General features: G+C 55.8%; 53 protein-coding genes (1 of these 53 only partly in view). 32 read left to right on the top strand and 21 right to left on the bottom strand.

Translation table 11 applies throughout. The annotated features are described in order from the left end of the window. The first annotated feature begins 232 nt into the window (after positions 1-232). Entirely contained in the window at positions 233-1,714 is a 1,482-nt protein-coding gene (locus ACR0CG_RS18180; protein ID WP_480526659.1) for a metal-dependent hydrolase family protein, read from the top strand. A 432-nt stretch (positions 1,715-2,146) separates the two neighbouring features. Here the strand turns inward: ACR0CG_RS18180 and ACR0CG_RS18185 are convergent, their stop codons facing one another. The 5 genes from ACR0CG_RS18185 to gntH form a co-directional block, all read right to left on the bottom strand. After that, entirely contained in the window at positions 2,147-3,379 is a 1,233-nt protein-coding gene (locus ACR0CG_RS18185; protein WP_480526661.1) for an MFS transporter, read from the bottom strand. Positions 3,380-3,668: 289 nt separating this feature from the next. Then, complete coding sequence (locus tag ACR0CG_RS18190; protein WP_480526663.1) at positions 3,669-4,928, bottom strand: HupE/UreJ family protein; 1,260 nt, start codon at positions 4,926-4,928, stop codon at positions 3,669-3,671. Between the two features lie 4 nt (positions 4,929-4,932). Next, entirely contained in the window at positions 4,933-6,711 is a 1,779-nt protein-coding gene (locus ACR0CG_RS18195; RefSeq protein ID WP_480526665.1) for a hypothetical protein, read from the bottom strand. Continuing rightward, entirely contained in the window at positions 6,662-7,462 is an 801-nt protein-coding gene (locus ACR0CG_RS18200; RefSeq protein WP_480526666.1) for a hypothetical protein, read from the bottom strand. The genes ACR0CG_RS18195 and ACR0CG_RS18200 overlap by 50 nt, the downstream gene beginning before the upstream one ends. A 69-nt stretch (positions 7,463-7,531) precedes the next feature. After that, a complete protein-coding gene (gene gntH / locus ACR0CG_RS18205) occupies positions 7,532-8,863 on the bottom strand; it encodes a guanitoxin biosynthesis MBL fold metallo-hydrolase GntH (protein ID WP_480526668.1) in 1,332 nt (443 codons plus the stop codon). 163 nt (positions 8,864-9,026) lie between these two features. Here gntH and ACR0CG_RS18210 point away from each other — a divergent pair, with 163 nt between their 5' ends. Further along, positions 9,027-10,379, top strand: a complete 1,353-nt coding sequence (locus tag ACR0CG_RS18210) for a tetratricopeptide repeat protein (protein ID WP_480526670.1) — start codon at positions 9,027-9,029, stop codon at positions 10,377-10,379. 368 nt (positions 10,380-10,747) lie between these two features. Here ACR0CG_RS18210 and ACR0CG_RS18215 read toward each other — a convergent pair whose 3' ends face one another. Beyond that, entirely contained in the window at positions 10,748-10,903 is a 156-nt protein-coding gene (locus tag ACR0CG_RS18215) for an integrase core domain-containing protein (protein ID WP_480526754.1), read from the bottom strand. A 252-nt stretch (positions 10,904-11,155) separates the two neighbouring features. Between ACR0CG_RS18215 and ACR0CG_RS18220 the strand changes: the two genes are divergently transcribed. Both ACR0CG_RS18220 and ACR0CG_RS18225 read left to right on the top strand, forming a co-directional pair. Beyond that, the gene (locus tag ACR0CG_RS18220) at positions 11,156-11,650 is read left to right on the top strand and encodes a Na+/H+ antiporter NhaC family protein (RefSeq protein WP_480526672.1); all 495 of its coding nucleotides are present in this window, start codon (positions 11,156-11,158) and stop codon (positions 11,648-11,650) included. Between the two features lie 340 nt (positions 11,651-11,990). Then, on the top strand, positions 11,991-13,007 hold the full coding sequence (locus ACR0CG_RS18225) for a GlxA family transcriptional regulator (protein ID WP_480526673.1): 1,017 nt from the start codon (positions 11,991-11,993) through the stop codon (positions 13,005-13,007). Positions 13,008-13,173: 166 nt separating this feature from the next. On the opposite strand, the gene ACR0CG_RS18230 is transcribed toward ACR0CG_RS18225, so the two are convergent. Next, positions 13,174-14,217, bottom strand: a complete 1,044-nt coding sequence (locus ACR0CG_RS18230; protein ID WP_480526675.1) for a PLP-dependent cysteine synthase family protein — start codon at positions 14,215-14,217, stop codon at positions 13,174-13,176. 87 nt (positions 14,218-14,304) lie between these two features. Then, positions 14,305-15,015: a glutathione S-transferase family protein gene (locus ACR0CG_RS18235; RefSeq protein ID WP_480526677.1), complete on the bottom strand. Its 711-nt coding sequence runs from the start codon at positions 15,013-15,015 to the stop codon at positions 14,305-14,307. Positions 15,016-15,146: 131 nt separating this feature from the next. Between ACR0CG_RS18235 and sigZ the strand changes: the two genes are divergently transcribed. Beyond that, a complete protein-coding gene (sigZ, locus tag ACR0CG_RS18240; RefSeq protein ID WP_480526679.1) occupies positions 15,147-15,704 on the top strand; it encodes an RNA polymerase sigma factor SigZ in 558 nt (185 codons plus the stop codon). A 146-nt stretch (positions 15,705-15,850) separates the two neighbouring features. Here sigZ and ACR0CG_RS18245 read toward each other — a convergent pair whose 3' ends face one another. The 3 genes from ACR0CG_RS18245 to ACR0CG_RS18255 are packed head-to-tail and all read right to left on the bottom strand — an operon-like array spanning position 15,851 to position 18,847. Further along, entirely contained in the window at positions 15,851-16,858 is a 1,008-nt protein-coding gene (locus tag ACR0CG_RS18245; protein ID WP_480526680.1) for an ABC transporter substrate-binding protein, read from the bottom strand. After that, positions 16,837-18,186 (bottom strand): sensor histidine kinase, encoded by a 1,350-nt coding sequence (locus ACR0CG_RS18250; RefSeq protein WP_480526756.1) that lies wholly within the window; start codon positions 18,184-18,186, stop codon positions 16,837-16,839. The genes ACR0CG_RS18245 and ACR0CG_RS18250 overlap by 22 nt, the downstream gene beginning before the upstream one ends. Next, entirely contained in the window at positions 18,179-18,847 is a 669-nt protein-coding gene (locus tag ACR0CG_RS18255) for a response regulator transcription factor (protein WP_480526681.1), read from the bottom strand. The genes ACR0CG_RS18250 and ACR0CG_RS18255 overlap by 8 nt, the downstream gene beginning before the upstream one ends. A gap of 108 nt (positions 18,848-18,955) precedes the next feature. Between ACR0CG_RS18255 and ACR0CG_RS18260 the strand changes: the two genes are divergently transcribed. The 11 genes from ACR0CG_RS18260 to ACR0CG_RS18310 all read left to right on the top strand — a co-directional run bounded on the left by ACR0CG_RS18260 (position 18,956) and on the right by ACR0CG_RS18310 (position 30,853). Continuing rightward, complete coding sequence (locus ACR0CG_RS18260) at positions 18,956-19,939, top strand: tripartite tricarboxylate transporter substrate-binding protein (protein WP_170613885.1); 984 nt, start codon at positions 18,956-18,958, stop codon at positions 19,937-19,939. 76 nt (positions 19,940-20,015) lie between these two features. Further along, entirely contained in the window at positions 20,016-20,507 is a 492-nt protein-coding gene (locus ACR0CG_RS18265; protein WP_170682454.1) for a tripartite tricarboxylate transporter TctB family protein, read from the top strand. A 1-nt stretch (position 20,508) separates the two neighbouring features. Beyond that, positions 20,509-22,032, top strand: coding sequence for a tripartite tricarboxylate transporter permease (locus ACR0CG_RS18270; protein WP_480526684.1), 1,524 nt, complete (start codon positions 20,509-20,511; stop codon positions 22,030-22,032). Between the two features lie 499 nt (positions 22,033-22,531). Beyond that, complete coding sequence (locus tag ACR0CG_RS18275) at positions 22,532-23,482, top strand: Bug family tripartite tricarboxylate transporter substrate binding protein (protein WP_480526685.1); 951 nt, start codon at positions 22,532-22,534, stop codon at positions 23,480-23,482. A 68-nt stretch (positions 23,483-23,550) separates the two neighbouring features. Then, positions 23,551-24,036 (top strand): tripartite tricarboxylate transporter TctB family protein, encoded by a 486-nt coding sequence (locus ACR0CG_RS18280; protein WP_170613889.1) that lies wholly within the window; start codon positions 23,551-23,553, stop codon positions 24,034-24,036. Positions 24,037-24,041: 5 nt separating this feature from the next. Then, positions 24,042-25,541 carry a tripartite tricarboxylate transporter permease gene (locus ACR0CG_RS18285; RefSeq protein WP_170808133.1) on the top strand — a complete coding sequence of 500 codons (1,500 nt, stop codon included), beginning with the start codon at positions 24,042-24,044 and terminating at the stop codon, positions 25,539-25,541. A gap of 2 nt (positions 25,542-25,543) precedes the next feature. Further along, positions 25,544-26,719, top strand: coding sequence for an L-rhamnonate dehydratase (locus ACR0CG_RS18290; RefSeq protein ID WP_480526686.1), 1,176 nt, complete (start codon positions 25,544-25,546; stop codon positions 26,717-26,719). Continuing rightward, the gene (locus ACR0CG_RS18295) at positions 26,716-27,630 is read left to right on the top strand and encodes a dihydrodipicolinate synthase family protein (protein ID WP_480526687.1); all 915 of its coding nucleotides are present in this window, start codon (positions 26,716-26,718) and stop codon (positions 27,628-27,630) included. The genes ACR0CG_RS18290 and ACR0CG_RS18295 overlap by 4 nt, the downstream gene beginning before the upstream one ends. Position 27,631: 1 nt before the next feature. Next, positions 27,632-28,342, top strand: coding sequence for a GntR family transcriptional regulator (locus ACR0CG_RS18300; RefSeq protein WP_170613893.1), 711 nt, complete (start codon positions 27,632-27,634; stop codon positions 28,340-28,342). Between the two features lie 3 nt (positions 28,343-28,345). After that, entirely contained in the window at positions 28,346-29,341 is a 996-nt protein-coding gene (locus ACR0CG_RS18305; protein WP_480526689.1) for a 4-hydroxythreonine-4-phosphate dehydrogenase PdxA, read from the top strand. Between the two features lie 3 nt (positions 29,342-29,344). Next, a complete protein-coding gene (locus ACR0CG_RS18310) occupies positions 29,345-30,853 on the top strand; it encodes an aldehyde dehydrogenase (NADP(+)) (RefSeq protein WP_480526690.1) in 1,509 nt (502 codons plus the stop codon). 285 nt (positions 30,854-31,138) lie between these two features. On the opposite strand, the gene ACR0CG_RS18315 is transcribed toward ACR0CG_RS18310, so the two are convergent. Next, positions 31,139-31,477 (bottom strand): helix-turn-helix domain-containing protein, encoded by a 339-nt coding sequence (locus ACR0CG_RS18315; RefSeq protein WP_170613896.1) that lies wholly within the window; start codon positions 31,475-31,477, stop codon positions 31,139-31,141. A 198-nt stretch (positions 31,478-31,675) separates the two neighbouring features. Between ACR0CG_RS18315 and ACR0CG_RS18320 the strand changes: the two genes are divergently transcribed. Next, entirely contained in the window at positions 31,676-32,770 is a 1,095-nt protein-coding gene (locus tag ACR0CG_RS18320) for an Ntn hydrolase family protein (protein ID WP_480526692.1), read from the top strand. 372 nt (positions 32,771-33,142) lie between these two features. Here the strand turns inward: ACR0CG_RS18320 and ACR0CG_RS18325 are convergent, their stop codons facing one another. The 4 genes from ACR0CG_RS18325 to ACR0CG_RS18340 all read right to left on the bottom strand — a co-directional run bounded on the left by ACR0CG_RS18325 (position 33,143) and on the right by ACR0CG_RS18340 (position 36,641). Beyond that, entirely contained in the window at positions 33,143-33,634 is a 492-nt protein-coding gene (locus ACR0CG_RS18325; RefSeq protein WP_480492294.1) for a MaoC family dehydratase, read from the bottom strand. 440 nt (positions 33,635-34,074) lie between these two features. Next, entirely contained in the window at positions 34,075-35,451 is a 1,377-nt protein-coding gene (locus ACR0CG_RS18330) for an MATE family efflux transporter (protein ID WP_480526694.1), read from the bottom strand. Between the two features lie 12 nt (positions 35,452-35,463). After that, on the bottom strand, positions 35,464-36,051 hold the full coding sequence (locus ACR0CG_RS18335; protein ID WP_170613900.1) for a helix-turn-helix transcriptional regulator: 588 nt from the start codon (positions 36,049-36,051) through the stop codon (positions 35,464-35,466). 11 nt (positions 36,052-36,062) lie between these two features. Continuing rightward, the gene (locus ACR0CG_RS18340) at positions 36,063-36,641 is read right to left on the bottom strand and encodes a carboxymuconolactone decarboxylase family protein (protein ID WP_480526696.1); all 579 of its coding nucleotides are present in this window, start codon (positions 36,639-36,641) and stop codon (positions 36,063-36,065) included. Between the two features lie 313 nt (positions 36,642-36,954). Here ACR0CG_RS18340 and ACR0CG_RS18345 point away from each other — a divergent pair, with 313 nt between their 5' ends. From ACR0CG_RS18345 to ACR0CG_RS18360, 4 genes are read left to right on the top strand one after another with little or no spacing between them, the layout of a single operon-like run. Next, positions 36,955-37,701 carry an amino acid ABC transporter ATP-binding protein gene (locus ACR0CG_RS18345; RefSeq protein WP_480492299.1) on the top strand — a complete coding sequence of 249 codons (747 nt, stop codon included), beginning with the start codon at positions 36,955-36,957 and terminating at the stop codon, positions 37,699-37,701. A gap of 1 nt (position 37,702) precedes the next feature. Beyond that, complete coding sequence (locus tag ACR0CG_RS18350) at positions 37,703-38,545, top strand: amino acid ABC transporter permease (protein WP_170613902.1); 843 nt, start codon at positions 37,703-37,705, stop codon at positions 38,543-38,545. Between the two features lie 36 nt (positions 38,546-38,581). After that, positions 38,582-39,415: a transporter substrate-binding domain-containing protein gene (locus ACR0CG_RS18355; RefSeq protein ID WP_170613903.1), complete on the top strand. Its 834-nt coding sequence runs from the start codon at positions 38,582-38,584 to the stop codon at positions 39,413-39,415. Between the two features lie 55 nt (positions 39,416-39,470). Further along, positions 39,471-40,352: an amino acid ABC transporter permease gene (locus tag ACR0CG_RS18360; RefSeq protein WP_480526697.1), complete on the top strand. Its 882-nt coding sequence runs from the start codon at positions 39,471-39,473 to the stop codon at positions 40,350-40,352. A gap of 33 nt (positions 40,353-40,385) precedes the next feature. On the opposite strand, the gene ACR0CG_RS18365 is transcribed toward ACR0CG_RS18360, so the two are convergent. The 3 genes from ACR0CG_RS18365 to ACR0CG_RS18375 all read right to left on the bottom strand — a co-directional run bounded on the left by ACR0CG_RS18365 (position 40,386) and on the right by ACR0CG_RS18375 (position 42,905). Beyond that, positions 40,386-40,703 carry a non-heme iron oxygenase ferredoxin subunit gene (locus ACR0CG_RS18365; protein WP_480526699.1) on the bottom strand — a complete coding sequence of 106 codons (318 nt, stop codon included), beginning with the start codon at positions 40,701-40,703 and terminating at the stop codon, positions 40,386-40,388. A gap of 3 nt (positions 40,704-40,706) precedes the next feature. Then, a complete protein-coding gene (locus ACR0CG_RS18370) occupies positions 40,707-41,663 on the bottom strand; it encodes a fatty acid desaturase family protein (protein WP_480526701.1) in 957 nt (318 codons plus the stop codon). Between the two features lie 156 nt (positions 41,664-41,819). Next, a complete protein-coding gene (locus tag ACR0CG_RS18375) occupies positions 41,820-42,905 on the bottom strand; it encodes a hypothetical protein (RefSeq protein ID WP_480526702.1) in 1,086 nt (361 codons plus the stop codon). Positions 42,906-42,976: 71 nt separating this feature from the next. Between ACR0CG_RS18375 and ACR0CG_RS18380 the strand changes: the two genes are divergently transcribed. Then, positions 42,977-43,930 (top strand): LysR substrate-binding domain-containing protein, encoded by a 954-nt coding sequence (locus ACR0CG_RS18380; protein ID WP_480526704.1) that lies wholly within the window; start codon positions 42,977-42,979, stop codon positions 43,928-43,930. Positions 43,931-44,028: 98 nt separating this feature from the next. After that, positions 44,029-45,078, top strand: coding sequence for an aromatic ring-hydroxylating dioxygenase subunit alpha (locus tag ACR0CG_RS18385; RefSeq protein WP_480526706.1), 1,050 nt, complete (start codon positions 44,029-44,031; stop codon positions 45,076-45,078). A gap of 44 nt (positions 45,079-45,122) precedes the next feature. On the opposite strand, the gene ACR0CG_RS18390 is transcribed toward ACR0CG_RS18385, so the two are convergent. After that, on the bottom strand, positions 45,123-45,911 hold the full coding sequence (locus ACR0CG_RS18390) for a phytanoyl-CoA dioxygenase family protein (RefSeq protein WP_480526708.1): 789 nt from the start codon (positions 45,909-45,911) through the stop codon (positions 45,123-45,125). 438 nt (positions 45,912-46,349) lie between these two features. Here ACR0CG_RS18390 and ACR0CG_RS18395 point away from each other — a divergent pair, with 438 nt between their 5' ends. The 8 genes from ACR0CG_RS18395 to ACR0CG_RS18430 all read left to right on the top strand — a co-directional run bounded on the left by ACR0CG_RS18395 (position 46,350) and on the right by ACR0CG_RS18430 (position 54,716). After that, entirely contained in the window at positions 46,350-47,516 is a 1,167-nt protein-coding gene (locus ACR0CG_RS18395; RefSeq protein ID WP_480526710.1) for an FAD-dependent oxidoreductase, read from the top strand. Between the two features lie 13 nt (positions 47,517-47,529). Beyond that, positions 47,530-47,787 carry a sarcosine oxidase subunit delta gene (locus ACR0CG_RS18400; protein WP_480526711.1) on the top strand — a complete coding sequence of 86 codons (258 nt, stop codon included), beginning with the start codon at positions 47,530-47,532 and terminating at the stop codon, positions 47,785-47,787. Then, entirely contained in the window at positions 47,774-50,644 is a 2,871-nt protein-coding gene (locus ACR0CG_RS18405) for a 2Fe-2S iron-sulfur cluster-binding protein (RefSeq protein ID WP_480526713.1), read from the top strand. Before ACR0CG_RS18400 ends, ACR0CG_RS18405 begins: the two co-directional genes overlap by 14 nt. A 1-nt stretch (position 50,645) precedes the next feature. Beyond that, positions 50,646-51,143, top strand: coding sequence for a sarcosine oxidase subunit gamma (locus ACR0CG_RS18410; protein WP_480526715.1), 498 nt, complete (start codon positions 50,646-50,648; stop codon positions 51,141-51,143). A 174-nt stretch (positions 51,144-51,317) separates the two neighbouring features. Beyond that, entirely contained in the window at positions 51,318-52,262 is a 945-nt protein-coding gene (locus ACR0CG_RS18415) for an AEC family transporter (protein ID WP_480526717.1), read from the top strand. 242 nt (positions 52,263-52,504) lie between these two features. After that, entirely contained in the window at positions 52,505-53,599 is a 1,095-nt protein-coding gene (locus ACR0CG_RS18420; RefSeq protein ID WP_480526719.1) for a pyridoxal phosphate-dependent aminotransferase, read from the top strand. Next, on the top strand, positions 53,599-54,147 hold the full coding sequence (locus ACR0CG_RS18425) for a decarboxylase (RefSeq protein WP_480526721.1): 549 nt from the start codon (positions 53,599-53,601) through the stop codon (positions 54,145-54,147). The genes ACR0CG_RS18420 and ACR0CG_RS18425 overlap by 1 nt, the downstream gene beginning before the upstream one ends. Beyond that, positions 54,144-54,716 (top strand): thiamine pyrophosphate-dependent enzyme, encoded by a 573-nt coding sequence (locus tag ACR0CG_RS18430; RefSeq protein ID WP_480526722.1) that lies wholly within the window; start codon positions 54,144-54,146, stop codon positions 54,714-54,716. Before ACR0CG_RS18425 ends, ACR0CG_RS18430 begins: the two co-directional genes overlap by 4 nt. Before the next feature lie 40 nt (positions 54,717-54,756). Here ACR0CG_RS18430 and ACR0CG_RS18435 read toward each other — a convergent pair whose 3' ends face one another. Continuing rightward, a complete protein-coding gene (locus ACR0CG_RS18435) occupies positions 54,757-55,335 on the bottom strand; it encodes a helix-turn-helix domain-containing protein (protein ID WP_480526724.1) in 579 nt (192 codons plus the stop codon). Positions 55,336-55,967: 632 nt separating this feature from the next. On the opposite strand from ACR0CG_RS18435, the gene ACR0CG_RS18440 reads away from it, so the two are divergent. Beyond that, a protein-coding gene (locus tag ACR0CG_RS18440; RefSeq protein WP_480526726.1) for an alkaline phosphatase family protein crosses the window boundary here: on the top strand, positions 55,968-57,378 show its 5' portion. The gene runs 788 nt beyond the window's last position; only the first 1,411 of its 2,199 coding nucleotides appear in the window; it begins with the start codon at positions 55,968-55,970; its stop codon lies beyond the right edge, outside the window.

Here is a 57,378-nt window from a genome sequence, read left to right on the forward strand (position 1 = left end):
ACGGATATCAGACAGTTCGACGAACCGGCCTATATCTCGAAGAATATGGTATTGCGGGACATGATCCTCAAGCGAGAACTCGTAGAACAGTGACCCTTGTGCTTGCTGCCTTGGCCCCATCATCGCTCATTCTCCCGTTCAGTACGGAAATTGAATCAGCGACTTGTGCGTCAATCAAAGAAGAGTTTCTCAACGGAATAGGCTCGCTGCAGAGATTGAAGCGGTGTCTCGGATGGAAAGGGATTTGCTAGTTGATTACTTCGACGTGAGCGACAGTACTGAAGCAGGTGGCAACGTTGACTCCAATCACCTCGAAAGCAATGCTGCATCGTGTTTGAACACTTTGGAAGGAATACAAGCGATGACTGCAGTCGCATTGCGGACATTTTTGGCCGCCATACTTTTGCTCCTGTTGGCTTTCAAAGCGACTGCACAAAAAGACCTGTCACGAACCCTATTCGTCAATGTCGACGTTTTTGATAGCGAAAATGCGACAGTGATCGAGAACGCCAATGTCCTCGTCGAGGGCAACTTGATTGCCGAGGTTTCAACCGAACCAATCGAACCGAACGGTGCTGTTGTCATAGACGGTCAGGGGCGGACTTTGATCCCGGGGCTGATTGATGGCCACAACCACATCATGCTGCCGACGTCGCCCCTGGCTTTGGCATATAATCTCCATTGGTCGTACACCGGCGCTCTTGTCACGCGGGAAGCGGAACGAATGCTGATGCGGGGCTTTACGACGTTGCGGGATGCGGGTGGCCCGTCCTACGGAATAGCGCAGGCCATTGATGAGGGTATCGTTCCCGGCCCCCGGATTTTTAGTTCTGGACATTGGATCGGCCAGACATCCGGTCACTTTGACTTCCGACTTTACAATGACACCCATCATCGACAGCGCACTGATCGGACTGCCTTTGAACGCGAATGGTCGTTCATTGCCGATGGCGTATCTGAGGTACGGGCGGCGACACGCGAAGTGCTGCGCCTCGGGGCCACTCAGGTAAAGATCAGCCTTGGTGGCGGCAACTCGACTCCTTACGATCCATTGGACACAACCCACTACAGCCCCGAAGAAATCCGCGCTGCGGTAGAATCCGCTGAGGACTGGAATACTTATGTCATCGTTCACGCCTACACTGATGAATCTGTCATCCGGGCACTTGAGGGCGGGGTAAAGAGTATTGATCATGGTAATATGATATTTGAGGAGGAGACCATTCGCGCCATTCGCGATGCCGGAGCCATCCTCAATCCTCAGTTCCTCATATTCACGCCGGATGAGAATATGATGGCCGCAGGCGATCCAGCGACCATCGAGAAGGGCGCGCCGCTGCGCGACAATGTCGAACACTATGTCTCTTTGATCAAAAAGTACAACCTCCCGATTGCCTTCGGCGTGGACTTGTTTGGAGCCCCCGAGCTTTTGGCCTTGCAGAACCTTGAATTCGAACGCCGAGGCCGTTGGTGGTCAGGGGCAGAAGTTTTGCAACAGGCCACGTTTAATACAGCGAAGCTATTGGAGATGTCAGGGCCACGGAATCCCTACCAGAAAGGTCCGCTTGGTGTGATTGAGGCGGGGGCATATGCGGATTTAATACTCGTTGACGGTGATCCGGTTGAGGACATCAACCTGCTGGTCGACCCGGACGCAAACTTTCTTATTATTATGAAGGACGGCGTTATCTACAAAAACGCACTTGGTGGGTAAGTCGTTTCACCAGAAGACTGGTTCAAATAGGACAATTTGGTTTGAGACCTCGGGGACTACCGTGATCTCCTACCTGGGCATTGTCAGTTGAAGTGATTAATTTGGCACGTTCGCATTAGTCTCAGGGCACCCACTTAGGAGTCTATCCCCTGTTGTTTTCTGTGAACTCACGTTTTAGCGCAGTTTTTGATATGAAGTTGCATTCTAAACGGTTCTGGACTTCAGTCAGTCTACTTTCAAGGACTTCCGCAGATGTGTGATACCTAAGGCGCTTGAGAGGTGTTGATTCGAGGCGGTGGTAAATCGACCTCAAATATCGGTCGCGAGGTAGTTTGAAGTGTTGTTGTTATGGAAAGTGACGTGCGACTTTCTGTGACAATCCTCATGGCAGCGCTTTTCTTCAGGCGCTTTGACCCAATAACGGTCATCCACTTACGGTTTGATAGTGTTCTGTGACGCTTCAACTCTCGCCAGCGGTCCGGGTTCTTCGCGTATTGGAAGATGAATGAGCCCTGCTAGCAAGCCAAGTGTGACTGCCGACCACCACATTGGCGTGTAGTCCTGGTTGAGGTCATAAATGCGGCCACCGAGCCACGCCCCCACGAAACTGCCGGTCTGGTGGCTCAGGAATACAAGACCAGCCAACGTTGACAAAAATTTCAACCCTTGTGTTTGTGCGACCAGCCCCATGGTCAGCGGTACCGTCGACAACCAGAGCAGGCCCATCAGCGCAGAAAAGACCAGAACGCTTGTCTCACTAATTGGAAACAGAACGAAAAAGGTGATGACTAGGGATCGCGTAAAATAAATACCGCTGAGGACCTTCTTCTTTGAATACACCTGGCCGGACCAACCCGAGAAAAACGACCCGGCGATATTGAACAATCCAATAAGTGCCAGCGACCACGCACCAACCCAAGACGCAAGGCCGAGATCCACGACATAGGCTGGCAAATGCGTTTGAATAAAAGCCACGTGAAATCCGCAAACAAAGAACCCGAAGAAAAGACAAACATAACTGCGGTCGGAAAAGGCCATTGATATGGCGGTTCCAAAATCGCCTGCACTGCTGCCAGCGGCGCTGGGAACGGAGACGCGAGAAATGAAAACGAGAAATGGCAGGATCAGTGCAAAGCTGAAGGCGATCAAAATCAGCGCGGTTTGCCATCCGACCCCGCCAATCATGGCGGTGGCTGATGGCGCGGCCACGAACATCCCCAGAGAGGCAGCGGCGGTGCCCAGACCAAGAATGAAGCTCCGCCGCTCCGGTGTTACAACTTTTCCCAGTGCTCCGATGACAATCGGAAAGGATGCCGCGCCCGTTCCAATCCCGACAAGGACACCCGTAAGGATAAACGGAATCGGATCAGTAACGAGGCCCCTGAAAAGGAAACCTATCCCAGCGCAAACAGCTCCGAAACCAATCACGCGCGCTGTTCCATAGCGATCTGCAAAAGCGCCTGCGACAGGTTGAGCGATCCCCCACATCAAAGCCTGAACAGCAACCGACAACGAAAAAACTTCGCGACCCCAACCAAGTTCGGAAGACATAGGTGCCAAGAACACACCAAATGTCGCGGAGAACCCGAAACCTAGAAAGGCAACCATGCATCCTGCAAAAACTGCGGCGTTCAACTGGCTTTTTGTAGGGGAAGTGCTTTCCACGTCGGCTCCTGGCGAGCAATAAGAGATCTCAACTGCGAAGCTGGCACGATCCGTGTTCGCAATCAATTGCGAGCCGTCAACGTCACCAGAGTTTTCGGATCTCTAAAGCTGTCGACGCGCGGCGAAAGACGGCTTTGTCCGCAGGGATTACACTGCACCTACGAGTTGCTAAACTCCGCGTTACGGACAAAGTTGTTACTTAGTCGAAACTCGCTAAATGGAACTAAAGTTACAAAGCCGCTTTTTTTCCCACGTTTCGATGTTCTAAGTCGCCCAAACAGAGCCGGAGTCAGAGTAACGCCTCTGCCCGTTCAACAACCCAAAACATCGCGACCAGACTTGCACATGCGGCGACGGCGGCGCGGGAGCCAACCCAGATCCGCCCCGGCTGTTTGCGCAGAAACAGCACCAGCGGCCAGACCAATAGAACGATCATAACTTGCCCGGCCTCCACGCCAACATTGAAGGCCAGCAAGCTGTGCCAAACGTTCGGTGCGTCGACGCGCAGGATCTGGTGCAGCATGAAGGAAAACCCAAATCCGTGCAGCAAACCGATGCCGGACGTGATTGCAAAGGCCTTCAGGTCACCGTGTCCCTTTTCCGGTGGCCAGACCGCCATCATGGCAGCGTAAATTATGGAAAGCGCAATCGCCAATTCAACAGTTGGGATGAACCATGCGCCACTCGGTGCGAAACCAAAAAAGCCAAGGATCAGCGTTACTGTATGGCCGAGTGTAAACCCCGTGACGCGCGCCAGCAGGCTATGAAGGTTCAGAGCCCCGATGATCATGCAAAGAACGAACAGCACGTGATCGGGCCCTTCCAGAATGTGCCGAATACCTTCGACAAAGAAAGTCGAAGCCGCTGAGGTCGCTGATCCCGATACATCGACCGGGTTATGCATCAGGCCCCTGGCACGGTAAGTCCGAACCTCCTGCCTGTTGTAGTCGAGGATCAGGTTCGCGGTGTCTTCCTGTCCCTCAATTCCCGGATCAGAGGCATAGGACAGGCTGTAGGTTCCCACTTGTCCTGTATTGAAGCGCAGATGCACGTCCACCATCACGGCACCCACATACGTCTCTTCGGTCGTGGGGAAAACATCGCCGGGTGCAAGTGCAGCCCGGGCTTCATCCAGCGTGGCAAATCCGGGTTCCTGCCCCAGCGGGTGCAACCTGATAGAAACGACATTTGCCTTTTGTTGTTGACCTTCGATTGACAACAACAGACTGTCGGCAGCGATACGGGCCAAACCGGGTGGGTCACGACGCAACGCGGTCTGATCCACGTAATGCATCAGCATCCCATCTTCGATCTGATTGTATGTATAAGGTGCAGGAGCGGGCAATCCGCCGGCGCCTTTCGGTCCGACGAGTTCCGCGACCAGATATGGCATCGGCAAGCGCACGTAGACATCAAGACCATCTTCCGAGTGGGCAACATGATGAATACGGACATTCTGGTTCAGATTGAAATGCGCCTTGGCGCTTTCTGCACATAATGAGATCAAGGCTGACAGTACCGAAAAAATGAACAGCCGCACAGGTTTCACTATGTTAACCCCCTGGCTTTGCACTGATTATCGTCAGCCCATCAAGCATCCATTGGTTGCCATGCCGCGAGACGTCGAGTACTCCGCGATAAAGGACCGCCTGCCTGTGAAAATGCCCCCAATGGCCGCCGCTGACACGGGCTGTCCAATTGGCGAGCGCCTGGTGTCGGTTCCTTGTATCGCCTGCAGCAAAGCTTTCGACGTTCAAATCAACAATTTCTTCCACACGCGCCACTGCGCCGGATGGTAACTTGACCGACAAACCTCGCTTCATCTCGGCTTGTACGTCATCGCGATTACCCGCCTCAACGAATGGCTCAAGCGCTGCCGCAGTCTTGTCACTTTGCGTCTCAAGCATCGCGGTGCCAATGTTGCTCAGAAGTCCTTCCACAACCTGATGCGTGGCGATCTCATCCGGTTCCGGCGTTATCGCGAAGGGAAGCGGGGTTTTTAGAGGGTAGACGACAATTGCGGCGGCCCCGAATGCACCGGTCAGGCCGATCAAAATCAAGCGCTGGCCCCCGGTTCGTTTCGACGAAAACCAAGCACAAATGATACCCAACAGACCCAGGCCAATGGCAAACAACGGCACCTGTGTCAGGCCCGCAGTTTTGACAACAACAGCGCTCGTTTTCGGGTCTGCCCAAGTCGTCAGGTGGTTATTCCAACTAACAACAGGATCGGACGCGTAACTCTGTGATGGTACCGCCCCGGCCGGATCGGTGAGGGTGATGGGTATGACGTCCAGGTTGTCCGGGAACAATTCCCACGCCACATCAACACGATTGGGCAATGTCATGACCGGGTAGGACAGCACAACGCCCAGCAGCATCGTATTTCGGTTGGCTTCCGCCTCATCCGGAAGGACGCGCAATCCTTCGGCCCCAATCTCGATACGAGAGACCTGCACCGTATCAGGGTTCACTTGCTTGCCATCGAGGGCGATCGGGTTTCTGTTCGCAAAAAACTGCGAAACCTCAGACTTGATGCCAACGACCTGATCTGCGGTCAGTCGTTCTGTGTTTCCAAGGTTCAGATCTGCCCAACCTTCGAAGTCTTTCAAACGCAAGATGATCTCGTGCCGGACGACCCGCGGTTCCATGGCCAGAAACGACATCATCGGGGATTTGTGGTGACGGGTCAGATTGGGGTTTTCGAATGTTGTGAAGCACGGGTCGCTCCAGTCCGGGATCATCGTCTCGGGCTGCGAAAGATAGCGATAGTCTGTAACCGGAACGCCCATGTGTTCGGCCACCACGCCAATAGAAGCCAAAGGAATACCGTCAGCACTTAGCGGAGGGACAAACCTGATCCGTTCAGGCTTGCCATGAAACGGATACTCCATATCCACGTAGACGACGTTGTCACTGCGCGGTCGCGGTCGATATTGCGCGCTGGCTGCAGTTTGCCGGGGTATCCTGAGTCGCACATCGATCGTATTTGTTGAGCTGGTCAGTTCTTCTCCGTCCGCCCAAACCTGAAGGTTTTGCCCCGTCCGCTCGGCCAAAGACAAACCCGAGCCGTCATCTGGGACGACAAATACCGGATAGTCACTCAGATCTATCTCGAGGATGACCCGCACATGGTCGGGCTCTACCGAAAGCTCGACGAAGTTTGGCGCGGTTTCGCCGCCGTAGGGTGAAACAAGATCAGCAACCGACTGGTTTGCGCCGAACATAAGGCCCGCGAGCATCGAGCTCAAAAAGACCCCAATGGTGCAAGTGGCGCCAAACTTAGAAATGAAACGCGACGGCAGCATAAATGCCATTCTGATCCACGTCATAGGCAAACTCCCCACCCGAACGGTTTGTGGAATAGTCAATTCCGTAGAATTGATAGCCAAACCGCAGGGACGTGTTCTCCCAACCTTTCCAGTCGAAGCCGGCAAGAAACAGATACTGCAGGTCATCGCCATTCACACCAAATCCGCTTAGTTCGGCGCGGCTGGCAAAGCTCCATTTGTCGTTGATTTCCACCGCATAGCGAAGCGCGATCATTGGCTCGAACCAGTCTTCGGTTCCGCCCAGCGTCATGCCCGGGCCAAGGCCGGAAATGTCGATCTCTTGCTTTAACCGGTTCCACTGTACACCAATTGCGGCGTCTGCCGCGTAGCGCCTGCCAGAGGCATTGACCCCGTTCGCAAATCGGTAAGCACCCTGAACATTGGCGAAGGTTTGCCGGACATCAACATCGACACCCACCCTTCCGCCGGGCAGGGTGCCGTCGCCGCCAAGCCTCACATAGTAGACCTCGGAGATGATCCCGAAATCTCCGTTCCAGCCTTCATAGCGCACCGAGGCGGCCCCCTGCAGCACATCCAGAACCTCACTCAGGCTCAGGTCCAGATCGACGCTTGTGCCATCAATGGTCGAGGTTCCCGTCGTGCTGAGGGGAAGGAACAGATAAGGCGTGATCGAGTGTCGCCAACCACCTTCATCATTCTCGGATCTGGAAAGGGACTGAGCGCTTGCGGCTTCCGCAAAACCTACGATCAGCCCGACAGTCAAGATCAATTTATTCGTGATACTTCGCATCGCAACGCCCCGTGCATTATTCAAAAAAACCGGCACGTGCTGCTCAGCACGTACCGGTCAAATTTGGTTTTAGTTGTCGCCGGGATACGGGAACTCCTGCCCCAAGGCTTCCGAAGCTTCTTCGTAGATGGGTCTCAAGACGTCGTCGACATCATCAAAACCACCCTTTGTGAAATCGGAAAATTCCATAACCTCCGGGGCCAATCCCACCTGCTCGGCGTAAGCTGTTTTGTCTGCCGGGTCCGGCGCGATCGCTGGAGCGGCAAGGGGCGGCGACCATGTGCGTTCTTCAGTGGCCGCCATTCGAACGGTGATGTCGTCTTTAGTCACATTCCAGACCATGAAATCATCCGCCATGCTCAAGGGGCCGTCATACGTGGATCGAATTCTCTCATACACGCCATTAGCCGTGTCGAAGTCGTTAAAGAAATGGTACGCGACAGCCATGCGAGGCTGGATATCGCTCATCACTTTGCCGAACGCTTCGGGCGCAGTGTGAACTTGTGTCCCGACTAACAAAGCCGACTCGGGCGTAAACTTCATCTTGGCGACGAGTTCTGGCACCGCAATGAAACACTCGTGGATCGCTAGATCGGCATTCTTTGCGTATTCCTTGAACCATGTGTTCGGATAGGTGTCCGAGCTGAATACGAATTTCAGGCCGTTCCATTCGAGCGCGTAACTGACTGCACCGTCGATCGAGTGAATGGCCGGGAAAGTGCGTATCTGGACTCCATTCTCGTCGTAGATAACCTCGTTTTCCAGTTGGTAGTCGAATTCGTTAACTTCCATCGAATACCCACGAAAATCAATGTTACCAGCGCGACCGGCCAGATCCCAGGTCAGCATCTTCTGCATATGATCCAACGCATAGGCCGTGCCAAGTTCCTCGGCTGGCCCGCTCGGACCCCAGACGCGCAACGGCACATTTCGCCCCATCAGCGCTCCGCCTATGAACAGATCGTGCAGTGCTCCGAAATGGTCGGTGTGCAGATGCCCGATGAAGACTTTGTTCAGGTAATTGTACGGAATCTGCAGAGACGAAATCCGCTCGGCCGAACCCGAGCCAATATCGAACAGGAACTTGTTCCCGTTGCCCAATTCCACAAGGAAACACGCGGCAGCCTGCGCGGCCCGTGTTGTGGGCATTCCGGTCCCGCACGCAATGACCCGCATCTCATCTTCGGCCAGGTCTTCGGTGTTTGGGTAGTACACATCCCTCGGACGATCACGCACCATCGTCGGAGAAACGTCTTCCGTTTCCTGCGCGTATGCCGCCGATGGTGTAACAACACCAATTAGTGCTTCCGTAAACGCTTGCGGAGAAACGGCCCAGGCGCCGAAAAGCAAACCAATTGCGAAATGCTTACTCAGTCTTCTGTAGTTCGAACGATAGGCCATGTATCCTCCTCCAATTGCTTAGCGGCGCGGCAAGCGGGAGTAGCACCAAGGCACACCATCCCGCTGTTATGGTCATCAAACTGACACTTAAGGATCATGCATGTAAGTGACTCACGGTGGGTACTGGGGTGACTCACGTTCCGATAATTGCAAGAATAAGAATATGGTAAGGCGTTCCGAAGAAATCCCGGACAATGACAAGCGTGCCGCCCTAAGCAGATTGCTTGCGGACGCGCACATGGATGGGTCCGAAAGACTTCAGGCCTTTTTGACCTACATTGTTGACGAAGAGCTCGCCGGGCGAGGCGAAAAAATTCGTGGGAAAACAATAGCGCAAGACGTCTATGGCCGTGACACCTCAGAAGGGACCGATCCGGAAAACGTTGTTCGCGTGGACGCCAGACGGCTTCGTCAATTTTTGGAACTGCATTACGAGGGCATTGGAAAAGAAGACCCGGTACGCCTGCATATCGACAGCGGTGGGTACAGGCCACGGTTCGAAGCGGCCACCAGAGTGAGTTCGGCGTCGCTTTCACCTGACGCCAAACGTTTTGGCCTTCCCATCGGCGCGTTCGGTTTTGGGGCTGTTGTTGGCGCACTGATCGCAGTCAGTCTTGTTCCGGACAGAAAAGACCCCGCTTCGGCAGACTTAAGCAATCCACCTGAGACGAACACGAACGCATTTTTACAGCGCGCCGCAATTTACGAAAAGTCCCCTGCCGCTTTGCAAGCCTTCAATCTGGCGCAACAAGCACGGACAATGATCTTTCCGATCTTCGACCGGCAGCGCCAGTTACTGGTTCTTTCTGTGTTTGAAGGCGTGATTGAGATGGACCCTGATTACTTTGGTGGCTACGCGGGTGCAGCACAGGCATTAGCGTCGCTCTCAGTGATTTCTCCACCATCAGACGCCAAAGCGGAATATGCCGATGCTGCCATGAAATTGGCAAACCAGGCCGTAAGCCTTGCACCAGACCAAGCCTGGAGCCAGTCCGCCAAAAGCTGGGCCTATTTCGCCAATCGCGATCACGATGCTGCGTTACAACTCGGCAGGCGCGCTTCACAACTTGACCCGAATGATGGCGCAGTCCTCGACTTTTTTGGGGCTGTCGCTATGTTTTCGGGCGAGTTCGAGGAGGCAATCGCAACAGCTGACCGGCTTTCCCTTATGAATTCCAGCAACCAAAGGTTCGCCAATCGCAACGTTTCAGGCGCGACCTACTTTCATCTGGGTGAGTATGAAAAAACGGTTCAGCGCTTTGAAGAGGCCAAGCAACTTGGGGATCCGCTGAGTGCACCTTCTCTGGCTTATGTCACGGCTGCCTTGTCTGCGATGGGGCGCGATCAAGCCGCACAGGCAAAGTTGGCAGAGCTTGAGCGCGCCTGGCCAGGCGCACCAATTGGTGCGATGCTGAAAAGTATTCACAGAGACGACAAAAACGCCGAAGCCGTGTTGCGTGAACTGCGAAAGCAGGGCTGGGTCAGTCCCGCCGAGCAGGAAGAAGTCCAGCAATGAGTTGTCTCATTGCGCGTGTGGCAGACTATACCGGCGCGAGCCTTCTGGTTGACGTCACGCCGTCAATAGAACCGACCAAAAAGTGGGAAACGGTTCCCCAACATTCCAAGCCCGGTTTCTGCGAACGTCAACCAGACAAGAGCCACACATCACCGGGCTGACTGAATTCACAGTCGTCCTGGGGGCGCAAGAAAGAATCAAAACAATCTGAAGGGCTGCTTCCATGATTGTGTTTGAGTACTACGTCGGGAATGGGCTATGTAACATTGGGCAACTCGCGGGAAATACCGCCTTCTGCCGTTGCTTCGCCGTTTTGATTGACCCAGAGCGCATTTGTCTGGCTAGTCCGCTGTTTCTAGGCCACTGATTTAGCGTTTCTCTAATGCGGTTTCCGGGATTGGTTGTCGCACGTTGAACGCCTGGTGACGGCGCAGACGATTGTACTGCTTGAGCCAGTGGTTGATGACGATCCGGGCCCGTTTGGTTGTGGTGAACCATTCGGCATTGAGACTTCCCGGTACAATGTGTCATTAAATCGTTCGTTGTATCCATTCTCCCAAAGTGACCTCTGATAGATGCGGATTCGCTTGACGAGGACTCGTTAAAGCCAATCCTGCATTGTTTTACCAGTAAACTCCGGTCCTTTGTCTGAGCGGATGTACCCCGCACCGACGCGGCTCCTTCTGCTCCGGTGCAGAAACGGCATAACGGAACCCGCCTGCCGACAACTCTCTCTGAGCAGCCCGATCTGACTGGTCCAATTTGATTGTTAGTGCATGATTGGCCTGTGTTCCATCGGTATGATGGTTCCCGGCTGTTCTGGTCATCGCGCTGGCCGTCATGAAACAACCTCAAATCCCTTCGTTGTTTGCTGGGGCCGTTGCGGGCGTCATCATGCCATATTCTGTCAGGGGGCCGGACTGCATGAGACATTCACTTTCGCCAACAACGGCTATTCGATCGATACCGGGGTTCCGGAGATCGATCCACTGCTGAATCGCGCCGGCATTCCGTCGATGATGTGGACGATCTCTCTGCTGCTGGAGGCCCCGGGTTTCGGTAGAGCGCTTGAACGCGTGAGTTGCCTAAAAGCCATCATCAAAGTGGTCCTTCCAAAGGAAAAGACCTTCGCCGGTGTTCCGACCTCGGCGGTCCTGAGATCCGTTGCCACCAATACCGTTACGGGTGATCCATATTCGTCAATCGCACTGCCGGGGCGAATTTATGCGCCGGTCTGTCGCGCCATGGGCTGTTCCCCGTTGAACTTGTAACGTGGCCTTGAGAAAGGTGGACATTGGTTTCTCCGCTGATCCCTTTGAATGCGGGCGGTGCGTTCGTTAGCGCGGCGCTTGGCTTGGGTATCGCAGACGGCAATTTCGTAAACCTGCTGTATTTTCCGCTCGCATTTGCTTGCTTGCTGGCCGTCGCCAGTCATTGGTATCATTTACGCCATGATGGGCTCTTCTGACCCAGAGCGAGCAACGATGGGATACGGTCCTGGGAGGAAAGCGGTGAACCTGTTGCGCAGATGAGCACCTGACCGTCCTGCACCAAAACTCAATGCGTATTGGTGCCTTCCATCCGTCCTGATCCAAGCTGGGAGCAGCGAAAATGAACCCAAGAAACTTTGTCCCAAAGGGCGCCGCCAGCTATCGTATAGAGTATGATGGGTCGTCCAGAGAAATCTATTTCCTGCTGCTGCCAAAGCTGACCATGCTGGCCTTTAGCGCTGCGGTGGAACCCCTGAGGATCGCCAATCAGGTTACAAACAAGGAACTGTATAGGTGGTTTCTGATCACGGAGGACGGAAGGCCGGTTTCTTGTTCGAACGGGATAGAGATTACGCCGGACTCTGCGTTGCACAATTTACCGAGATCCTCGAGACTGCTTGTTTGTTCAGGAATTGAACCGGCGGAAAGTACGAACCCGAAAGTCCTGTCGTGGATCAGGCGTCAGAGAACCTTTGGGTGTAATTTGGGTGGTATTTGCACAGGAGCTTTTGCCCTTGCAAAGGCTGGAGTTCTCACAGGCAGACGGTTCACATTGCATTGGGAGAACCATCCTGCATTTGCCGAACATTTTTTTGATTTGGAACCGTCGGCAAACCTGTACGAGATCGACGACGAACTTATGACATGTGGTGGTGGCAATGCCGCTACCGACATGATGCTGGACATGATCGAAGCCGATTTTGGAAACGAACTGGCGGTCATCGTGTCAGACATGTGCATCCACTTTCGGTCCAACAATAGTAAAACGCTTCAGAAATCAGCCTTCTCGGTGGCATTGGGCAGTCGCAACCAGCACCTGATCAACGCCATGCAGATCATGCAGGCAAACCTGGAAGATCCGTTGGATATCTCTGAAATAGCCGAAACCGTGCAGATATCTCGTCGCCAGCTTGAGCGTCTTTTCCAAAAATATGTCGAAACTTCACCTGTTCAGTTTTACATCGAACTGCGCGTTTCGCGGGCTTACGCATTGCTCAGCGAAACTGAGATGACGGTTGCCGAAATCGCGGCCGCGACAGGTTTTGGCAGCGCGACACAGCTTACGGTACGGTTCAAAAAACGCTACGGCGAGGCGCCTACGTCATTCAGAAGGGGGTGGTCGGACAGGCGTGCATGATTGGCGTCTGGCCGGGGTTTGAATTCTTGGCTTCTGGATTTTTGACACAGGTTCGGTACGGCCAGCCAGGGTCCGCTTTGGGTCCGCGCATTGAAACAACGGACGCATAGCCTTGGTTTACAGTGCATAAAGTCGATAGTTGAGGCATTGTTGAACAGCCCTGGCCTCAGCTTGGTTCACCGGCCAGTTCCTGGGCGAAGGGCTGGACATCCCCGATATGTGCTTTGACCCAATCTGGATCGTAATACGTATCCAGATACCGATCTCCGCTGTCGCACAGCAGGGTGACGATCGAGCCGTTCCGGCCGGCGTCCATCATCTCGTTTGCAATCTGCAACGCACCCCAAAGGTTGGTTCCCGTCGACGCGCCGGCGCGTCGTCCGATCCGCTTTTCCAGCCAGAGCATCGTGGCGACACTTGCTGCGTCCGGCACTTTGATCATGCGGTCGATGATATCTGGTTGAAATGAGCGCTCGACTTTGGGTCGACCAATGCCCTCGATCCGGCTGGAGGTTTCAGACGTCAGGCTTCGGTCTCCCGTCAGGTAGCTGTCGTAGAACACAGAGTTTTCCGGATCGACAACGGTCAGGGCGGTATCATACCCTTTATAGCGAATGAAACGACCAAGCGTGGCCGACGTCCCGCCGGTGCCCGCGCTCATCACCAGCATCGCAGGCACTGGATGAGGTTCATATTCCATCTGACGGTAGATGCTTTCCGCTATGTTGTTGTTGCCGCGCCAATCGGTGGCGCGTTCTGCAAAAGTGAACTGATCCATGAAGTAGCCGCCAATGGAGTTGGCAAGTTCAACCGATGCGCCGTGCATTTCCGGTGCAGAGTCTACGAAATGCGTTTGGCCCCCAAAAAACTCGATCATTCTGATCTTGCTATGCGCGGTGCTTCTCGGGATTACAGCGATGAAGGGAACGCCGATCATACGCGCGAAGTAGGCCTCGGACACCGCCGTGCTGCCGGATGACGCCTCGACGATGGTTGTGCCTTCTTTGATTTTGCCGTTGCACAAGGCGTAGAGGAACAGGGATCGGGCCAGCCGATGTTTGAGACTGCCCGTCGGATGTGTGCTTTCGTCCTTCAGGTAGATGTCCACGCCTTCCAGATGCGGAACCGGCAGTTTGAACAGGTGTGTATCCGCCGACCTGTGTGCATCTGCATTGATCTTTGCGATAGCGCCCGCGACCCAACAGTTCATTTCACCCTCATGTCCGCAGTTTTATCCTGTTCGATTATGCGCCCGCCCATTTGCAGATGGCAAATGGGCAGGATCCGACGCGTCATGTTATCCACAACACGCAACCGATTTGGTTTGTGTTGGTTCGCAAGGGACTTCGTTCGGATTGGCCCCACGTCCCAGCCAGGTCCGTTCGGCCAGATAGAAGTCAGAAAACTTCCGGTGAAAGTCTTCAGGCACGGATTTCGAAGGAATCCCACTTCTCAAAAGCACTTGCTGCCAGGCCTTTACTTTCGGGAAATCCGAGAGCATGTCGTAGCCGCTGTGATCCTCAACAATAGCCGCGCGATGCAGCAGAGGGAGCCAGGCGATATCCACGTTTCCTATCGTATCGCCCGAAAAATAATGTCTTTGACCCAACTGGCGCTCGGCCTTTTCGAAGGATTTTCTGAGTTTGGCCATGCGTTCGTCCAAAACCTCTTTGTTGGCGTTTTGCATCGTGCTGCATTGAACCAGATAATGTTTGGTTGCCTGATAGCTCCAGGCCCGATTGGTCGCGCGCTGCTCGGGCGTCAAGTTCTCCTGGAGTGGTGGCGTGATCTCGTCGATGTACTCGACGATTGCATCGGATTCGAACAATGACTGGCCGTTTTCGGTGATCAATACAGGAACCTGGCCGGTGGGTGAGATATCGAGAAACCACGCGGGCTTGTTCTTCAGGTCAATGTACTCAATATCATAGGGAACCTGCTTCGCTTCGAGGATCGCGGTGACGCGCTGAACGAACGGGCAGATCTTGAAACTGACGATCTTGATCATGGGTGAAGTCCTTTCTGGTTGATCCGACCTGTAAGACGACCAGCGATGCAAAAAGACGAACCTATTGGGAAAAAACCTTCCAAAAAGTTGATCTTGAGTGATGTTTTTTGGCGTTGATGGGGTGGCTACCGATGGCGCAAGCGAAACCGGATCTCGAGAGTGTTTGGTCGGAATACCGGGCCAGCCTGTTTGCCTTTCTTCGCTCAAAAGTACCGAACGAAGAAGATGCAGAGGATTTGCTTCAAGTGATCCTGCTGAAAGCCCACCAGGGCATGAGCGGTCCAAATGAGGTCAAAAGCCTGAAATCGTGGCTGTTTCAGATTGCGAGCAACACGATCACTGACTTTTATCGAAGCAGAGGTCGGCAAAGGACTGTTCATCCGGATGACCTTTGGTACGGCGATCTGGATGAAAATGACCAGCATGTGCTGGAGAATTGTGTTGCACCCTTCATAGATGCTCTGCCGCCCGAAATGGGCGAACTGCTACGCAGGATAGACCTGCAGGGCGTATCGCAAAAAGATCAAGCGGCCGAACTCGGTGTCAGCTACTCAACATTGAAGTCCCAGGTGCAGGCCAGCCGTCGTCAACTGCGCAAACTTTTCGAGAATTGCTGTGATTTCTCTTTGGATCAAAAGGGCAACATTGCTGGCTATGAACGCAAAGTGGGAAACTGTGGCCCGTGTTGAACCACAACCATGGACCCGCCCTTGACCCCTGAACATATCACGGGATGATGCGCATTATACGAAACCCGCCAGTAGCCTAAAAGGATCAATCACTTAAGATCGACCAATGGTCGAAGACAGAAAAAACTGAGAACCGCCAGAGGACCTCAGTTGTGAATCAGCGCATTTTCCCATTCTGAAAGAAACTTGTTTCGCTTCAGGGTGTCCAGAAATGTCATCAGGGCGGGTTCAAGCGCAATAGTTGCGTGTTCCGTGCCGTTCTTTCTTTCCTGAAGCGGCGGCAGAGTATGCGCTCCGTCCGTGGGGTTGGATTGATACTTCAGAACAAACTCGATGAACCGTCGGGCTGTTGCCGGATCCCCGGATGCCCTTGAAACCAACGCTGTCCGCATCATTGTTGTCGGGTAGTCAGAGGGCAGCACAATTTCAAGGATGTCCTGGCTTTCGGCGCGCGCTTCGGCGTAGCTGCCAAGAACGTTGTAGGCGACGGCAATTTTTCCGTTGGTAAGGTCGTCGATCATCTCGCCCGAACAACAATAAAGCCGGGCATCAAGCCCGCCCATCACTTCCATCAACCTCCAGAACGTTTCGGACGCCCGCGCGTCCTGCGTCGCAAAAAGATAGCCCAAACCGGACTGGCGGACGTCGTAGGTTCCAATCCGGCCTCTGAATACGTCTGGGCGTACACGCAGCGTCTCGATCAGCTCCTGCCGGGATTGCGGGATTGGCAGCCCTTTGAAGGCGGCGCGGTTGATGACAATGGCCGCTGGTTCAGAGGTGAAGGCAAACAGGCTCTGCCGCCATTGCGCCCAGGCCGGATGTGAAATGCCCTCCAGAGCTAGGGCGTAGCCATCGTTTGTGAGTTTCAACTGCAAATCCATGGCGCTGGAAATGGCAATATCGAAAGCCTCGGGCTCCTCACGAAAACGCCGGTCGATATCGGCTGTTCCGGTGACCAGGTATTCGATGGCCACGTCCGGATTGCTGGCGACGAAGGCTTCGATCAGTGGCGCGAACAAGTCCGTGTCTGTGCTTGAGATTACACGCAGGGACGTGGCCGCCTGGGTTTCGTTGAAGATCTGCCGATCTTCCCAGTCCTGCGCCCATCCGACTTGGCACAGCCAGATCAAACCTAGAGCGATAAGGTTACGCACGCGCCACCCTCCGGTCGGTTTTTCAGAATTAGCTGGCCGCCATGGACCGATGCGACATCCCGCGCGATCGTCAATCCTAGTCCTGAGCCGATGGTATTCGAGGCATTTGCCCCGCGCTGAAAACGCGTGGTCAGAGTTTCGATTTCATGAGATGGAAAACCGGGCCCGTGGTCGCACACCGTGATCCGAGGGGTCGGTTTGCTCGAAACCGTGATCTCGATCTCACTTTCGACGGGTCCGTATTTCATCGCATTGTCAATTAAGTTTCGCACAGCGCTTTGGATCAAAATCGCATCCCCGGCATAACGAACGTGCGCGTCCCCTACCAAAGAAAGAGAAAGATCTTTCATTTCCACGATGGGCGTCAGGCGCAAAACCAGATCGCGCACAAGTTCGACAAGGTCGATCTCCTGCCGTTCCAGATGATCGGCCCGGAATGTGATCATCGCATGATCCAGAAGCTGCCCTGCCGCACGAGAACTTTCGTCGATGGCCTTCACCATCGACCGCATGGCTTCGCGATTTTCCTCTTTTTCAACACGCTGCAACGTGGCTTCCGCGTAGGAACGGACGGTTGCAAGTGGCGTGCGGACCCGGTGCGCAGCCTCTGCGATGAAGTCCTCGGACTGGCTTAGGGACTGGTCCAGCCGTCCCATCAGCGAGTTGAGCGACTTGACCAGTGGCGCCATTTCCCTTGGCACTGGTTTGGCGAACGGGCTCAGGTCCTGCGGCCCCCGTCGCGCGACGGATGTCGTCAGCTTGCCAAGCTGGCCAATTGTGGTCGACGTCGCCCAAAATGACAGAGCAGCAGCCAGCGCAAAAAAGCCGATACCGAGAAGGGCAGCATTTCGTGAAATCTGGTCGAGTGTTTCGGAAAGAGCGTCTTGCGATTGCGCAAGGACAATCTGGATTTCTGTTCGTCGGTTCGCCCCGATCAAGGTGCGGCTTGCGCTGATTTTCCGGACATCTGAACCGCGAATATTGTCGGATTGAAATGTCTGGTCGTCGGCAAATGTCAGGTCCTCGTAGCCCGACAGGAATTGGCCGTCCTGCAGGATTGCATAAAACACGCGGTCGTCGGCCGGGGTGCTGAGCATCGAAAACGCCGAGTAGGGTAGGTCAAGCTCGACCGTGCCATCCCGAATTGTGGCGGCGTCCAGCATCGACGTGACCGAAGCGTCAAGGATGTTGTCCTGACCCTGTTGCGCCACCTGCACCGCAAAGTTTCGGACGGCGAAAAACAAGACCAGTGCGAGAACCGCCGCGCCTCCGATCAGGGTCAGCACCAACCGATTTCTGAGCGATCCTGATACCGCAACGCTATCCATCTTGGTCCAATCGATAGCCAAGGCCACGCAATGTCGTGATCCTCAAATTCGAGGCCGACAAATGTTTGCGAAGGCGTCCAATGTAAACCTCGATCGCGTTTTCCGAAACGTCCTCATCGTAGGAAAACAACCGATCGGACAGCTTGTTCTTGGAAAAGATCTGGCCGGGTGCGTTGAGAAACAGTTCAAGAAGGCGCAGTTCGCGATTGCGCATTGTAACGGCCTCACCCCCGACAGTCAGGTGGCCTGCGACCGGGTCGAAAACGACGCCACCGATCTCGATCTTGGTTCTAGCATTGCCGGACCTGCGACGCAGGACGGCGCGGATACGGGCCTCCAGCTCGGCGTGATCAAAGGGTTTGGTGACATAATCATCAGCGCCCAGATCAAGCGAACCGATTCGATCCGACACCTGGCTTCGGGCGGTCAGGACGATGACCGGAGTGTCCAAATCACTGGCGCGATGCTTCTCAAGGAACGTGCGACCATCGCCATCCGGCAACATGATATCGAGCAGGATAAGATCATATTCCCCGGTCGCAACAAAGGCCGAGGCGTCTTCAAGTTTCTCTGCGTGATCAATGACATGACCATCTATTCGCATGCGTGATGCGATGGCATTGGCAAGGTCAAGATTGTCTTCGACAAGAAGGAACTTCATTGCGCTCTGGAACGATTTTTTCTGCGTGACAGGTCTGTGTCAGGTTGGTGTGCATTCTCCCACATCAACTGATCCGTAGTGCGGACGGTTGTCAATTGGGAGGACATTATGTCGAATTTCGAACTGGGCCGTCGGGCCCTACTTGCGGCTGTTGCGGCGTTTGGTCTTGTCGGCTCGGCGGCTGCTGATGGTCACCAGGTCGTGGACAGCATCCACTTTCTGATCCCCGGCGGTGCCGGCGGCGGCTGGGATGGCACGGCGCGCGGAACTGGCGAGGCGCTGACCAAGTCGGGTCTTGTTGGAACTGCCAGCTACGAGAACATGTCAGGTGGCGGTGGTGGCAAAGCCATCGGTTATCTGATCGAAAACGCGGCCAGCAATCACGGCACGCTGATGGTGAACTCAACGCCTATCGTGATCCGTTCATTGACTGGTGTCTTCCCGCAAAGCTTCCGCGATCTGACATTGGTTGCCGGAACTATCGGTGACTACGCGGCGCTGGTTGTTCCTGCGGACAGCGACATTCAAGACGTCAATGGCTTGATCGAGGCATTCAACGCCGATCCCGCGGGTGTTGCCGTGGGTGGTGGTTCGGTCCCGGGCGGGATGGATCATCTGGTTGCCGCGATGGTGTTCCAGGCGGCGGGCGCCGACCCGGTCGCGATGAAGTATGTCCCATATGACGGCGGCGGCGCGACGATGGCGGGTTTGCTGTCTGGCGAAGTGCAGGCGGTTTCAACCGGCTTTTCCGAAGCCGTGGAACTGGCCAAGGCCGGAGAGGTCCGTATCATCGGAGTGACGTCCTCGGATCGCGTGGACGCGTATCCGGATGCACCGACCATGGTCGAGCAAGGCAACGACACAACGTTTGTCAATTGGCGTGGATTCTTTGCGGCTCCGGGTCTGCCCGCCGAACAGTTGGCGGCCTATCAGGAGGCCATCGCCAAAATGTACGACACGCCCGAATGGGAAGAAGTTCGTTCGCGCAACGGCTGGGTGAACATTCACAACCCCGGCGATGATTTCCAGACCTTCCTGGAAAATCAGGAGAAGGTTATCGGCGATCTGATGCGGCAGCTTGGCTTCCTCTGATCACGCTAATTCGCTTCCAAACACAAATGCGCCCGGGACGGCCCGGGCGTGGTACCGATAAAAGAGGGAGAGGTCGATGGTGATTGATCGCTGGATAGCACTTGTCATCCTGATGCTATGTCTTGCCTATGGCTACGCGGCTTATTTCACAATGGACGATCTGCTGCCGCCGATCATGAAACAGCGGCCGCTCTGGCCGTCGACATTTCCCAAGGTTCTTGCCGCAGGTGGAATATTGCTGTCACTGGCTATTCTGCTCGGCTTCGAGAAAGCCCCGGCGAAAGAGGAAGCCGCGGATATCAACCTGTCCCGATTGGGCGAGTACAAGGTTGGGCAAGCGCTGTCTCTGTTAGGCCTCATGGTTGCATATGCTTTTTTGCTCCGCCCGCTTGGGTTCCTGGCGGCCACGTTCCTGTTTCTTACTTTCGGTAACTTCATTCTGGGGGAACGCCGCTATGTCCTGATGGCTGTGGTAGCGGCCATCGCGGCCGGCAGTATCTGGTATCTGGTTGATGTGGTCCTGGGCATTTTCCTCAGCCCGATGCCATCACTTCTGAACGGAGTTTGAGATGCTCGAAGGATTAATGACGGGCCTTTCAACGGCTTTCACATTCACCAACATTCTAATGGTTGTCGGCGGTTGCCTGATCGGAACATTCATCGGCATGTTGCCGGGCCTGGGCCCGATGTCGATCATCGCAATCATGATCCCGGTCGCAATCACCATCGGTGATCCCTCGGCTGCACTGATCCTGCTGGCCGGTGTCTATTATGGCGCGGTGTTCGGGGGCTCGACCTCATCGATCCTGATCAATGCGCCCGGGGTTGCCTCAACCGTGGCCACGAGCTTTGACGGCTACCCCATGACGCGCCAGGGCAAAGCTGGCAAAGCGTTAACGGTCGCCGCAATTTCAAGCTTTGCGGGTGGTACGATTGGCGCGGTCCTGTTGATGATCTTTGCCCCTGCGCTGGCTTCAGTCGCACTTCTGTTCCACTCATCCGAGTACTTCGCCCTGATGGTTGTCGGGCTTTCGGCCATCGCGGCTTTTGCCGGAACCGGGCAGGTCAGCAAGGCGTTGTTGATGACGTTTCTCGGCCTAATCATGGCCACCGTCGGAGAAGGCGTCTTGTTCAATTCGCCGCGTTTCACGATGGGCATCATGGATTTGCAGTCGGGCTTTGGCTTCATAACTCTGGCCATGGCGATGTTCGCGTTGCCCGAGGCGATCTATCTGGTGCTTGATCCGAACCGATCCAAGACGGGTGATGGCGAAAAGGCCGGCGAGATCAAGGACCTTAGGATCACACGCGACGAGGCGCGCAGGATTACCCCGGTCATCGGACGTCAGTCCCTTCAGGGGTTCTTCATCGGAGTACTGCCTGGAGCTGGGGCGACGATCGCCTCTTTCCTGGGTTACGCCGTCGAGCGCAATATCGCGTCCAAAGAAGAGCAGGAGCAATTTGGCAAAGGTTCCGTCAAGGGGATCGCTGCACCGGAAAGCGCTAACAACGCCGCGTGTACGGGGTCGTTTGTTCCGCTCCTGACACTCGGCATTCCCGGGTCTGGTACGACGGCGATCCTTCTCGGTGCGTTGATTGCCCTGAACGTGTCGCCCGGCCCGCGCCTCATGATCGACGAACCGCAGATCTTTTGGGCGGTCATTATCTCGATGTATCTGGGCAATCTGGTTCTGTTGATCCTGAACCTTCCGCTTATTCCCTACATCGCCAAGATTCTGGCCGTACCGCGCAACTTCCTTATACCGTTCATACTGTTCTTCACCCTTATGGGTGCCTATATCGGGCAGAACAACGCGACCGAACTGCTTATTCTGGTCGGTTTTGGAGTTTGCGCCACGTTGCTGAGGTTTGCCGACTACCCGCTTGCGCCCCTGCTGATCGGGTTCATCCTTGGCCCGCTGCTGGAGAACAACTTCTCGCGCGCGATGCAACTGTATGACGGAGTAAGCTTTATCTGGGAACGTCCAATGACTTTGGGACTGCTGGTGCTGGCCGTCGTATTGGTCGTCCTTCCCAGCTATCGCCAGCGCCGAGCGCTTGCACGGGCAGAAGGCGTCGCCGATGGTGACTGATTGTTTTTGTCGATGAAGGTTCAAGAGACTGGATGAACAGACCGTTGTGCTGTCCGTTGCCAAACAGCGAAAGCTGATGTTCCTGGGGTTCGATGAAAAGGTCGCAAAGTCCATATGGCGGTCCCTGAGGGGCTGCTGGCAAGCGTCCGCGTGTCCAAAGCGGCCATTTATTTTCACGCTTCAAACATTTGGAAAGCGCTGATGGCAGAAGTTTGCTGCGCGCGCGTTGCTGGCCTCACTTATACATAGACTTTCGCTCAATTTTTGCAAAAGCCTTTGGAATTGCTGCGCTGTTCAAAGCCAGCCTTGAGAACGGGTCGACCGCTCATCTGAATACATGAGCGAAGCAACTTTGCTGTTTCCCGTACCTGCGTTTTCAGGCACGCATCCCCAAGAAAAAAATTGGTATACCAAATTCCAAATACCTGATACGAAATCCGGGCGAGATTGCGAATCGGATCTGAGGAGGCCCGGTTCGAGAACTTAGGAGGATCGATAAATGATGAAGTTTCTTGCCACCGTTTCGGTTGCAGCCATGACCCTGACCGGGACCATCGCCGCCGCTGATGAGTACCCATCCAAAACCATCGAGGTCGTGACCCATGCCGGAAACGGTGGTGGTACGGACGTCACCACTCGCATGATGATGCTGCGTGCCCGTCGCGAATTGGGCACCGACATGGTTGTCGTAAACAAGAAAGGTGGCGGCGGTGCAGTCGCCATGGACCACTACCTGACCGTCCCGGCGGATGGTTACACGATCCTGACCTTCACCATCGGTCACGCGGCGACAGTTGCAAAAGGCAAGACCAAGATGTCTCTGGACGATATCCGCCCGATCGCCCGCGGTACCGATGACCCGCAGATCCTGATGGTACGTTGCGGTGCATATGTGGATGCCGAAGCCTTTGTTGCAGCTCAGAAAGAAGCACCAATCAGTTATGGCACCACCCACCTGGGCAACATTGACGACGTATCGGCGTTCATGTTCACCAAGAAAGGCGGCATGCAGACCCCGAAAATTGTTCCCTTCGAAGGCGGTGGTGAACTGGCGACCCAACTGGTTGCAGGTGCGGTTGACGCGGCTGTTCTGAACCTGGCCGAAGCCGGATCTCAGATCGACGCAGGCGACGTTTGCCCCATCGTTGTTTTGGCCAACGAGCGTATGGCAGGTCTGCCAGATGTGAAAACCGCCAAGGAGATGGGCATTGATGTCAGTTTCTCGACCGTTCGCGGCTTTGTTGTTCACGCCGACACGCCCGATGATGTTGCTGTCAAGATCGAGGATTCCCTGCTGAAGTCCATGAACCATGGCGTATACCAAGGCTTCCTGGAATCCGTCGGGTTGGACAGCACTTCGGTCGTGGGTTCCGATGAGTGGGGCAACCAGATCACCACTATGGTCACCGATATGGAATCCGCTCTGAAAGAATTGGGCTTTATCGAGTAATCTGAACCATTTAGCGCGGCCGGTCAGGTGCTTGCCGCGCTAACTTTTCCAGCGGACGGGTACAAAGAATGCAAAAGTCCAATGACAATACCGGACATGGTCCAAAGGGTGGCTTCGCGCAGTTTGCTGTCCCGCTGGGGATCTTGGTGTTTTGCGCCTGGGCCTTCTGGCTTTCGACGCAATTCGAGCGCGTCCCGCCGATCCTGAAACGCGGCATGCAGCCCTCTGATTTCCCTCAGTTGGTTATCGGCCTGATCGTTCTACTGTCAGTCTGGTTGCTTTTTAAGGACCGTGATGAGGCACCTGCCAGGCTCTCGCGACTTGTGCAGTCCACAATCGGGTTGCTGATCGGTTTCCTGCTGATCGCCGAGATTGATCTCTTTCTGGGGTTGGGCCTGTTTGCCGTGTCGCTCGCGGCCCTGTGGGGTGAGCGGCGTGTCTGGGCACTTGTACTGGTCGGCATCATCGCGCCGCTGGCGGTGTTCTTCCTGTTCAACGGCATATTCGAGGTCCGCTTCCCGCGCGGGATCCTCACCAACCTCTGGTACGGGTAAAGACAATGGATGCTGCTCTGAACGGCCTTTTGGCTCTTGCTGATCCCAACCTGCTGGCGTTGATATTTGCAGCGACTCTGGGCGGGGTGTTGGTCGGCGCTCTCCCGGGGTTGAATGCGACAACAGGTGTTGCGCTGCTTCTTCCCTTTACGATCACGATGGAGCCCATTCCGGCCATTGCGATCCTGACGACAATTTATTGCGCGGCGACTTTTGCCGGAGCGATCACCGCAATTCTCATCAATACGCCCGGGACGTCGGCCAGTGCCACCACTTGCTTGGACGGCTATCCCTTGGCGCAAAGGGGAGAGGCAGGCCGCGCGCTGGGGATGGCCGCTGTCTCCTCGACCATTGGTGGAATTATCTCGGTCGTGTGCCTGATGGCCGCTGCCCCATTGATGGCGCGGGCTGCGTATAACTTTGCACCGCCTGAATACTTTGCGCTGACAGTTTTCGGTCTGTCGATGCTGGCAACAATTGGAGATGGATCGCCGGTCAAGAACATCCTGTCCGGCGCGTTTGGCGTGCTGATCGCAACTGTCGGCATCGATCTGCTGACCTCGATCGAGCGTTTCACCTTCGGCCTGAACGAGCTGAGCGAAGGTATTCCATTTGTGCCCGTCATGATCGGTGTGTTCGGCATCTCAGAACTGCTGGTCCAGGCCGATAACCTGCATGTGGAGCGCAAGCGCGTCATAATGAAAGCCATCCGCTTGCCATCGCGCGAAGACTATTCGCGGGTTTGGAAAACCATTTTGCGGTCGTCCGGTATTGGCACGTTTATCGGCATTCTGCCAGCTGAAGGTGCGACGGTAGCCTCGATGATCGGCTATAACGAGGCCAAGCGCTGGTCGAAGAGGCCTGAAGAGTTTGGCAACGGCTCTCTCGAAGGTATCGCTGGGTCCGAGGCCGCAAACAACTCGGCCACGGGTGGGGCGATGGTTCCGACGCTTGCCCTGGGGATACCTGGCAGCCCGACGGCTGCTGTGATCCTCGCCGGTCTGATGGTGCATGGCCTGCGACCCGGCCCGACGATGTTTACCGAACAGGCCGACTTTGCCTTCGCAATCTTCTGGTCGATGATGCTGGTGAACATCTTGTTCTTCTTCATCGGACTGTGGGGTGCCAAGATCTTTGCCCGCGTCACGCTGATCCCGATCCAGATCTTGTGGCCTTGTGTCTTCATCTTCTCGATCGTGGGTGCCTATGCGCTGGAACAATCCATGCTGGATGTCTGGATCGCCATCGGCTCGGGGATACTGGGCTTCTTCATGCGCCGTTATGGTTTTTCCGTGGTGCCCATGGCCATCGGCCTGATCCTGGGCGGTATGCTGGAGACACGCCTCGGTCAGTCGATGGTGATGCTGGACGAAAAATGGTGGCTCATGCTGACCCGTCCGCTGACGCTCTTCTTCTTTGTTCTTACGGTCCTGGCTCTGTTTGGCCCGCTGCTGTGGGGACGCCTTTTCAAACAACGCTCGCCGCTTAAGTCGACCGGAGAATAACAATGACCAAGATCAAATCCGTCCGCACCCGTGTCTGGAATTGGAAAGGCAAGACCGTTCCACCGCAGGGTAATTTCTGCACCAACGCCAGCGACTTGTTGTGGGAAAAGGGCGATGCGATGTCCTCTTTCCGTTTTCACCAGTGGCTGACCTGCGAGATTGAAACCGAAGATGGCACAGTCGGCATCGGCAACGCTGCGCTAGCGCCAGGTGTTGTGAAAAAGGCCATCGACGAATGGTTCGCGCCCATGGTGATCGGCGAAGACCCGTTCGACTTTGCCTATCTCTGGGAAAAGATGTACCGCCGCTCGCACGCATGGGGCCGTAAGGGTATTGGAATGACAGCGATTTCGGCCATCGACATCGCCATCTGGGACCTAATGGGCAAACTGGCGGGCAAGCCTGTGTTCAAGTTGCTGGGCGGTCGCACCAAGGAAAAGATACCGGTCTATTATTCTAAGCTCTATTCGGGGCCCATCGAAGCGATGCAGGCCGAGGCGGAAGAGGCCAGGAAGAACAACTATCAAGGCTACAAGATGCGGTTTGGCTGGGGCCCCAAGGACGGCATGACCGGCATGCGGGAAAACCTCAAACGCGTGGAAGCGGTGCGTGAAGTTATTGGCTATGATGTAGACCTGATGCTGGAATGCTATCAGGGCTGGAACGTCGATTACACCAAGCGGATGCTGCCCAAGCTTGCGAAGTACGAACCGCGCTGGCTGGAAGAACCGGTGATTGCCGACGATGTGGAAGGATACCGTGAACTGAATGCCATGAATATCGTGCCCATCTCGGGCGGGGAGCATGAATTTTCGCTCATCGGCTGCAAGGATCTGATCCAAAAAAAAGCTGTCAGTGTGCTGCAATATGACACGAACCGCGTGGGTGGCATCACGGCCGCGCAAAAGATCAACGCCGTCGCCGAAGCTTTCCAGGTTCCGGTCATCCCGCATGCAGGTCAGATGCACAATTATCACCTGACTATGGCCAATGCGAATTGCATGATCAGCGAATACTTCCCGGTCTTCGACGTCGAGGTCGGAAACGAGCTGTTCTATTACATCTTCGAAGGCGACCCGGATGCCGTGGATGGCTATCTGGATCTGGACGACAACAAGCCCGGCCTCGGGATCGAGATCTCGGACAAGCATCTGCATGACTTCGAGGTGACGGAATGAACCGGAAATACGCAGGTATCTGGCCGGTTGCGCCAACGCCGTTCAATGATGACGGGACACTTGATCTCGAAGGTATGAAACGGGTGCTCGACTGCCTGATTGATCAAGGAGCGGATGGAATCTGCGTTCTGGCCAACTTTTCGGAGCAGTTTCTGATTTCGGATGCCGAACGCGAAGTACTGGCGCGGCTTTCGGTCGAACATATCGCAGGACGGGTGCCGGTCATCGTAACGATCAGCCACTATGCCACGCAGATCGCCGTCGAGCGTGCGCAATTCGCCAAGGAATTGGGGGCTGACATCGTAATGATGATGCCGCCATATCATGGTGCACTTCTGAAAGGCACAACCGAACAGAGCTTCGAGCAGTTCGCAGCCGTTGGCGAGGTCGGCATTCCGATCATGGTGCAGGATGCACCACTTTCCGGCGTGGATCTGCCTGTGCCACTGCTGGTGCGCATGGCACAAGAGATTGAGGACGTGAAGCTGTTCAAGATCGAATGTCCCCGTGCCGCCAACAAGATCCGTTCGCTGATAGAACAGGGTGGCGACGCAATCGAAGCGCCTTTTGATGGCGAAGAGGCCATCACCCTTCTGGCGGATTTGGATGCCGGTGCAACAGGTTCGATGACCTCGGGCATGATCGTGGATCAGATCAAACCGGTGCTGACCCACCACCATGCCGGACGCATCGACGAAGCGATAGCCGCATATGGTCGAGTAGCCATGGCAATTAATCACGAAAACCGTCAATGCGGCTGGCAATCGTGCAAGGCCGCGATGGTCGAAGGCGGCGTAATCAAATCAGAATTTTGCCGCCACCCAATTCCGCCGTTGCATCCCGCCATCCGCTCGCGTCTGATCGACCTGCTGCGGCCGTTGGATCCTATGGTTTTGAGCTGGGGGAAGTGATTTGAGCGAGAGCTGGATTGATAGCCTGAAAGAAGAAGGTGGTGTAAAGCCACGCAAGACACTTGCCGAAGAAGCCGCCGACAACCTGCGCGAATTTATTCTGCTGGGTAAGCTTGCCCCCGGTACGGCAATTCCCGAACGTGATCTGGCCGAGGCGCTCGGCGTATCCCGTACGCCTTTGCGCGAAGCCTTGCGGTTGCTCGAAGTTGAAGGGTTGGTGGAGTACTCGGCCACACGGCGCCCGCACGTTGCCGACCCTTCTCTGCACGAGTTGACGCAGTATATTTCGGTCCTGGGCGCTCTCGAAGCGTTGGCGGGTGAAATCGCCTGCGTCGAAGCAACGATGGCTGAAATAGCCGAAATCGTTCGTTTGGGCGCTCGTATGTCCAAAGGTTCCGGAAAGCTCGAACCGCTGGAGTTCTTTCAACTCGACATGCAGTTTCACGCGGCCATCGTTGAAGCCAGCCGGAATGAGCCCCTTATCGAAACGCACCGGCAATATAACGCCCGCCTTTGGCGTGCACGTTTCTTGTCGTCGCAACAGGTTGATCGCCGTGACAATACTCTGTCCGAACACTCGCGGATCACTGACGCCCTACAAAAGCGTGACGCAGCCGCGACGCGGCGGGCGCTGCGCGATCACCTGAATAGTACAATCGAGAATATTGAACGCCTTCACGCCCAAAGCAGTGGAGCAAAGTCCGAGGACTGAAAGATGAAGCCCAGAATTGGTATTATCCCCGGTGATCCAAGCGGCATCGGGCCGGAACTGATCGCACGGTTGCTGACTTCGGAGGGCGTTTCCGAGGCGGCGGACATTCTGCTGATCGGCGACAGGCATGTGTTTGAAACGGGACAGACCGTCGCCGGTGAAACTTATGACCTGACCCCCGTAGACGTGTCGGGCGACTGGACCCAAGCCCCTGCGTTCGCCCTGCACGAGATGGAGACGATTGCGCCTGACGAAGTGAGGGTTGCCGAAGTGACCGAAGCTGGCGGAGCATCGGTTCTGCGAACGCTGGATTCCGCTCTGGAACTGACGCGCTCCGGTGTGATTGACGCCATCGTATTTGGACCGTTCAACAAGGCCGCGATGCACTTGGCGGGGCTGGGTCATGATGACGAGCTTCACTACATGGCCGAAAAGCTGGGCGTGGCGAACTACATCTCGGAACTCAACACGCTTGACGGCATGTGGACCAGCCGCGTGACCAGTCATGTCGCCCTGCGTGACGTGGCCGACATGATCAGCGAAGAACGCGTTGCCGAAGCGGTGCATCTGATCCACAACACACTGCGCCGTTCTGGTTTAAATCGCCCTCGGATTTCAGTGGCCGCGATCAATCCGCATGCCGGTGACGGTGGAAATTTCGGCACCGAGGAGATCGACATCCTCGAACCGGCAATCCGCAAACTGGCGCGGGGGCAGATGTCAGTTGATGGTCCGTGGCCGTCCGACACCGTGTTCCTCAAGGCGGTTGCCAAGGAAATAGACGCGGTTGTGACGATGTATCACGATCAGGGTCAGATAGCGCTGAAACTGCTTGGCTTTGACCGTGGTGTGACGGTGCAGGGTGGGCTGCCATTCCCCGTGTCCACTCCGGCCCACGGAACGGCGTTTGATATCGCAGGCCAGGGCTGTGCGGATGTCGGCGCAACCCGCGCTGCTTTTGACATCGCATGTGACATGGTCACGCATTGGGACAACTGAAACATGACTTTCAAGCCGCACGGAAAACACCTGATTGCAGGTGAATGGATCGCTGGAGACGTGAAATTTTTATCCTCCCCGGCGCGTGGGGACGCACATGAATTTTCATCCGGAACCGCCGCCCATATCGACGCATCGGTCCAAGCCGCCGAAGAGGCATTCTGGAGCTTTGGGTATTCCACCCGCGAAGACCGCGCGGCCCTGCTGAATGCGATTGCTGATGAGATCGACGCGCGCGGCGATCTCATTACCCAAATTGGCACGCAGGAAACCGGCCTTCCCGAAGCTCGGATTCAGGGAGAGCGGGGTCGTACCGTAGGCCAGTTGCGCCTTTTCGCCTCTCATATACTGTCAGGTAACTATCTGGACCGCCGCCATGACAAAGCGTTGCCGGATCGAGCCCCTTTGCCGCGTCCTGATCTGAAAATGGTACAGCGCCCTATCGGGCCGGTTGCCGTTTTCGGGGCATCTAACTTCCCGCTTGCGTTCTCAACCGCTGGCGGCGACACCGCTTCGGCGCTGGCCGCCGGTTGCCCTGTTGTGGTCAAAGGCCATCCCGCGCATCCGGGGACCGGAGAGATTGTTGCAGAAGCCATCAAGGGCGCAATCGACAAGACGGGCACGCATCCTGGCGCTTTCTCATTCGTACACGGTGACACGATGGCGGCAGGGCAGGCACTGGTGAGACACCCGCTGATCCGAGCGGTAGGGTTTACCGGCTCTTTGACCGGTGGCCGGGCACTGTTCGATCTTTGTGCGCAGCGTCCTGAACCCATTCCGTTCTTTGGTGAGCTAGGCTCAATCAACCCGATGTTCATCCTGCCGGCAGCCGCGGCGACACGGGGTGCTGAGATTGGCGCCGGTTGGGCAGGTTCGCTTACGATGGGTGCGGGCCAGTTCTGCACCAACCCCGGCATTGCAGTCGTCTTGAAGGACCACGCCGAAGAAATCGCCAAGGCAGCAGTCGAAGGCTTGAAGAACACCGCCCCACAAACCATGCTGACAGACGGCATTGCGGCGGCATACCGTAGCGGTCAGTCGATGATTGCTGCAGAACCGTCTGTTACCGAATTGCTGGCAACCGCGTCCGACGGGCGAACGGCAGCCCCGTTCCTTTATCAGGTCTCGGCGCAGGATTGGCTGGGCAGTGAAACACTGGGACACGAGGTTTTCGGGCCATTGGGGCTCCTGGTAGTCGCAGAAAACATCGGCCAGATGCGAGAAGTGTCAATGTCCCTGCAGGGGCAGCTCACATGTACGCTGCACATGGATTCAGATGACGCGGAAATTGCGCAAACGTTGTTGCCAGTTCTTGAACGCAAAGCTGGCCGGATCCTTGTAAACGGCTTCCCGACTGGTGTGGAAGTCAGCGACACAATGGTACATGGAGGTCCATACCCGGCTTCCACGAACTTTGGGGCAACATCCGTCGGTACACTGGCCATTCGCCGTTTCTTGCGGCCTGTATGCTTCCAGGACGTACCGGACGTAATGTTGCCAGAGCAGTTCTAGCCTCGTCTGTCGTTTCCGGGAGAGGCAAATGAAATCGGAATCGGCCGGGTTCGTCACAGTTCATCATCAGCCTTCAGATGTGTCGATCCGGAAGGGCCGGTTGCGCTGACTTTGCTGGAGCAACTGTGCGGCGGCGCGGGCCGTAAAACAAACCATCGTCGGCCGATGACATTGCTCTTGTCGGGAAAGGTTAGCTCGGCGAGCCGCTCCACAGTGATTGGTGCGAGTGTTCAAGGTCGACACCGAGCCCATGACTGACGTGCGCTGTTCCCTTTCGGAATAGCATTACTGACGTGCTTCCTGATCGCTGAGCAACGCTCGCATGATGGCGCGAATACGGCGTTGATTGTCCGCGTCTAACGCAAAGTACAGTGCATTTGCCTGGGGGTCGCTTTGCTGGGGGCTAATGAGGTCTCCCGGATCAGCGTGAAGCACATTCGCTATTCGAACCAGAGTTGCGACGTTCGGCGTACGCGCCCTGCCGCTCAGCAGGTCTCTGACCGACGTCACGCCAAGCCCCGCCGCTTTCGCTACAGCACCAGGGTTGGTGCCTTGTTCTTCGATGAGGTCCGCGATTTTTTTTGCAATTCGCTTTCCGAGTTCGACGTCGCTCTCAACCTGCATGATTTTCCATCGGTAAATAATGTTCTGTCATTCCTTGGGTTAATGGCGATCTACACATCAGTCAACGGTACCGACAAAGGTGGCATTGCAAAAACAGAATACCGGAAATGTGCGAAAAATCATTTCACATAGATGATTCAACGTCTATATCGGCCTAACAGAGATGATCAATCACACTAGATAGACGGAGAAACGACAATGACCCTCTTTTCAAAAGTAATGATGGCAACCCTCATGGCCTCGACCGCATTGGCGTCATCAGCGGACGCCTGCTCGCGGCTTGCCAAGCAATCAGACCACGGTGTCGCCTGTGTTCGCTCAGTAGATTTGGGCACAAAAACCGGAATGGATCTTGTGACTTTCGGCGTTGGCGATGACGTCACATCTTACGAAGCCTATGGATACTCGCGCCAATCAGATGAACCGGCGAAGAACTTCACTGTAGCTTGGGTAGAGAACGAGTCTTTCCACGGTGTTCAGGCACAGGCCTTCAACGACAAGGGAATGGTTGCGGATACGCTCTATATGTCCCCCAGTGCAGACTACATTGGTGATTACAAGGACAATGGCGCCCCGGCCGTGAACTTGGCCGACGCGCCGGGTTATCTGGTCGCAATGTACGACACCGCCCCCGAAATCGCCGAGGCGTATAACTCGGGTGAGTTCCAGTTCGCCTGGTCAGCAGATTTGGGTCATGCGGGTCAGCACGGAGTGCATGTTTCGGCCGTGGACGCAAATGGTGATGTCGTTCTGTTCCAAGTGAACGAGGGCGGTGAGGTTCTGGTTTACTCCGGCAATGTTGAAGGTTCGGACCTTGGGGTAAAAGCGAACGCGCCATTGTTGCAGTACCACCGCGAGAACATTGCAGCGTTCAATGCGGAAGATGGAAAGACTGCAGAGAACGTTCCGGCGGACATTTCCTCGGCAAGCCGACACCTGCGTCTGACCTGGCTTAACCAGAACATTTCTCTGGGTGGTATGTCCAAGCCGGAAGCTTTGGGAACGGTACAGAACATGTATGACAGCGGTGCCAGTGTCCCGCAGCAGGTGATCGACCCAACCATCGGAGCGACTTATACCACCAGACAGACCAGCAGAACGATCCTGGGAGACGACGTCATCACAGTGCGGGATTTCGCGACCGCTGCGGAAATTTCGTACTCGATCACAGATGCCAAAATCGCCCACGATCTTAACGGTGGTCAGGTCTGTGCGGATGCCATGGATCAAGCCAACGAAGGTGGGCGGATGATCGAGTTCCGCCCGTGCCCGAAACCCGAAGCAGGCTCCTGATGCAACTCCTATGAAACTCAAAAACAGCCCCCGTTACCCGACGGGGGCTTTTCTTATATTGAAATGCCCCGCTGCCAATATCCCCGTCAACTTTGTTGCGCACTGCCAATCTCTGGCGGCGACAGGATATTGCCTTTGAACCGAAGTACGGTCTGACAGGTCGCCACGCAGCTGTGCGACAATCCGACGAACGGTAAGAAAGGGGCGAGTGCAATAGCCTTCGGCAACCTGTTGAAAGGATGCTGGAACCTCTCCGTTGGCGATAGAGTGCTCCGAGCAGATTTTAAAGTGCGGAGGCCGGCCAGGACCGCGATCCGGTGAGGCGCCGAAAACACTCAGAACCCAACTACCGAAATATGAAATTCAACCGACTTATTGCCGCCGTGCCATTACGTGATCCATAACCAAATTGAGCACCTCGATATCATCCTGGTTAAACGTCAGATAGCGGAACCGTACCGTTCCCCGGTCCGGCTTCGAGCGCGACGGTGTGAGCACCTCAACCGTAACACGAGCACGAAGTGTGTCTCCCGGGAAAACCGGAGCGAGCCATCGTACCTCGTCCATGCCATGGCCGCCCAGGTTGGTGCCAGTAAGTACACCGGTATCACGAAACAGCCGGAAGGTGAGCGCTATGGTTTGAAAGCCGCTGGCAATGATCCCGCCGAAAATCGACTCCTTCGCCGCCACTTTATTCACGTGGAAGGGCTGCGGATCGTGCGTAAGTGCAAAATCAATTATTGCGCCTTCGGTGAGCGTAATCCCACCAGTCTCGAAGGTGTCTCCGACTGACAGATCGTCAAAAAACTTGCCGCTGATCATTCCAAGAGCATAGAAAAACGCGCAGTTGTCCGTCAACGACAACCCAACGCCTGCCGATCAGACGTAAGTGGCAAACGCAACGTATACTTGTTTGAACCTGAAACTGACCTCAATAAAGTTGAATGCCGCCTTCAATAATCACTTTTCGTCGCGAGACCGATGGACTGCTGCAAAAAGTCAGAACCTCTTGGGCGAAGTGATCGATGGATGTCGTTGCACCTACTACGTGGCGCACCTGAATGCCCGGGACGCTCTGGCGGGGATCCCTGATCATTCGTAAGGCCGGCGGTCTTGTACATGCAAGCTCAATCCCGGGTATGTTGGAACATGGCAGTGCCCTTCTGAACATTGCGCCGAAATTGGAACAATTGACGCTGAGTGATATCGTCCCTCAGGCCCGCCGGACGGATTCAGCGGCCCCGAGAACGAGCTAGTGGGAAAGTCAGATCTTCTTCACTAGCAGCATACGTACCGGCCTCTGCCTAGATCACCGGCTTCCAGAGTCCACCAAGCTCGCGACGTGCCACATGTGTTGTGATGAGAAGGGCAATCATCCACCCGGTTATGACCGCTGCCGCCGTTCCGATCCACACGCCGATTTCGTTGAAACTCAGCAGGCCGACAAATATCCATACGAAGAAAGCTACCCCAAAACCCTGCCGATACAGGCTGATCCAGACGGTCCAGATCGGTCTTTTCAGTGCCTGCAAAAGCGAGTTGATCGAAAACAGCATCATGTAGAACGGCAGGATCAGGCTGTCGACGCGCAGGTAGCTTAGTCCCACGCGGATCACTTCGGGATCGTCAGTAAACAGGCCCAGAACCGGACCGCCGAAAATCCACAGGACAGGTGCGGCGATGGCGGTCATGATGAACCCAACCTTCCAGCAATAGAACAAGGCTTCGCGCACCCTCGCACCGTCGCGGGCTCCGAAATTCTGGGACGCTATGGGCAGAAGGGCGCCGGTGACGCCCAACACGGGCAACAGCAGGATTTGCTCCAGACGAATGGCCACGCCGTACCCTGCGATTGCGTGTTCGCCAAAAATCTTAAGCGCAAACTGCATCACGAACCCGGACAGCAACATCACCATGAACGATGTGGATGTGGGTAATACCTGTAGCGAGATTTCAGCAAATTTTTCCAGGCGCGGAACAAAATTCCGCGCCCGCATCCGTTGCATCCTGCGCCGTCTGAGGACCTGACGTATCAGGAAGAGCATGACCCCTGTCTGACTGATCACGGTTGAAACTGCCAAACCATCAAACCCGATGCCGGGAACAAGGCCCGGAACCCCGTAGATCAGCAATGGATTCAGTCCGATATTGGCGAAAAATGCGACAATCAGCGCCCGCTGCATGGAAACGGCATCGCCATGTGCCTGAAGGATACCGTTACAGCAAAAGGCCAGCAGAAAGCCGGGAAGAGCAAGGAGCAACCAAAAGAAATACCGCAGACCTGCATCGCGATAATCCCCGGGCTCGGACACCAAACGGATCAGTGCAGGACCATACCACAGACCAGCCAGCGCAAGAACGCACGCGGCCAGGAAGCCATAGCTCATGCCTTGTGCAGCCAGTCTGCGAGCCTTGCGATGGTCACCCGCGCCCAGTGCGTTGCCGACGAGTGCGCTCATGGCGGCGCCAAGCCCAACGCCTATTGAGATCGCAACAAAAAACGCCTGAAACCCAAGTGCGAGCCCGGCCTGAGCACTTGTGGACAAGAGCCCTGCGAAGAACATGTCGACAACGTTGTAGAGCGTGTTGAAAAGCATTCCGATGGCGCCGGGAATGGCCAAGGTGCGAAAATGCACCGAGATCGGCCCTCGCGTCAGATCAAGTTCGGCAGGAATGGCCATTTCAGCATTTCTTTACGGGCGCTCGGCCTGAACGGTCAGAAAAACGAACTCTGGCGTCAAAACCTCTTCGAACCCATGGTTCAGTTCGGCGTCGACGCTGATGCTGTCCCCGGCTGACAGGGTGAATCGCGCCTCGCCGTAACGATAGACAGCCTGACCCTCCAGCGCCTGAACAAAGACGACACCGTGGCCGACATAAGTCGGCGGGCGCCCTTCATCGCGCAGAAGAGTGACCCGCCGCGCCTGAAATCGCAGGTCCTTGCGGGAATGCAGGGCCAGATTGACGTATTCATGGGAATGCCCGCCAGCAAGACGGGTAGACTTCAGCCCCTGTCCGTGGCGAACCAGGGTATAGTCGGTGTGATCTGTCCGCGCTTCGCGAAACAGCGAGACGATGGGCACTTCAAGTGCCTCGGCCAATGCGGCCAATGTATCGATCGAAGGTGACACAAGCCCGTTTTCAATGCGGCTGACCATTGCTGCTGAAATGCCCGATTGCTCGGCCAGACGACGGGCCGATTGTTTCCGGCTTTGGCGCAGCTCCTTCAGCGATGCACCGATCGCGCGGTCAATCTGTCTTCCCGGAGTGTCATCCTGCATGGTACATCCCGTCACTCGTCGGCGTAGTAACCCACGACATCTCCCTCTGTGGTCACGCCGAGACCGTTCAGCAACCGGTTCACGTAGTTGAAATATCCAACAATCTGGTTGATTTCGAGGATTTCTCCGTCGTCCCATCCGGCTTCCTTCAGGGCCGAGACGTCAGACTCGGCCATCGCGGCGGGCGATTGGGTAAGTTTTCCTGCATAGACCATCGCAGCCAGCTCTGCGCCGTCAAATGCGCCCTCGGGGCGGTTGGCTTTCAGCGCGGCTTCAATTCTGTCGGCGCGTGCATCATCCCCGATCAAATGCCGGGCATTGGCCCAGTGATTGGCATAGGAATAGGGGCAGCCGTTCAGGGTGGACACATAGGAACTTATGACTTCCTGAAACCACATGGGCACGGTGTTGACGTCGTCGTGCAGACAGGCCCGGTACAAAATAACGTGCCCATTCATCGTATTGGGCCGCAGCGAATGCACGCGCATGACATTGTCGACGGTTCCGTGCGGCGTACGGGCCAGGTCCAATGCGGCCTTTAGCTGATCGTCGGCATCCTCGTCAGAAATCATCCGAATCCAGGCAGACATTCATGCTCCTTCCGTTGGCCGTCAGCTCAAATTTCAGGCAGTCAGAAACTACCCGCTGAGTTTTTTATTGACGAATATTGCATATTAAGCAACCATATTAATCAGTGCGCAACAGAATTGAGGATTCCATGGCCTTACCAGATTGCCCTACTCAATCGTATCGCCAAGTCGATGGCACTGCTTGGGCCGACCCAGAATTGCGCCGCAACAAATGTTCCGCGCGCAGGTTTTTCCGAAGGCGACCGCTCTCGCCACAGGCTTCCTGAACGCACAACGCCCTCAATATGCGATCCCGAATTAGAACAGGTCAGGCATGAACCAACCCACTCCGATGATCGAGGTAAGCAATCTGGACAAGTTCTATGGTGGCTTTCACGCGCTGAAGAATATCGATCTGACCGTTCACCAGGGTGAAAAGGTTGTCATCTGTGGTCCCTCAGGTTCCGGGAAGTCTACCCTGATCCGTTGTTTCAACGGGCTGGAGTGGCATAATTCTGGGCGCCTCGTGATTGATGGGATCGAGGTTTTTGAAGGGGCCAAGGAGATCCGGGAGTTGCGTCAGGAAGTCGGTATGGTCTTCCAGCAGTTCAATCTGTTTCCACATCTGACTGTGCTGGAAAACCTGATGATCGGCCCCATGAAGGTACGTAAGGTTCCAAAGGCGAAGGCCGAAGAAACCGCGCGCAACTATCTTGACCGTGTCCACATTCCGGAACAGGCCGACAAGTACCCGGCGCAGCTGTCGGGCGGTCAACAACAGCGCGTGGCTATTGCCCGGTCTCTTTGCATGGAGACCCGGATCATGCTGTTTGACGAACCGACTTCTGCCCTTGACCCTGAAATGATCAATGAAGTGCTTGATGTGATGGTCGAGCTTGCCGACACAGGCATGACGATGGTTGTCGTCACGCATGAAATGGGTTTTGCCCGCAAAGTCGCTGACACGATGGTTTTCATGGAAGCCGGTCAGATCGTCGAAGTTTCGCCGCCGGAACAGTTCTTTACCAACCCATCCAGCGAACGGTGCCGGTTGTTCCTGAACCAGATACTGGAACACTGACATGAGCGATCTGGGCATATCTGCACCAAAGGGCCAGCCGCTGCCCAAGCCACCGCTCTACAAGCGCTTTTTCGGCTCGGTCCCCGTTTCCGTCGTCATGTATGCGATCATCGTGGGGCTGATTGCCTATGGCTCTTACGTTGGCGCGCAGGGCATGGGATACAACTGGCAATGGTACAGGGTGCCGCAATTTCTGTACCGCAACACCGAACTGGGGTTCGAATGGGGTGAAATCCCGATCGGGCTGGTGGCCACAATCAAGCTATCGGTCACCGCGTTTCTGCTGGCAACCGTTATTGGATTGTTCGTGGCGCTGCTGCGCCTGTCCGGTCTGGTCGTTGGGTCGGCCGTCGCCGTCGGTTATCTGGAGCTGATCCGTAACATCCCGCTGCTGGTCCTGCTCTATCTGTTCTATTACGTTCTGGGGCCGATTTTCGGGTTTGATCGCTATACCGCCAGCATCCTGACGCTGGCCGTGTTCCATTCCGCCCTGATATCGGAAATCCTGCGCGCCGGGATCAACGCGGTTCCGACCGGGCAGTGGGAGGCCGCCAAGTCCATCGGGATGAGCCCTGCCCAGACGTATCGTTATATCATCCTGCCTCAATCCGTCCGTTTCATGCTGCCGCCGATGACCGGCGAGGTCGTGCACCTCATCAAATCCTCAGCGATTGTCAGCGTGATTGCAGTGGCCGAACTGACCACTTTCGGACGCAACATCATTTCAGACACGTATATGAGTTTCGAAATCTGGTTCACCATCGCACTGGTCTATCTGGTGGTGACCCTGATCCTGTCGATTGGCGTAAGCCATCTGGAGAAGAAATATGCCGTCGACCAATAAAACTGAAACAATTGTCGGACAACAAGGAGAACCAAGATGAAGCTTTCTCGCAGAATGCTCGGGGCAGCCCTGGGCGCGGTCGTGGCGACTGGTGTGGCGACGTCGGGCTGGGCGCAAAGCGCGACCCAGGAACTGTCCAGCGAAAGTGTTATTGAAACCATCAAACAGGACGGGGTGATCCGGATCGGCCTGTCGCTGTTTGTGCCATGGTCGATGCGCGACAAGAATGGCGATCTGATCGGCTTTGAACTGGATGTCGGCCGAAAACTGGCCGAGGACATGGGCGTCGAAGTTGAATTTGTACCCACCGCCTGGGATGGCATCATTCCGGCGCTGGTATCGGGCAATTTCGACGTGATCATCTCGGGCATGTCCGTGACGGCACAGCGTAACCTGACAATCAATTTCACAGACCCATATGCATATTCGGGCCTTGCAATCCTGGCGAACAAGGAGTTGACGGCAGGCATGTCGCGCGAAGATCTGAATTCGTCGGAGGTGACCTTCGCGGCCCGTCGCGGCGCGACCCCGGCGACCGTGATCGCCAAGGCATTCCCCGAAGCCAACCTGTTGCTTTTTGATGAAGATGGCGCGTCCACTCAGGAGGTTCTGAACGGGAATGCCCATGCCACGATGGCGTCGCAACCGACCCCCAACCGTGAGGCAGGTCGCAACCCCGAGACATTGGTTGTTCTCGAGGGCGAACTTTTCGACCCGCGCGGTGAAGCATTTGGCATGCGAAAGGGCGACCCGGACGCCATGAACTTCTTCAACAACTGGATTGCCCAGCAATGGCGGTCCGGCTGGCTGGAAGAGCGTCACAACTACTGGTTCGCCACCGAAGAGTGGGCTGATCAGGTTGCACAGTAACAAATCCGACCGGGGGCGGGCACACCGCCCCCGGAACTAAAGCGGAGCGGACCCGGTGCAGAACTTCCTCAAGAAACTCAGATGGCCTGATTACCTGATCATGGCGATTTTGTTCGCCTTCTTCGGGTATATCTGGGTGTCGATTGAAGGCACGCTGAACTACAAGTGGCGCTGGGAACTGATCCCGGGATATATCGTTGGCTGGCATACAGGTCGTGAGGAGTATTTTGCCAACCTGCTTTTGCAGGGCCTGGCGGCCACCATTCGCATCAGCATTTATTCGGGCATTCTGGCTTTGCTGCTGGGTACGATACTGGGTGTCGCGCGCTGTTCGGCCAACCTGACGATCCGGATGCTGGCGCGCACCTATCTGGAATTCCTGCGCAATGTCCCGCCCGTTGTTGTTGTCTTTATCTTCTTCTTTTTCCTGTCCCAGCAATTGATCGATGCGTTGAACCTGGAACGCTGGGCCCGCGGAATTGCACGACAGGAAGACAACCAGATCTGGACGTTTTTCTTCGGCGAAATGCGGCGTTTCCCATCGTTGGTTTCCGGCGTCATCGTTCTGGCCCTGTTCGAAAGCGCGTTTGTGGGGGAAATTGTCCGGGCCGGGATTCAGTCCATCCCAAAAGGTCAGCGCGAAGCTGCCCGTTCGATCGGGATGAGCCGTTTTCAGGAACTGCGCTACATCGTTCTGCCGCAGGCGATGAAAAAAGTGGTCCCGCCGCTGGCAAACCAGTTCATATCCCTGATCAAGGATAGCTCGATCCTGTCACTTATTTCGGTTCAGGAACTTACTTACAAGACCGTTGAACTCGTCGCTTCATCAAGAATGATATTCGAGGCGTGGATCACGACCGCGGCGTTTTACTTTGTCGTATGTTTCGGTCTCAGCCGTCTTTTTGCACGCCTCGAAAAACGATCAGACAAAAGATGAGTTCGTAATCCGTCTGAACGTTCAGCGCGGTTGTCAGAAACGGGCCTGAACCATCCCGTTTTCAACCCGCGTCTCGAACACCCGCATAGAGCGCGTGGCCGGGGCAGACACAGGCTTGCCGTCCCGCACGTCGAACGCACCCTGATGCAGCGGACACTCGATCACGTGGCCATCAAAATAGCCGTCGCAAAGATCGGCCCCGCCATGGTTGCACAACGCCAGCGATGCGTAGATGCCGGTTGGCGTATCGTAGATCGCGATCATGCGCGGGCCGATTTCGACCCGCGTGACCCAGTTTTTCTCAAGTTTGGACACCGCGATCACATCGCGCCAGGTTTTTTCAGCCGCCATCGTTCAAACCTCAGCCGCATGTTCGCGTTTGCGCTGCAAGATCTGCCGCAGAATGTCGCGATGGGCGGCCAGATACCCGCCATTTTCAACGAAAATATGGTCTTTCAGCTTTTCATGCAGACGGGGCAATGCATGAAACGGCACGGAGGCGACATAGTGATGTTCCGCATGATAGTTCATGTTCCAGCACAAAAATGCCATCGGTGCGGAAACCAGATTGGTCCGGGTGTTTTCCGACATTCGGGCAACAGTGGGCCGCCCGACATGTTCGGTCATGCGCACAAACCGCATGACCGGTTCGCCCAGAAACAACGGAATGATCCAGTACCAGATCAAACCCCACCACCCGGTCAGCGCCATGGCCAAGACCAGTGCGGCATAGATACCAAGCATCATTCGTGCGTCCCTAAATACGGCCTGGTGTTCGACCTTCGGGATAAATCGAAGCTCTGCCTCGCTCAGGCGGCCGCATGCATGGCGAAACACCTCTGTGAACTTGCCGCGCCAGTAGGGCAGAGCGGAAAGGTACAGAAAGTACTGCCCCAGGGACTTGGGCAGCGGAATCAGTTCAGGGTCTTCTCCGGTCAGCTGAGTGTACGTGTGATGATCGCAATGCTCGTACCTGAAAAAGCGGTGCGGCAATATGATGATCAGCCCGCAGATCTGTCCCACCAGATCATTCAGCCAGCGCGTTCGAAATACCGTATAGTGCACACATTCGTGCTGCAGCGAGAAATGGTGCACCAGAACGACGCCTTGCAGGAACATGGCAGGCCAAATCAGCCAGCTGTCCCAGGCAAGAGTGATGAGTGTTGATGTAAAGGCAAGTAACAGGACCCAAAGCGCCAGGTGGCGTAATCCCGGTCCGTTCGAACGTTGCATGAAGCTTCTGAGCTCTTCGCGCGTGAGTTTTCCTTCGGCCAGGGCCTGAGTCAGCGGCGTGACGATTGGTTTTGGCATGTGATTTCCACAATTTTTGCCGGTGTGGGGGTCGCGCCCTCTGCACATGATCCGGCACCGGAGACGGGAGTGCTCCGCACCATAAGGCCAACTCGGTCAGGCCTTATTAACAATGGATTATCTAACCAGAGCGTGATTCGATCAAGCCGGGATAGGTCAGACAGCCACGCGCAGCCCGATATCCGGATCGGGATTTGCAAACAAATCCGCCGCGCAAGAATGCCGGGCCAGTATCGACGGACCGTTGGGCAACCTTTCCGCGTGGAAAACACCGTGATCCCAATACGTCGCCCCATCGATCACGATTGTCGGATCAATCACGTTCCAACTGATCTCGCCCGGGGCATATGCTCCGCATGTGTGGAAATGCAGGATGCGAGGATTGCCGAAAGCGGCACCTCCCCAGCGCTCGAAATTTTCCCGCATGTCCCAGGGGTATCCGCAGCCGGGATGAATGCCCGCGTGCCAGGAATGAACAAAATTCCGGTCGATACCGAACTGTCCAGAGACCCGATCATAGTGCGCTTCGGCCCTGGCGGCATTTTCGGGGTCACCGTCAAACCGCGTCAGGCGACCGTTCTCCATCATGGCGAAGACCGGCCTGTCAAATTCCAGTGTATAGTCGTCATAATACTTCGATCCTGTGCCCGTCAGGAAGCTGATGGCCACACGACCGGAAAAACTGTACGCGGGAACCGGTGTGAATACGGACATAGGAAACCGCAAAATGGATGTGTCGCCAGTGGGTTTCAAATCCATCATGGGACGCCCACGCACGTCCGATCCCAGAGGGCAGGTGATCCGCACGTCTTCCGCCCTGTCCAGAACCGCGTTGACGTCGGCCTTGAGTTCCATGAAGGCATCGTGGTGTCCGTTGGAAAACCCTGAACCCAGAAGCTCCTGATTCACGGCAAAGCTGACGATGATCTTCTTGCCTTGCGGCATGTCCGAAAACCGCAACTGATCCCCTAGACGCGCCAGAAACAAAATGATGTCCGCAGCCTGAAAACGGGCCAGAAGATCAGGCGAAAGATGCGGGTTGTCAGGGTTGAAACCGACATCGACCGCGTCAACGACCAACCCCAGCTGCTGGGCGGCATTTCTGACCACCTTGACGCAGTCGGCATCAAAATACCCAAACTCCGGGGGTTCATACGCGATCAGCAGCCGGTCGCCTGCGGATGCACGCGCACAGTTCACCAGCAGATTTCGCGCTCCTCGCTCGGGCGTCGTGTCGGACATCAATAACCCCTAATACCTGACTTTAATGAATTTAATGGACGCACGCGGTTCTAATCCATTTGAAAGAAATAATGGCTGACATTAGGGTGGCTAATATGATCCTGAACCTACCATACTCGGCGCTGCGCGCATTTGAAGCTGTGGTGCGCCATTCGGGCTTTTCGCCCGCAGCCGAAGAACTGGGTGTCAGTCAAAGCGCCGTAAGTCAGCACGTCAGGTCTCTGGAAGAATGGCTTGGCAGAGAGTTACTGGTCCGTGGAGCGCGCCAGTCCCGCCCCACGCGCGAGGGTGAGCAACTTGCCCTGGCAATCTCCGATGGGTTAGGGCGCATTTCAGATGTTTGCACGCAATTGCGGGACAAAACCCGTAGTGACCGGACAATCGTTATTTCGTGCTTGCCGGGTTTCGCCTTTAACTGGTTGTTTCCAAGGCTTATTCACTTTGACCTGGCCCACCCGGATCTTTCGATTTCGATTGCCACCGACACCGGGCAACACCCTTTTTCACGCGTCGATGCAGATATCGGGATTCGATATGGACTGGGCGAATACCCTGGGTTTCAGGTCGATTTGTTGATGAAGGAACAGTTGTTTCCTGTATGTGCGCCCGGCCTTCTGCCAACGCTTCAGAGTATCGAGGATCTGTCCCTTCATACGCTTTTGGTGGATGAAAACCTGCACCATGGCACGGCCAGCCCGACATGGGATTTCTGGGCGCGGCAATGTCATTTAAGTTTGCCGACTGCACTACGCACGCGCAGGTTGGGGCAATCGAATATGGTTGTGCAGGCCGCAATCGAAGGGTTGGGTGTGGCGCTTGGTCGTGAGCCTCTGGTTATTGATGCGCTCTGCGATGGTCGCCTGGTACGGCCTATTCCCCACCTGACGCAATCGCCCCTGTCTTACTGGCTTGTGCGCCGACCCGAAACCAAGGACAGCCAGAAGGTAAGCGAGTTCCTGAACTGGATTCAGGCAGAGGCTCGGGCGCAGCCGGACATACCCGATCCTGCACCGGTTTCTAATTAGTCTACCTTATATGTCGCATTACCAATCCGGCATGGCGAAACGCGGGTAAATTGCTCCATACTGGCGCAAAGCCAACAAACCGAACGGAGATCCGGATCATGTATCTGAAGAACTGCTGGTATGTCGCTGCGTGGAGCAAGGATATCAGCCGCGACCTGAGGGCCGAGACGTTTCTGGGCGAGAATATCGTGCTGTACCGGCAGCAAGATGGAACTCCGGTCGCGTTGGAAGACGCGTGTCCCCATCGCAAGCTGCCGCTCTCGAAAGGCAACCTTAAGGGCGATCTGGTCGAGTGCGGTTATCACGGTTTGACCTTCGACTGTTCGGGCACATGTATCGACAGCCCCACACAACGTGGCATGACGCCCCGGCGTGCGGTTGTGAAATCCTATCCCGTGGTTGATCGGTATCGGCTGCTTTGGATCTGGATGGGCGATCCGGCACTGGCCGATCCCGACAAAATATTCCCGGTGGAGAATTTCGACGATCCAAGCTGGGGTCTGACCGATGGTGGCGTGATGGACATCGACTGCCACTACCTTTGGGTCTGCGACAACCTGCTGGATCCCAGCCATGTGGCCTGGGTGCACGTTACTTCCTTTGCAGGCGCGGGCACCGACGAAGAACCCCTGAACGTCGAGAAGACGGACCGTGGCGTGATCGTATCCCGGTGGATCGAGAAGAAGCCGCCGTCTCCGTACTATGCGAAACTGGTGTCCTTCGACGGCGATTGTGACCGGTTACAGCATTACGAGATGTGTATGCCGGCAATCGGACTGAACAAATCCATCTACACACCCGTTGGTACAGGTGGATATGACAAGGACCCGGTTGATGAGACATTCATTAATATCTCGTACAACTTCATGACCCCGATTGATGAGGACCGGACGCGGTATTTCTGGTTCCAGCACCGCAACTCCTATCCGGACAATGCCGAAGTTTCGAAATTCATGAATGATGGGGCTCGAATGGCGTTTCTTGAGGACAAAGACGTGCTGGAAGAAGTTCACAAGGGAATGAAATACGCCAAAACGCCCCACATAGATCTTGGCCTGGATGCCGGGGCAAAACAGTTCCGCCGTGTGCTTGACCGCGCGATCGAGGCGGAAAACGCCGCAACGGAAAACGTCGCGAAATCTGCCTGAGGTCGCGGTGAAGGGCCGGAACACCGGCCCTTGCCACATTCAGCCTATGCAGTTTCGTAGATAACCGGGAAACGTCCGCCTGCAAACGGGGCGCCGGGTTGCAGGCTTTCATCATGCAGCCATTCGGTCACCGCATCGCGCGGTTCATAGGTTGCCCCTTTGACTGCAAACCGTATTGCATATCCGCGTCTTCGGCGGGTCGTGGTTCTGTTGCCCATCGCCGAATGCTCGATCATCCCGTCAAAGGCCAAAGCGTCACCGGGCTCCATATGGTCATAGTGAAAGATGTCATAGTCTGCGCGGTTGGCCTCAAAGTCCGGCATGTCGATGTATTCCGGGTTGTCCTGCTCAAGATAATGCAAGAAACCACCCAGTTGATCGGTTTTGAACGGTCGGTATTTGGCGCCCCAGGCATGTGATCCACGCACAAATTCCAGTGCGCCATTGTCAGGATCGACAGGGTCAAGCGCGATCCACATCGTCATGATCGGGCCGGACACCGGCCAATAGGGTTGATCCGTGTGCCACCCGGTCTGGGTCTGTGTGCCGGGCTCTTTCACGAAAATCTGGTCATAGATCAACGATGTCCAGGGGCTGCCGGCCACCTTTGCCACACGTTGGCCTATGTCCGAGGTCAGGCAATAATCCTGAAACACGCCCGGCATTTCACGCATGTTTTTGTAGGCAAAATACCGATCGCCTTTTTGGACTTCGGTGTCCACAGCCTGGCGCAGTTTGGCCAACCACTCCTCGGACAGGATATTCTTCAGCAACACGACACCGTCGCGTGCATAGGCTTCCTGAACGGCCATTGTGTCAATTGTACATGTCATTGCATTTCCATCCACTAAATCCGCCCGAATTGCAGGACGGTAGAAAATGGGCGCGACGCGCCCGGGCTCTCATGGATTCAGGAGGCAGGTGAACTACGGCAATTGATTATTAAACAGGGCCATTTCGACCGGGCCGACCACTTGCCTGCAAGGCTTCGATGAAACTGTTCAACGCGGCGTATCATGGCGACATCCTAGCCAAACTGGTGTGAATAGCCAGAAAATACGGAAGCAACCCGAATGGTCCGCCAAAACAACGGTTCGGTTCAGAGGTTCTGGACGCGAAATTTTGGTTGCTTCCTGGTAAATATGTTTATTGACGTGGTTTGATTAATAATAAATATTATTACCATCATGCAAAGATATTCCATATTCTCGCTCGCTCGGAATGCGTTGTCCGGACACCGCAACTGGCCTCTGGCTTGGCGAAGCCCGCCCTTGAAAGACAGATATGAGGTCGTTGTGATCGGGGCAGGGGGGCACGGTTTGGCTACGGCCTATTATCTGGCGAAAGAATTCGGCATCACAAATGTCGCAGTTCTGGAACGCGGTTGGCTGGGCGGTGGAAATATCGCGCGCAACACGGTGACGATCCGGTCGAACTATATGCGTGACGAGTCGATCCCTTTCTATGTCAAATCTGTTGCGATGTACGAAGGCCTCACGCACGAGCTTAACTTCAACATGATGCATTCAAAACGCACCATGGTTGATGTTGTGCAGACCTGGCCCAAACTGCGGGAGCTGCGGCGGCGCCAACTGGTCATGGATATCTATGGCTCGACCTATGAACAGATCACGACGGAAGAGCTGCGTCGTCGCATTCCGGCGCTGACCGGCGGAGGGCCGGATGCGCGCCTGCCGGTCATTTGCGGCATGGTTCATACCGATGCAGGCGTGAACCGACATGATGCTGTGGCCTGGGGGTATGCTCGTGCGGCTGACGCTATGGGTGTGGAAATCCATCAACAGACCGCCGTGCAGTCGTTGATCCGCTGCTCGGATGGTAAGATTGCCGGTGTCGAGACCAATCGGGGAACAATACACGCGGATAAGGTTGTCGTGGCGGTGTCGGGCCATACAACGACGCTGACGGAAACCGCAGGGCTCAAACTGCCGTTGCGGACGATGAACCTGACGGCCTTTGTGTCGGAACCTGTCAAACCGCTGGTCGACGTCATAGTGAATTGCCCGGACAGTGGGTTCTATTTCAGTCAGTCCGACAAAGGCGAAATGGTGATCGGCGGCGCTCCGGATATGGGGCAGAGTTTTCGTCGGGACATCAAGCAAAACGTCTTTGAAGACACGGTTGCTTCGATGCTTTCCCTGTTCCCGTCCTTCAAAAAACTCAAACTGATGCGCCAATGGGGCGGGCATCTGGACATTGCGCATGATGCATCCCCCATCATGGACCAGACCGAAGTGCCCGGACTGTTCGTCACGGCGGGTTGGTGGGGCGGATACAAGGCAATCCCGGCGGGCGGTCTGACGTTGGCGCATCTGGTCGCCAAAGGAGAACCGCACCCGCTGATGGCATCCTTCACCCTCGACCGGTTCCGTCATCTTGAATTCGTGATGGAAGCCGGCACGACCACGGCGCGATGAAAAGGACAGGACCATGATGCTGATACCCTGCCCATTTTGCGGCAAACGAAACGAAAGCGAATTCATCTTTGGCGGTCCGGTCGGGGCGGACCGGCCCGATCCGAATGCCGTCAGTGACACGGAGTGGGTCGAATACCTGACTGTTGTGCCAAACCCATTGGGACCTGTGCAGGAAAAATGGTGGCACGCGCGCGGATGCGGTGAATGGCTGACGATCTGGCGCGATACCCGGACACACGAGATTGTGGAGGCGCCCCATGGCACAGAGTAACCGCCTCGCGTCCGGGGGGCGCATAGACCGCAATCGACCTTTGCAGTTTCAATTCAACGGCAAACGCTACGAAGGGTACGAGGGCGACACTCTGGCTTCGGCCTTGCTGGCCAATGGCGTTCGTGTGACAGCCCGCAGTTTCAAGTACCACCGCCCGCGCGGCATTGTCGGTCATGGCCCCGAGGAACCGTCAACTCTGGTAGAACTGGATGGCGAGGACGCATCGGGCAACCGCCCCGCAACCACCGTACCCCTTCGCGATGGGCTGAGCGCCCGTTCCGTCAATTGCTGGCCTTCGCCCGATTTCGATTTGGGCGGGGTGAACCAACTGCTTGGTCGCTTCATCCCGGCCGGGTTTTACTACAAAACCTTCAAATGGCCGGATTGGCACTTGTTTGAACCCACAATCCGCAAGGCTGCGGGGCTCGCCGCAGCACCCTCTCAGCCCCCCTCTGCGGGCCGGTTCGAGGCGCGGCACGCCCATGCTGATGTTCTGATCGCCGGAGCAGGCCCCGCCGGCCTGCAGGCCGCGCTTGAGGCAGGCCGTGCAGGAAAGCGGGTGTTCATCGCGGATGAGGGACCCGAGGCAGGAGGAAGCCTGCTCAACCGGACGCTGACCATCAATGGGCGGCCAGCAGTGGAATGGGTGGCCGAAGCTGTTCGGGAACTGCGCAAGATGGACAATGTCACCCATCTGCAAAACGCAACTGTCTGGGCTTATCGCGAACACAACCTGCTCATCGTGAACGAACGGGAGCCGGAACAGAACAGTATTCTGGAGCGCAGCTGGCGGGTGCGCGCAGGTGAAGTGATCATTGCCACCGGCGCCACGGAGCGTGCAATGGTCTTTGCCGACAATGATCGTCCCGGTGTCATGCTGGCCTCTTCGATACAGGCCTATGTGAACCGCTGGGGCGTGGTTCCCGGGCACCGCGTGGCCTTGTTCACCAACAACAACAGCGTCTATGCGGTCGCCGCTGATCTGTTGGCGGCGGGTTTGGCTGTTGTTGCAATTCTCGATAGCCGCAAAAAAGTGCCTCAGGCCGCGCTGGACAAGGTGCCGGGTATCTCGGTTCATCCAGGGACGGTGGCTGCGGATGCACGCGGGCACAAACGTCTGCGCGCCGTCCGCGCAGTCGCCGTCGACAGTGGCGCTGAAACATGGATTGACTGCGATTTACTGGGTCATTCCGGCGGCTGGAACCCGACTGTGCATCTGTGGTCGCAATCCCGCAGCTCGCTGCGGTTTGATGACAATCTGGCCGCATTTGTTCCCGAAACAGCGGCCCAGGCTTGCCGCGCCACGGGTGCCGCGGCCGGGGAAATGAACCTGGGTCGGATCATCGACGGCGGCCAAGATCTGACGTACGACATCGAACCGCTCTGGCGTGTCGATGTGCCGGGGCAACGCGGCAAGGCGTTTCTGGACATCCAGAACGATGTCTCGGTCAGCGATGTACATCTGGCCTTGCGCGAAGGCTATGACAATGTCGAACACGTGAAGCGTTATACGACTGGTGGCATGGGCATCGATCAGGGGAAAACCGGCAATATCAACATCATCGGCACCGTCGCAATGCAAAAGGGCGTACCGTTGCAGGAGGTCGGTACGACAACGTTCCGGTCGCCGTACACTCCGGTCTCCTTCGGCGCGATCGGAGGGCTGCGAGAGGACAGCGTTCTGTTTCCCTATCGTCACACTCCGGTGACACAATGGAACAAAAACAACGGCGCGGTGATGTACGAGGCTGGCGCACGCTGGCGGCGTCCTGGCTATTTCCCAAAACCCGGCGAAGGATTGCAGGAGGCTGTCAACCGTGAATGCCGGGCAGTCAGAGAAGGTGTCGGTGTCTATGACGGCTCGCCGCTTGGAACGTTCGAATTGAAGGGCCGCGACGTACCGCGCTTTCTCGATTTTCTGTACACGAACTTCATGTCCAGTCTGAAACCTGGCGAGGGGCGGTACGGGCTGATGCTGTCGGATGACGGGTTGATCATGGATGACGGGGTGGCATTTCGGCTGGACGCGCATCGCTGGCTGGTCTCGACCTCGACGGGCCATGCGGATTCGATCAACCAGCATATGGAGAAACTTCTGCAGAACGAGTTTCCGGACTGGCAGGTGATGATCACCACAGTCACGAGCCAGTGGAACAATGCTACGATCTGCGGGCCGCGCGCCCGGGATGTTCTGCATGCACTGTGTACGGACATTGATCTGTCAACTGACGCGTTCCCCTTCATGTCTTTCCGGGATGGCACCGTTGCCGGGTTTCCGGCCCGTGTCGTTCGTGTCAGTTTTACCGGAGAGCTGTCCTTTGAAGTCAATGTTGCCCCGCGTCATATGGCCGAACTGTGGGACAAAGTGATGGAGGCGGGTGCCCCATTTGGGATTCTGCCGGTCGGTTCGGAATCCAGCCATGTACTGCGGGTCGAAAAGGGGTTTCTTTCGCTGGGTCACGAAGTCGACGGCACCGTCGACGCATATGATCTGGGGATGGGCTGGGTCATGTCCAAAAAGAAGCCGGACTATCTTGGCAAACGCTCGGTCTTGCTGCGACGCGAAAGCGGGCGCGTTCGCCGCGAACTGGTTGGCATTCTGCCCGAAGACACCAACCAGCAGGTTCCGGAAGGCGCGCCACTGACCCCCGGCGGCCGAAAGGAGGCGACCGAAGGCTTGGTTACGGCCTGCGTCTGGAGCGTGGTAAACGACCGCTGGGTCGGGTTGGCTTTGCTGGAAAACGGACATGCCCGGCACGGTGAAACCGCGTATGTCCGTCTTCGGGACAAGGTCATCCCGGTCACAATCACCAGACCGGTGTTTCACGACCCCGACGGCAAACTTCTGAGGTCCTGAGATGAGCTATGACGTACAAGTTGCGCGCCAGAGCCTGAGCGCACTTTTTGATCTTAAGGGGCAACCCGAGGCAATCGAAAGCTGGGTCAAGGACCTGTTGCCGAGCTTGCCAAAACAACCCAATACCCGCATCGGGCAAGAGGGGGCCGAACTGTACCATGTCGGCCGAAATCACTGGATTGTTCGGACTGGGCTAAATCGTGAACAGGAATATGAGGAAAGGCTCAAACCGGCCGATTGCCCGGAAGATATCAGCATCGTACGAATTTCGGACACGCTGACGTTTTTCCGCGTTGCCGGACCCGAGGCGGCCGACGTGATGGCCATTGCCTGTCCGCTGGATCTGAACGAAACCATATTCGGCCCGGATGACGTGACCTATTCCGAGGTGTTTGGCCTGAAGGCGCTCGTGACAAGGTGTGATGGCGGTTTCGAATTCGCAGTCGAACAGAGTTTTGGCGATATGATTGAGGATTATCTGGCCCGGGCGACCGCCTGAAGAAACGGAGGTTCACAGCTTGGGCCTTTGTTCTTGCAGCTTTGAATGGGCCGCCTAGCGGACCAATTTCCGCAACTCACGAGAATAACGATCCTGACTTGAAGTCAGAGCGAAACCACCTGTTGAATTGCAATATCCGGCATGAAAAGGTCCGCTCAATAAGCGCCTTTCGAAATGCTGATTGCCATGCTGACAACGCTGACCTCCATTCTGCCGATCTTTCTGATTATTGCCCTTGGGCTGGCCCTTCGGAAAGGCGGCATTCCCAGCACGGACTTCTGGAATCTGAACGACAAACTTGTCTACTGGGTATTGATGCCATGCCTGCTGTTCAGCAAGATCTCAATGTCGCCTTTGGACAAATCAGCGCTTGGGCTTTATTCGGCCACGATCCTTGGCGGGTTTGTTGCTGCGCTGATCTTTGCGGTTGTCAGTACGCGCCTGATGGGTTTCGCACCGCCACAGGGGACATCCATTTTGCAGGGCAGTGCCCGGCACAATTCCTTCATAGGACTTGCTCTGGCGGCAAACCTTTTCGGTCCGGCCGGGTTTGACATCGCCATTCTGGCTACGGCGATCCTTGTTCCGATCACCAATATCGTCATGGTGATCATGCTGGTCGGTTCTTTGAAAAGCGACAGAACCACGAGTCTGCCGCTGGCCATTCTGCGTGAACTGGCCCGCAACCCCTATGTCATTTCAATCCTGCTGGCAGTGGGTGCCAACCAGCTGATCGGAGACCGGATTCCGGTGGTTCACGATGTGGCCGATGTTCTGGGTGCGGGGGCGCTGCCTATTACTCTGCTGGCCGTTGGCGCAAACCTGAGAGTCCGCGCAATGGCTGCCAGCACAATACCCCTGATCCTTGCGTTCACGGGCAAGATGGTGGTTTTCCCTGTCGCGGTTCTGGTAATCGGACTGGCCGTTGGACTGCCGCAGAACGTGCTGCAGATCGCCGTGGTTTATTCCGTTGTTCCGACGGGTGCGTCCTCTTACACGTTGTCAAAACAACTGGGCGGTGATGCGCCTTTGATGGCGGCGATCGTCACGCTGCAGACCCTGATTGCTGCGGTCAGTATACCGCTTTCATTGGCGATACTGCTTCCGATGGCCGGGTAATACAGTTCCAAGCGACCCTCGCTGAAGTTTGCCCAAAAGCCGTTTGCCCTTTGGGCTGTCGTTTCATGCCTTTCAATTCCAACCCGATGCCGCAGGTATCCGGGCAAACAAGCGTCGCGCCGCCTTCATCCATGAAGGCTTACTTTATTCATAATATTTTTGAAATTGAGTTGCTAAAAAGTAAACATTGTATGATAAAAGTAAGCGCCACCTACCCGGCCAGTGACTGCTGGAGGACAAGAATGACAGTAGCCTTGGCGAAATCAGGAATTTCGCGCATCAAACCCCACATGGTCGCAGGGGCGATTGATGCATCACCTCCACCGTCTGTCCTGCTAAATTCCAATGAAAGCGCGTTTGGTCCCAGCCGTTTGGCCCGGACCGCCGCGCAGGCAGCCACAAGTTCAATCGAACGGTATCTGGAAAACCCCGATCTAACTCTCGCCCCGGCCATTGCTGAACATTTCGGCCTCGATGCCACGCGGATCACAACCGGGCAGGGATCGGACGACCTGCTGGCACGGCTTGCCCGCGCTTATCTGGGTCCGGGTACTGAATTGATCCGCAGCGCGAACGGGTACCTGAAGGTCCCGAACTATGCGCACGCCAACGATGCAGGCGTCGTGTCGGTTGCGGACGATGGTTTCAAACCCTCTGTCGACCGCATGATCGAAGCCGTGACCGAACGGACCCGCATCGTCTATCTGGCCAACCCGGAAAACCCCGCAGGCACGTATCTGAACGGCTCTGAAATTCGCCGCCTGCACGCCGCCTTGCCAGACAATGTACTGCTGATAATCGACGCGGCGTATGAAGAATACATCGATGCCGAAGATTACGAGCCAGCGCATATTCTGGTTGAAGAGGCCCAAAACGTGGTCATGTGCCGTACATTCTCAAAAATCTACGGTCTGGCAGGCGCGCGCGTGGGCTGGTTGTATGGGCCTGACGACATCGTCGATGTCGTTCGCAGGATCGGGCTGACCTTTCCGGTTGCTTCGCCTTCGGCAATGGCTGCGATCGCCGCATTGGAGGACACAGCCCACACTCAGTATGTTCGCGATGCCAACCGCTTGGGCAGGAACTGGATCACCGCCGAGATGCAGGGGTTGGGACTGGACGTCATCCCCAGTCAGGCAAATTTCGTTCTTGTTCACTTCCCGGATGGCAACAAGTCAGCAGAAGCTGCGACACGCGCGCTTTTGCAGCACTGCATTGCCGTGCGGCGGTTCGCATCGCCAGCGTACACGGACTATCTGCGCATTACAGTCGGGCATATGCATGAATTGAAAATTGCACGGGACGGAATTGCCAAATTCCTGAACGGTGGCGTGTAATGGGTATGTCTTCCGGAATTACGGTGGACGCGCCAAAGGTTGCATACCCGTCGGGGCGCGCGATCATTGCGCAGCTCAAGGCCGCACAGGTTCAGGAAATCGTCGCCCTTCCGGATATCGTCACCAGCGACGGTCTGTTGTGGCCCATTTCCAAGGATCCCGATTTTCGACTGACGCGGATCTGCAAAGAGGATGAAGGTGTCAGTATTTGCGGCGCCATGTCCTACAATGGAACCCGGGCCGTTCTGATGATGCAGCAGACAGGGTTGATGGACTCCCTAAATGCAATTCGTGCGATCGGGATGGATTATGAATTGCCCGTTGTGATGATGGTTGGTTTGCAGGGCAAGGAACCACATGTGCACCCGGATCAATCTTCCTCCTACGGTGTTCGGATAATCCGCCCTGTCCTTGACGCGATGGAGGTATCGCATTCGCTGATCGAAGAACCCGGCGACGAAACCCACATACCGCAGGCCATCGCAATGGCCTATGCATCCTCGCAGCCTCATATCTTTCTGATCGGCAGACCTCCGGAGGCGTCATGACGATGCGTCGTGACGAGGCGTTGCGGGCGCTGATCCCCCACATTCATGACAGTGACATTGTAGTTGCAGTCTATCAAAGCTGCTTTGACTGGCTGGCCCTGAACCCGCGAGACCTGAACTATGTCGCCGTTGGCGCGATGGGTCAGGCATCGTCCCACGGGCTGGGTCTGGCGCTGGCCAATCCGGACAGGCGCGTAATTGTTCTTGATGGCGACGGCAGCCTGCTGATGAACCTCGGGTCGCTGGTGACGATCGCCGGCGCTGGCGTGTCGAACCTCTATCACTTTCTTTCGGCCAATCGGGTTTACGAGGTGAACGGAGCGCATCCGTTGCCCGGTGCTGAAAAGGTCGACTTTGCTGCAATGGCCTGGGCGGCTGGCTATGCCGGGGTTCAGCGATTCACCAATGTTGACAGGTTCGCCAAAGCCGCGCCGCAGATCCTGTCTCTGGCAGGCCCTCAGTTTGTTTCGATGGAGATCACGGCAGGAACCTCCTATCCCAGAGACTACGCCTACATTCACAGCGCAGAGGCGCGTTCGACTTTTCGCGCAGCGCTCAATCGCCGATAGCTGCAAGGTTCGGCCTCACAGGCCGAAGCTTGGCAGCGCCCTATTGCGGGCGGGTTGAGACCGTAATGAACTCGACAGCATCAGACAGGATTTCACTGAAGCCGTGCGGAAGCTTGGCATCGAAGCTCAATGTATCCCCCGCAGACATCTGGAAATTCTCTCCTCCGCAACGGTATGTGGCCTGCCCTTCGATCATGTAGATGAACACATGACCTTCGTGCTGATAGTTGGGCAAATTGCCGGATTGCTCTTTTGAAATGCGAATTCGCGCAGACTGAAAAATCCCCCCGGGTGCCGAGTGCTTGCCCAATAGGAGATAGTTATGCGCATGCCCCTGCGTGATGCGCCGCGCGGGCAGGCCATCGCCAACGCGCGCGTGATGAACATCTGCAGCGATATCCGACCGGGCAAACAGCGCCATCAGCGGCACATCCAGAGCATCTGCCAAAGATTGCAGTGTTGAAAGCGAAGGCGAGACGTTGGCGTTTTCGATCCGGCTGATCATCGCAGTGGATACTTGCGCCCGAGCCGCAAGATCGCCCAGCGTCAGTTCCCGTTCATGCCGCAACCGCTGAAGCGTCTGACCGACTTCACTTTCAGGGTCGTTTTTCTTTTCCACTTTCAACGCTGCCGATCAGGTTATCCGGGGCACAAGATTGGCACAGCATCGACATCCATACCAGTGCAGGATTCACAAAAAACCATTGTCGCGAGGCTTATTGGTCATCCGTTGCTTCGATTGGATTTTTGCAATCACATCACGGTGATTCTTTTCGCTTTCGGCGGAACAAAACCGGTCTCTCGCAGGTTTGAGCATCCACAAATGAAGCTTAATGATGTTATCAATCTCTATCACTCGCCCGCGTATGGGACATGTTGGTTTTCGGATGCTCAGTTCGTTTTTCGGTAAACCCCGGCACCACCCCATCTGTCGATGACGACAGAATTACGTTCACACGGCAGACCTTTGTTCTGTAATGCAATCTTGAACGTAGGTCGTCTTCTTGGGACGTGGCGCACGGCAATCGTTTTTGTCGACGGAAAACTGGCTGACAGTCTATTGGGTCGGTTTCCAGCGCCTCATAGCAGCGCAACTCAAAGCCAAAAATCCACCCCCAGCCATGCGCGGCTCATTCGGAGGTCAGAAGATTTTTCTTTTTGATTTGGCGTATTTGTTGCAAATTGGTGAACAAATCGTTTCCCATTTCTCTCTTTTTTCAGTTTTTGACCCCGCATGGATTGGACGGAAACATGGCCGAGAAAGACTTTATCGCAAATGCAGCACCAACCTATCTGATTAACCAGGCCAACAGCGGCGACACCTACAGCCTGTGGCGGCTGAACATGGATCTGCCTGAGCTGTTCGAACAGATCCTGTTGTCGCCCGGATCAAACTTTCCATCCAGCACAAAGCTGTGTCCGATCGGTGGGTATATGCTCTCCTATGATCTGTCGCAGCTTCAGGACCCAAAAGATCCCCATGTTCCTTATGATCTGTTCGAATTTGACCCGACCAACCCCGACCCGCTGAGCGTTCAGCCTTTGCAATCGGGGAAATGGAAGCAGCACAAATTCTGGCAGTATTTCGATCACTATACCTGGGATGCCTCTGAAACGGATATCGTGCAGCTTGTGCCCATGACGGGATATGTCATGGCCTATATGCCGACAGCTGCACGCGGGACATATATGCTGTGGAATTTCGATCCCGCACCCAGCCCGATGTCGCCGCCCGACCCGCTGCCTACCTCGATGGGGCCGCAGGATGCCTTTGCCGAGATCACCGGCGGTAGCGCATTGCTGCCCATGGGCAACTATGTGCTCGAATGGATCGCGGATCATTCGAAATACCGCGTGTGGAACTTTGATCCGCAAAACTGGCATCCGTTGTCGATGCCGACGATATCTGAAGGCACGCGCCCGGACATTGATGCCTCGCACCACCTAATCGCCATGGGTGAGAACATTCTGGACATTGCGCCCGGAGATGGGAGTTACCGGCTTTGGGGGTTTGATCCGTTCCTTCCCGACCCGTTTGTCGGCCCCCTGAAACAGGGCGCCTTGCCTCAGGGGTTTGATGTGTCCGGTCAGCTGACTCCGGTACAGATGCCGATTCCCATTGATGCCGCCAAAGCCCTTGTTCCCGGCACTATGGATTTCATGCGCACCAATATCGAACATGTGGTCGTCTACATGCTTGAAAGTCGGACAATGGACAGTGTTCTGGGCTGGCTATACGACGCGGACGCACCCCACCTGAACTATGTGAACGCGGAACCGCCGTTCAAGGCAAACTCAAAATCCTATACGAACACTTACAAAGGCACCCCGTATCCGGTGCACCAGTATGAGGATGGCAAGCTGAGCGATCAGTTCGTACTCTCCTCGCCCAAGATCGATCCGTTTCATTCGACAGCCGACAGCATTCAGCAGCAATACAGCGGCGGTTTTCCTGCCTATCAAAGCGGTGCAGTGCCGGACATGGGCGGGTTTGTGTCCAACAACCTCAGCCCCGAAGCAATGAGTTCGTTCAGCCCGACACAATTACCGGTGCTGAACGGTCTGGCCGAGAATTACGCGGTGAGCGATTATTGGTTTTCACCCATGCCGGGCGGCACAATTGCCAACCGGGGTTTTGCCCTGTCGGGATCGAACTACAACA

Source organism: Ruegeria sp. AB8 (genome assembly GCF_056542605.1).

Excerpts from the sequence above, each read along its gene's own strand:
- ACR0CG_RS18180 (WP_480526659.1), top strand. The coding sequence starts at position 233 with ATGGAAAGGGATTTGCTAGTTGATTACTTCGACGTGAGCGACAGTACT.
- ACR0CG_RS18195 (WP_480526665.1), bottom strand. The coding sequence starts at position 6,711 with ATGACGTGGATCAGAATGGCATTTATGCTGCCGTCGCGTTTCATTTCT.
- ACR0CG_RS18200 (WP_480526666.1), bottom strand. The coding sequence starts at position 7,462 with ATGCGAAGTATCACGAATAAATTGATCTTGACTGTCGGGCTGATCGTA.
- gntH (WP_480526668.1), bottom strand. The coding sequence starts at position 8,863 with ATGGCCTATCGTTCGAACTACAGAAGACTGAGTAAGCATTTCGCAATT.
- ACR0CG_RS18210 (WP_480526670.1), top strand. The coding sequence starts at position 9,027 with ATGGTAAGGCGTTCCGAAGAAATCCCGGACAATGACAAGCGTGCCGCC.
- ACR0CG_RS18220 (WP_480526672.1), top strand. The coding sequence starts at position 11,156 with ATGATTGGCCTGTGTTCCATCGGTATGATGGTTCCCGGCTGTTCTGGT.
- ACR0CG_RS18225 (WP_480526673.1), top strand. The coding sequence starts at position 11,991 with ATGAACCCAAGAAACTTTGTCCCAAAGGGCGCCGCCAGCTATCGTATA.
- ACR0CG_RS18230 (WP_480526675.1), bottom strand. The coding sequence starts at position 14,217 with ATGAACTGTTGGGTCGCGGGCGCTATCGCAAAGATCAATGCAGATGCA.
- ACR0CG_RS18235 (WP_480526677.1), bottom strand. The coding sequence starts at position 15,015 with ATGATCAAGATCGTCAGTTTCAAGATCTGCCCGTTCGTTCAGCGCGTC.
- sigZ (WP_480526679.1), top strand. The coding sequence starts at position 15,147 with ATGGCGCAAGCGAAACCGGATCTCGAGAGTGTTTGGTCGGAATACCGG.
- ACR0CG_RS18250 (WP_480526756.1), bottom strand. The coding sequence starts at position 18,186 with ATGGATAGCGTTGCGGTATCAGGATCGCTCAGAAATCGGTTGGTGCTG.
- ACR0CG_RS18255 (WP_480526681.1), bottom strand. The coding sequence starts at position 18,847 with ATGAAGTTCCTTCTTGTCGAAGACAATCTTGACCTTGCCAATGCCATC.
- ACR0CG_RS18260 (WP_170613885.1), top strand. The coding sequence starts at position 18,956 with ATGTCGAATTTCGAACTGGGCCGTCGGGCCCTACTTGCGGCTGTTGCG.
- ACR0CG_RS18265 (WP_170682454.1), top strand. The coding sequence starts at position 20,016 with ATGGTGATTGATCGCTGGATAGCACTTGTCATCCTGATGCTATGTCTT.
- ACR0CG_RS18270 (WP_480526684.1), top strand. The coding sequence starts at position 20,509 with ATGCTCGAAGGATTAATGACGGGCCTTTCAACGGCTTTCACATTCACC.
- ACR0CG_RS18275 (WP_480526685.1), top strand. The coding sequence starts at position 22,532 with ATGATGAAGTTTCTTGCCACCGTTTCGGTTGCAGCCATGACCCTGACC.
- ACR0CG_RS18280 (WP_170613889.1), top strand. The coding sequence starts at position 23,551 with ATGCAAAAGTCCAATGACAATACCGGACATGGTCCAAAGGGTGGCTTC.
- ACR0CG_RS18285 (WP_170808133.1), top strand. The coding sequence starts at position 24,042 with ATGGATGCTGCTCTGAACGGCCTTTTGGCTCTTGCTGATCCCAACCTG.
- ACR0CG_RS18290 (WP_480526686.1), top strand. The coding sequence starts at position 25,544 with ATGACCAAGATCAAATCCGTCCGCACCCGTGTCTGGAATTGGAAAGGC.
- ACR0CG_RS18295 (WP_480526687.1), top strand. The coding sequence starts at position 26,716 with ATGAACCGGAAATACGCAGGTATCTGGCCGGTTGCGCCAACGCCGTTC.
- ACR0CG_RS18305 (WP_480526689.1), top strand. The coding sequence starts at position 28,346 with ATGAAGCCCAGAATTGGTATTATCCCCGGTGATCCAAGCGGCATCGGG.
- ACR0CG_RS18310 (WP_480526690.1), top strand. The coding sequence starts at position 29,345 with ATGACTTTCAAGCCGCACGGAAAACACCTGATTGCAGGTGAATGGATC.
- ACR0CG_RS18315 (WP_170613896.1), bottom strand. The coding sequence starts at position 31,477 with ATGCAGGTTGAGAGCGACGTCGAACTCGGAAAGCGAATTGCAAAAAAA.
- ACR0CG_RS18320 (WP_480526692.1), top strand. The coding sequence starts at position 31,676 with ATGACCCTCTTTTCAAAAGTAATGATGGCAACCCTCATGGCCTCGACC.
- ACR0CG_RS18330 (WP_480526694.1), bottom strand. The coding sequence starts at position 35,451 with ATGGCCATTCCTGCCGAACTTGATCTGACGCGAGGGCCGATCTCGGTG.
- ACR0CG_RS18335 (WP_170613900.1), bottom strand. The coding sequence starts at position 36,051 with ATGCAGGATGACACTCCGGGAAGACAGATTGACCGCGCGATCGGTGCA.
- ACR0CG_RS18340 (WP_480526696.1), bottom strand. The coding sequence starts at position 36,641 with ATGTCTGCCTGGATTCGGATGATTTCTGACGAGGATGCCGACGATCAG.
- ACR0CG_RS18345 (WP_480492299.1), top strand. The coding sequence starts at position 36,955 with ATGAACCAACCCACTCCGATGATCGAGGTAAGCAATCTGGACAAGTTC.
- ACR0CG_RS18350 (WP_170613902.1), top strand. The coding sequence starts at position 37,703 with ATGAGCGATCTGGGCATATCTGCACCAAAGGGCCAGCCGCTGCCCAAG.
- ACR0CG_RS18355 (WP_170613903.1), top strand. The coding sequence starts at position 38,582 with ATGAAGCTTTCTCGCAGAATGCTCGGGGCAGCCCTGGGCGCGGTCGTG.
- ACR0CG_RS18365 (WP_480526699.1), bottom strand. The coding sequence starts at position 40,703 with ATGGCGGCTGAAAAAACCTGGCGCGATGTGATCGCGGTGTCCAAACTT.
- ACR0CG_RS18370 (WP_480526701.1), bottom strand. The coding sequence starts at position 41,663 with ATGCCAAAACCAATCGTCACGCCGCTGACTCAGGCCCTGGCCGAAGGA.
- ACR0CG_RS18375 (WP_480526702.1), bottom strand. The coding sequence starts at position 42,905 with ATGTCCGACACGACGCCCGAGCGAGGAGCGCGAAATCTGCTGGTGAAC.
- ACR0CG_RS18380 (WP_480526704.1), top strand. The coding sequence starts at position 42,977 with ATGGCTGACATTAGGGTGGCTAATATGATCCTGAACCTACCATACTCG.
- ACR0CG_RS18385 (WP_480526706.1), top strand. The coding sequence starts at position 44,029 with ATGTATCTGAAGAACTGCTGGTATGTCGCTGCGTGGAGCAAGGATATC.
- ACR0CG_RS18390 (WP_480526708.1), bottom strand. The coding sequence starts at position 45,911 with ATGACATGTACAATTGACACAATGGCCGTTCAGGAAGCCTATGCACGC.
- ACR0CG_RS18400 (WP_480526711.1), top strand. The coding sequence starts at position 47,530 with ATGATGCTGATACCCTGCCCATTTTGCGGCAAACGAAACGAAAGCGAA.
- ACR0CG_RS18405 (WP_480526713.1), top strand. The coding sequence starts at position 47,774 with ATGGCACAGAGTAACCGCCTCGCGTCCGGGGGGCGCATAGACCGCAAT.
- ACR0CG_RS18410 (WP_480526715.1), top strand. The coding sequence starts at position 50,646 with ATGAGCTATGACGTACAAGTTGCGCGCCAGAGCCTGAGCGCACTTTTT.
- ACR0CG_RS18415 (WP_480526717.1), top strand. The coding sequence starts at position 51,318 with ATGCTGATTGCCATGCTGACAACGCTGACCTCCATTCTGCCGATCTTT.
- ACR0CG_RS18420 (WP_480526719.1), top strand. The coding sequence starts at position 52,505 with ATGACAGTAGCCTTGGCGAAATCAGGAATTTCGCGCATCAAACCCCAC.
- ACR0CG_RS18425 (WP_480526721.1), top strand. The coding sequence starts at position 53,599 with ATGGGTATGTCTTCCGGAATTACGGTGGACGCGCCAAAGGTTGCATAC.
- ACR0CG_RS18430 (WP_480526722.1), top strand. The coding sequence starts at position 54,144 with ATGACGATGCGTCGTGACGAGGCGTTGCGGGCGCTGATCCCCCACATT.